The sequence below is a fragment of the Nocardioides pelophilus genome (assembly GCF_014180685.1).
Classification (GTDB): Bacteria; Actinomycetota; Actinomycetes; order Propionibacteriales; family Nocardioidaceae; genus Nocardioides; species Nocardioides pelophilus.
In genome coordinates this window covers 1-46062 of sequence record NZ_JACEHF010000015.1, presented here as the reverse complement: position 1 = coordinate 46062, position 46062 = coordinate 1, and the positions used below count along the sequence as shown (strand labels likewise).

General features: G+C 70.4%; 43 protein-coding genes, 4 tRNA genes and 2 pseudogenes. 21 read left to right on the top strand and 28 right to left on the bottom strand.

Annotated elements, in window-relative coordinates; all coding sequences use genetic code 11:
• Together H0488_RS05340 and H0488_RS05335 are read left to right on the top strand one after the other, a co-directional pair.
• Nucleotides 1-1508 (top strand): annotated as a pseudogene (locus H0488_RS05340) (hypothetical protein); the annotation flags it as partial.
• An 11-nt stretch (nucleotides 1509-1519) separates the two neighbouring features.
• A complete protein-coding gene (locus H0488_RS05335; RefSeq protein WP_183098248.1) occupies nucleotides 1520-2110 on the top strand; it encodes a hypothetical protein in 591 nt (196 codons plus the stop codon).
• Between the two features lie 7 nt (nucleotides 2111-2117).
• Here the strand turns inward: H0488_RS05335 and H0488_RS05330 are convergent, their stop codons facing one another.
• Nucleotides 2118-3146 (bottom strand): alpha/beta hydrolase, encoded by a 1029-nt coding sequence (locus H0488_RS05330; RefSeq protein ID WP_312856225.1) that lies wholly within the window; start codon nucleotides 3144-3146, stop codon nucleotides 2118-2120.
• 82 nt (nucleotides 3147-3228) lie between these two features.
• Between H0488_RS05330 and H0488_RS05325 the strand changes: the two genes are divergently transcribed.
• The 3 genes from H0488_RS05325 (at nucleotide 3229) to H0488_RS05315 (ending at nucleotide 7190) form a co-directional block, all read left to right on the top strand.
• The gene (locus H0488_RS05325) at nucleotides 3229-5385 is read left to right on the top strand and encodes an RNA degradosome polyphosphate kinase (RefSeq protein ID WP_183098247.1); all 2157 of its coding nucleotides are present in this window, start codon (nucleotides 3229-3231) and stop codon (nucleotides 5383-5385) included.
• Nucleotides 5386-5543: 158 nt separating this feature from the next.
• Entirely contained in the window at nucleotides 5544-6161 is a 618-nt protein-coding gene (locus H0488_RS05320) for a DUF47 domain-containing protein (protein WP_183098246.1), read from the top strand.
• Between the two features lie 15 nt (nucleotides 6162-6176).
• Nucleotides 6177-7190, top strand: a complete 1014-nt coding sequence (locus tag H0488_RS05315; RefSeq protein WP_183098245.1) for an inorganic phosphate transporter — start codon at nucleotides 6177-6179, stop codon at nucleotides 7188-7190.
• A 10-nt stretch (nucleotides 7191-7200) separates the two neighbouring features.
• Here the strand turns inward: H0488_RS05315 and H0488_RS05310 are convergent, their stop codons facing one another.
• The 7 genes from H0488_RS05310 to H0488_RS05280 all read right to left on the bottom strand — a co-directional run bounded on the left by H0488_RS05310 (nucleotide 7201) and on the right by H0488_RS05280 (nucleotide 13519).
• Nucleotides 7201-7629: a hypothetical protein gene (locus H0488_RS05310; protein ID WP_183098244.1), complete on the bottom strand. Its 429-nt coding sequence runs from the start codon at nucleotides 7627-7629 to the stop codon at nucleotides 7201-7203.
• A gap of 326 nt (nucleotides 7630-7955) precedes the next feature.
• On the bottom strand, nucleotides 7956-8654 hold the full coding sequence (locus tag H0488_RS05305) for a winged helix-turn-helix transcriptional regulator (protein WP_183098243.1): 699 nt from the start codon (nucleotides 8652-8654) through the stop codon (nucleotides 7956-7958).
• 7 nt (nucleotides 8655-8661) lie between these two features.
• Nucleotides 8662-9432, bottom strand: a complete 771-nt coding sequence (gene pstB, locus H0488_RS05300) for a phosphate ABC transporter ATP-binding protein PstB (RefSeq protein WP_220794226.1) — start codon at nucleotides 9430-9432, stop codon at nucleotides 8662-8664.
• Nucleotides 9433-9560: 128 nt separating this feature from the next.
• Nucleotides 9561-10526, bottom strand: coding sequence for a phosphate ABC transporter permease PstA (gene pstA / locus H0488_RS05295; RefSeq protein ID WP_183098241.1), 966 nt, complete (start codon nucleotides 10524-10526; stop codon nucleotides 9561-9563).
• Complete coding sequence (gene pstC / locus H0488_RS05290) at nucleotides 10526-11467, bottom strand: phosphate ABC transporter permease subunit PstC (protein WP_183098240.1); 942 nt, start codon at nucleotides 11465-11467, stop codon at nucleotides 10526-10528. The genes pstA and pstC overlap by 1 nt, the downstream gene beginning before the upstream one ends.
• A 26-nt stretch (nucleotides 11468-11493) precedes the next feature.
• Entirely contained in the window at nucleotides 11494-12480 is a 987-nt protein-coding gene (locus H0488_RS05285) for a PstS family phosphate ABC transporter substrate-binding protein (RefSeq protein WP_183098239.1), read from the bottom strand.
• Between the two features lie 151 nt (nucleotides 12481-12631).
• Nucleotides 12632-13519, bottom strand: a complete 888-nt coding sequence (locus tag H0488_RS05280) for an NUDIX hydrolase (protein WP_312856224.1) — start codon at nucleotides 13517-13519, stop codon at nucleotides 12632-12634.
• Between the two features lie 46 nt (nucleotides 13520-13565).
• On the opposite strand from H0488_RS05280, the gene H0488_RS05275 reads away from it, so the two are divergent.
• Entirely contained in the window at nucleotides 13566-14633 is a 1068-nt protein-coding gene (locus H0488_RS05275) for a hypothetical protein (protein WP_183098237.1), read from the top strand.
• A 3-nt stretch (nucleotides 14634-14636) separates the two neighbouring features.
• Here H0488_RS05275 and H0488_RS05270 read toward each other — a convergent pair whose 3' ends face one another.
• The 6 genes from H0488_RS05270 to H0488_RS05245 form a co-directional block, all read right to left on the bottom strand.
• The gene (locus tag H0488_RS05270; protein ID WP_220794219.1) at nucleotides 14637-16952 is read right to left on the bottom strand and encodes a heavy metal translocating P-type ATPase; all 2316 of its coding nucleotides are present in this window, start codon (nucleotides 16950-16952) and stop codon (nucleotides 14637-14639) included.
• On the bottom strand, nucleotides 16915-17880 hold the full coding sequence (locus H0488_RS05265) for a DUF8832 domain-containing protein (RefSeq protein ID WP_220794218.1): 966 nt from the start codon (nucleotides 17878-17880) through the stop codon (nucleotides 16915-16917). The genes H0488_RS05270 and H0488_RS05265 overlap by 38 nt, the downstream gene beginning before the upstream one ends.
• Nucleotides 17880-18086 carry a heavy-metal-associated domain-containing protein gene (locus tag H0488_RS05260; RefSeq protein WP_446685602.1) on the bottom strand — a complete coding sequence of 69 codons (207 nt, stop codon included), beginning with the start codon at nucleotides 18084-18086 and terminating at the stop codon, nucleotides 17880-17882. The genes H0488_RS05265 and H0488_RS05260 overlap by 1 nt, the downstream gene beginning before the upstream one ends.
• Before the next feature lie 38 nt (nucleotides 18087-18124).
• Nucleotides 18125-18433, bottom strand: coding sequence for a metal-sensitive transcriptional regulator (locus tag H0488_RS05255; RefSeq protein ID WP_183098234.1), 309 nt, complete (start codon nucleotides 18431-18433; stop codon nucleotides 18125-18127).
• A gap of 55 nt (nucleotides 18434-18488) precedes the next feature.
• Nucleotides 18489-18650, bottom strand: coding sequence for a hypothetical protein (locus tag H0488_RS05250; RefSeq protein WP_183098233.1), 162 nt, complete (start codon nucleotides 18648-18650; stop codon nucleotides 18489-18491).
• A 225-nt stretch (nucleotides 18651-18875) separates the two neighbouring features.
• The gene (locus H0488_RS05245; RefSeq protein ID WP_038681651.1) at nucleotides 18876-19079 is read right to left on the bottom strand and encodes a cold-shock protein; all 204 of its coding nucleotides are present in this window, start codon (nucleotides 19077-19079) and stop codon (nucleotides 18876-18878) included.
• Between the two features lie 305 nt (nucleotides 19080-19384).
• Here H0488_RS05245 and H0488_RS05240 point away from each other — a divergent pair, with 305 nt between their 5' ends.
• The 5 genes from H0488_RS05240 (at nucleotide 19385) to H0488_RS05220 (ending at nucleotide 24054) form a co-directional block, all read left to right on the top strand.
• Nucleotides 19385-21430 carry an MMPL family transporter gene (locus H0488_RS05240; protein ID WP_312856223.1) on the top strand — a complete coding sequence of 682 codons (2046 nt, stop codon included), beginning with the start codon at nucleotides 19385-19387 and terminating at the stop codon, nucleotides 21428-21430.
• Between the two features lie 10 nt (nucleotides 21431-21440).
• Nucleotides 21441-22070, top strand: coding sequence for a DUF305 domain-containing protein (locus tag H0488_RS05235; RefSeq protein WP_183098232.1), 630 nt, complete (start codon nucleotides 21441-21443; stop codon nucleotides 22068-22070).
• A gap of 45 nt (nucleotides 22071-22115) precedes the next feature.
• Nucleotides 22116-22188: transfer RNA gene (locus H0488_RS05230), tRNA-Lys, on the top strand.
• Between the two features lie 24 nt (nucleotides 22189-22212).
• Complete coding sequence (locus H0488_RS05225; protein ID WP_183098231.1) at nucleotides 22213-23268, top strand: NAD(P)H-dependent amine dehydrogenase family protein; 1056 nt, start codon at nucleotides 22213-22215, stop codon at nucleotides 23266-23268.
• Nucleotides 23269-23295: 27 nt separating this feature from the next.
• Nucleotides 23296-24054 (top strand): endo alpha-1,4 polygalactosaminidase, encoded by a 759-nt coding sequence (locus H0488_RS05220; protein ID WP_183098230.1) that lies wholly within the window; start codon nucleotides 23296-23298, stop codon nucleotides 24052-24054.
• A 37-nt stretch (nucleotides 24055-24091) separates the two neighbouring features.
• Here the strand turns inward: H0488_RS05220 and H0488_RS05215 are convergent, their stop codons facing one another.
• Nucleotides 24092-24490 carry a Fur family transcriptional regulator gene (locus tag H0488_RS05215; protein ID WP_183098229.1) on the bottom strand — a complete coding sequence of 133 codons (399 nt, stop codon included), beginning with the start codon at nucleotides 24488-24490 and terminating at the stop codon, nucleotides 24092-24094.
• A gap of 118 nt (nucleotides 24491-24608) precedes the next feature.
• Here H0488_RS05215 and H0488_RS05210 point away from each other — a divergent pair, with 118 nt between their 5' ends.
• On the top strand, nucleotides 24609-25511 hold the full coding sequence (locus H0488_RS05210; protein WP_183098228.1) for a hypothetical protein: 903 nt from the start codon (nucleotides 24609-24611) through the stop codon (nucleotides 25509-25511).
• Here H0488_RS05210 and H0488_RS05205 read toward each other — a convergent pair whose 3' ends face one another.
• Nucleotides 25512-26060 (bottom strand): GNAT family N-acetyltransferase, encoded by a 549-nt coding sequence (locus tag H0488_RS05205; protein ID WP_183098227.1) that lies wholly within the window; start codon nucleotides 26058-26060, stop codon nucleotides 25512-25514.
• An 84-nt stretch (nucleotides 26061-26144) separates the two neighbouring features.
• Here H0488_RS05205 and H0488_RS05200 point away from each other — a divergent pair, with 84 nt between their 5' ends.
• Nucleotides 26145-26828 carry a PaaI family thioesterase gene (locus H0488_RS05200; protein ID WP_183098226.1) on the top strand — a complete coding sequence of 228 codons (684 nt, stop codon included), beginning with the start codon at nucleotides 26145-26147 and terminating at the stop codon, nucleotides 26826-26828.
• A 77-nt stretch (nucleotides 26829-26905) separates the two neighbouring features.
• On the opposite strand, the gene H0488_RS05195 is transcribed toward H0488_RS05200, so the two are convergent.
• Entirely contained in the window at nucleotides 26906-28402 is a 1497-nt protein-coding gene (locus H0488_RS05195) for an NAD(P)/FAD-dependent oxidoreductase (RefSeq protein ID WP_183098225.1), read from the bottom strand.
• A 381-nt stretch (nucleotides 28403-28783) separates the two neighbouring features.
• Here H0488_RS05195 and H0488_RS05190 point away from each other — a divergent pair, with 381 nt between their 5' ends.
• Genes H0488_RS05190 through H0488_RS05180 form a run of 3 tightly spaced genes read left to right on the top strand, consistent with a single transcriptional unit; the run spans nucleotide 28784 to nucleotide 30482 of the window.
• Entirely contained in the window at nucleotides 28784-29764 is a 981-nt protein-coding gene (locus H0488_RS05190) for an ATP-binding protein (protein ID WP_183098224.1), read from the top strand.
• Nucleotides 29761-30153 carry a fluoride efflux transporter FluC gene (locus tag H0488_RS05185; protein WP_183098223.1) on the top strand — a complete coding sequence of 131 codons (393 nt, stop codon included), beginning with the start codon at nucleotides 29761-29763 and terminating at the stop codon, nucleotides 30151-30153. Before H0488_RS05190 ends, H0488_RS05185 begins: the two co-directional genes overlap by 4 nt.
• Nucleotides 30150-30482 (top strand): fluoride efflux transporter FluC, encoded by a 333-nt coding sequence (locus H0488_RS05180; RefSeq protein ID WP_183098222.1) that lies wholly within the window; start codon nucleotides 30150-30152, stop codon nucleotides 30480-30482. The genes H0488_RS05185 and H0488_RS05180 overlap by 4 nt, the downstream gene beginning before the upstream one ends.
• Here H0488_RS05180 and H0488_RS05175 read toward each other — a convergent pair.
• From H0488_RS05175 to H0488_RS05140, 8 genes are all read right to left on the bottom strand, one after another.
• A complete protein-coding gene (locus H0488_RS05175) occupies nucleotides 30479-30844 on the bottom strand; it encodes a metallopeptidase family protein (RefSeq protein ID WP_220794217.1) in 366 nt (121 codons plus the stop codon). The two genes, H0488_RS05180 and H0488_RS05175, sit on opposite strands and share 4 nt — an antisense overlap.
• Nucleotides 30845-30940: 96 nt before the next feature.
• Complete coding sequence (locus tag H0488_RS05170) at nucleotides 30941-32206, bottom strand: copper resistance CopC family protein (protein ID WP_183098220.1); 1266 nt, start codon at nucleotides 32204-32206, stop codon at nucleotides 30941-30943.
• A gap of 86 nt (nucleotides 32207-32292) precedes the next feature.
• Complete coding sequence (locus H0488_RS05165; RefSeq protein ID WP_246371480.1) at nucleotides 32293-34482, bottom strand: YncE family protein; 2190 nt, start codon at nucleotides 34480-34482, stop codon at nucleotides 32293-32295.
• Nucleotides 34483-34933: 451 nt separating this feature from the next.
• Entirely contained in the window at nucleotides 34934-35941 is a 1008-nt protein-coding gene (locus H0488_RS05160; protein WP_183098219.1) for a CopD family protein, read from the bottom strand.
• A complete protein-coding gene (locus H0488_RS05155; protein ID WP_183098218.1) occupies nucleotides 35938-36456 on the bottom strand; it encodes a copper resistance CopC family protein in 519 nt (172 codons plus the stop codon). The genes H0488_RS05160 and H0488_RS05155 overlap by 4 nt, the downstream gene beginning before the upstream one ends.
• Before the next feature lie 772 nt (nucleotides 36457-37228).
• Nucleotides 37229-37305: transfer RNA gene (locus H0488_RS05150), tRNA-Asp, on the bottom strand.
• A gap of 83 nt (nucleotides 37306-37388) precedes the next feature.
• A tRNA-Glu gene (locus H0488_RS05145) sits at nucleotides 37389-37461 on the bottom strand.
• Between the two features lie 63 nt (nucleotides 37462-37524).
• Nucleotides 37525-38820, bottom strand: a complete 1296-nt coding sequence (locus tag H0488_RS05140) for an MlaD family protein (protein ID WP_183098217.1) — start codon at nucleotides 38818-38820, stop codon at nucleotides 37525-37527.
• Nucleotides 38821-38935: 115 nt separating this feature from the next.
• Here H0488_RS05140 and H0488_RS05135 point away from each other — a divergent pair.
• The 4 genes from H0488_RS05135 (at nucleotide 38936) to H0488_RS05120 (ending at nucleotide 42404) form a co-directional block, all read left to right on the top strand.
• Nucleotides 38936-39009 (top strand) — tRNA-Phe (locus H0488_RS05135).
• Nucleotides 39010-39013: 4 nt separating this feature from the next.
• Nucleotides 39014-39625, top strand: coding sequence for an ester cyclase (locus tag H0488_RS05130; RefSeq protein ID WP_183098216.1), 612 nt, complete (start codon nucleotides 39014-39016; stop codon nucleotides 39623-39625).
• A 56-nt stretch (nucleotides 39626-39681) separates the two neighbouring features.
• Complete coding sequence (locus H0488_RS05125) at nucleotides 39682-42090, top strand: adenylate/guanylate cyclase domain-containing protein (protein ID WP_183098215.1); 2409 nt, start codon at nucleotides 39682-39684, stop codon at nucleotides 42088-42090.
• Nucleotides 42091-42212: 122 nt separating this feature from the next.
• Complete coding sequence (locus H0488_RS05120) at nucleotides 42213-42404, top strand: hypothetical protein (RefSeq protein ID WP_183098214.1); 192 nt, start codon at nucleotides 42213-42215, stop codon at nucleotides 42402-42404.
• A 25-nt stretch (nucleotides 42405-42429) separates the two neighbouring features.
• Here the strand turns inward: H0488_RS05120 and H0488_RS05115 are convergent, their stop codons facing one another.
• Together H0488_RS05115 and H0488_RS05110 are read right to left on the bottom strand one after the other, a co-directional pair.
• Nucleotides 42430-44046 carry an FMN-binding glutamate synthase family protein gene (locus tag H0488_RS05115; protein ID WP_183098213.1) on the bottom strand — a complete coding sequence of 539 codons (1617 nt, stop codon included), beginning with the start codon at nucleotides 44044-44046 and terminating at the stop codon, nucleotides 42430-42432.
• Between the two features lie 51 nt (nucleotides 44047-44097).
• A complete protein-coding gene (locus H0488_RS05110) occupies nucleotides 44098-44859 on the bottom strand; it encodes a GTPase domain-containing protein (protein ID WP_183098212.1) in 762 nt (253 codons plus the stop codon).
• A gap of 120 nt (nucleotides 44860-44979) precedes the next feature.
• Between H0488_RS05110 and H0488_RS05105 the strand changes: the two genes are divergently transcribed.
• Complete coding sequence (locus H0488_RS05105; protein ID WP_183098211.1) at nucleotides 44980-45792, top strand: calcium-binding protein; 813 nt, start codon at nucleotides 44980-44982, stop codon at nucleotides 45790-45792.
• Between the two features lie 18 nt (nucleotides 45793-45810).
• Here H0488_RS05105 and H0488_RS05100 read toward each other — a convergent pair.
• Nucleotides 45811-46062, bottom strand: a pseudogene (locus H0488_RS05100) (DUF1501 domain-containing protein); the annotation flags it as partial.

The window sequence follows — 46062 nt, the reverse complement described above, 5'->3', positions numbered from 1 at the left end:
CGCGAGCCGAGGAGCAGGAGCGGGCCACCGCCGAGGCACGCCGCGAGGCCGACGAGCGCGCCGCGGCCGAAGCCGCGGTGAGAGCCGCTGCTGAGGCAGAGGCAGCCGCCGCGGCTGAGGCGCTCGCCGCTGCCGAGGCTGAGGCCGCCGCTGCCGCCGCCGAGGCCGAAGCCGCCGCACGTGCCGAAGCAGAGGCCCGCGCCATCGCCGAGACCGAAGCCGCCGCGCTTGCCGAAGCAGAGGCCCGCGCTGCTGCCGAGGCCGAAGCCGCCGCTGCCGCTGCCGCCGCCGCCGAGGCCGAAGCCGCTGCCGCTGAGGCTGAAGCCGTTGCGCTTGCCGAAGCCGAAGCCGAAGCCGAAGCCCGCGCCGCCGCCGAGGCGGAGGCCGACCTGGCCGACGTCGGGGACACGGAGGACTCGGAGGAGACGGAGCAGACGGAGGACGCGCCGACGACGGCCGAGAGCCTGCTCGACCGCTGGACCGCACTCACCGCCCCGGCCGTCGCCACACCGGTCGGTATCCACCGCGCCGACGCCAACGACCTGCTCGCGGACGCGACGACCGACGCGGACGCCGACTCCGCTGCGGGGTCGCCCGAGGGACCGGCCGACCCCGAGACGCTGCTCGACCGCTGGGCGGGGTCGTGGCCCGGAGCCCGGCCGCTCAGGTCCAGCACCGACGAGACCCCTGAGCCTGCTTCCGACAGCGACGAGCCGACCGACGCCGCGGCTGCCGCTGATCTCGTCGAGCCCCTCGCCGACGAGGACGAGCTCGACGACCTGGATGCCCTGGACGACCTCGACGACGACCTCTCCGCCGACGAGGACGAGTCCTACGACCTCGACGGCGACCTCGACGGCGACCTCGACGGCGACCTCGACGGCGACCTCGACGACGACCTCGCCGCCGACGAGGACGAGCTCGACGACCTGGATGTCCTGGACGACCTCGACGAGGACCTCGCTGCCGACGAGGACGAGCTCGACGATCTCGTGGCCGCGCGGGCCCCGGAGCCGGAGCCGGAGCCCCAGCCCCAGACCGAGCCCGAGCCCGAGCCGGCGCTGGTCACCACGGGCAAGCACACGCCGTACCACTCCCGCCGCGGCAGCGGCGTGATGCCCCTGCTCGCGATCGCCACGGCCCTGGCCCTTGCCGTGGTCGTCGGGCGGATGGCGCTGCAGGACCGGCTGCGCGACGACATCCAGCTCGCCGCCACGCTGTCGGCCGTGACGTTCGTGCTGCTGCTCTACGCGCTGCGGGCGATCGGTTCGACGCGGAGCGTCCACATCGACGACCAGGGCGTGATGAAGGTCGTCATCGGAGAGTTCAGCAGTCGGTTCGACCTCACCAGCCCGAGCACCCAGATCGAGCAGGTCGGCAAGCCCGGCAGCCGCGGCTGGAAGGTCCTGATCCTGAGGCGCAGCCTGGCCCCCATCGAGATCGACGCGAAGACCGTCGATCCCCGCACCTTCGTCGAGGCGTTGCGGCAATGGCGTCCGAACCTCTAGACCAAGCGCGGGTGGAGTCGTTGCAGAACGAGCGCGACGCACTCGCCGCACGCTGCGCGGATGCCGAGCAGCAGGTCGCGGACCTGACCGCGGAGCTCACCGCCGCGCAGGCCCGGATCGCCGACCTCGAGGCCGGAGCGGAGGAGCAGATCCCGATCTTCGACGGCACCGGCCCCGTCGGATCCGGTCTGGCCCGCGACGGCAGCGACCCCCGGGTGCTGTCGATGATCCTCGCCGCGACCGCGGTCGTCGCGGGGATGGTCGCGCTGCTCGCGCTGGTCAACGGCAACCTCGACTCGCCGTTCGGGTTCGCGATGATCGTCGCCACGCTGGCGTTGGCCTACGCCGCTGCTCGCACCCGCGTCCCGAGCGTCGAGGTCAGCGTGAGCCGCGGCGTCGTCTACGTCGCGAAGGGCGAGACGTCGTACCGCTTCGACCTGCGCCAGGAGCACACCTCGGTCGACATGGTCGGCCGGCCCGGCGACGCCTACTGGCAGGTGCGGTTCCACCGCAAGGGCATGGACGACCTCGTCGTCGACGCCGACATGGTCGACCCCCACGAGTTCGTCCGGCTGCTGCGCGAGCACCGACCGAACCTCTGACCGGCACCTAGGTGGTGAGCGCCGCCCGGAGCCGGTCGGCGATGCCGTCGACCGCAGCCCGTGACGAGCGGCCGACCCCGACGATGTTGACGAAGCCGTGGATCTGGCCGGTGAACCGCTGGAGCTCGACGGTCACGCCGGCATCGGCCAGCATGCGGGCGTAGGCCTCGCCCTCGTCACGCAGCGGGTCGAAACCGGCGGTGACGACGTACGCCGGCGCCAGGTCGTCCGGAATCTTCGCCAGCACCAGCGACACCCGCGGGTCGTGCCGGTTCTCCGGCAGCGGCAGATAGCTGGCGTCCGCGCGGTCCATGAACCGCCGGTCGAGGTAGAACCCGTGGCCGAACAGCCGCAGGCTCTGGGTGTCGCGCTCGATCTCGGTGCACGGGTAGATCAGCAGCTGCCAGGCCAGGGGTACGCCGTCGCGCGCCGCCGCGAGCGCGACGGACGCGGCCAGGTTCCCGCCCGCCGAGCCGCCGCCGACGGCGACCCGCTGCGGATCCGCGCCGAGCTCGGCAGCGTGGTCGATCACCCAGCGGTAGCCCTCGTCGGCGTCGTCGTGCGCCGCGGGGAACGGGTGCTCCGGACCCAACCGGTAGGTCAGCGCGAGCACCGGGACCCCGGATCGCTCGGCGAGCACCCGGCAGGTGGCGTCGTGGGTGTCGAGGTCGCCCTCGATCCAGCCACCGCCGTGCAGGTAGACGAGCAGCGGGCCGGCTCCGGTGACGGCCGGCGCGCTCGGCAGGTAGTGCCGCGCGGGACGGCCGGCCACCGTGAGGTCGCGCACCTCTCCGATCGGCTGGCTGCCGCCGACCAGCGCGCACTCGCGCCGCATGTTGTCGCGGAGGACGGCGATGGGCACGTCCTCACGGCGCGGCCGCGCGATCGCCTGCAGCCGGAGCATGACCTGCAGGTCGGGAGCGAGGATCTGGCCGTCGAGCATGACCGGCCGACCGGCGACCAGGCGTCGGAGCGGGGCGGGAGCCGCCATCGCGGCGCGCAGGGAACCAGCCTCAACGGCGGCGAGGAGAGTCACGGAGAAGAACCTAGCCCCCTGTCCCGAGTGCCCACCTCCCGCACGACACCAGCCGTTCACCGGTCGGTGGGACACTCACTCCATGGCCCAGGAACTGCTTCCCGAATCGGTCGACGACACCGCCCCCCAGAACGGGACCGGTGCGCCGACGGAGGCGGCGTCGTACGTCCCCGACCAGGCCGACCTGGACGCGATCGCCGAGGTCGAGGACCGGTTCCTCGACCGAGAGCTGTCCTGGCTGCGCTTCAACCAGCGGGTGCTCGAGCTCGCCGAGGACACCGACCTGCCGCTGCTCGAGCGCGCTCGCTACCTCGCGATCTTCGCCAGCAACCTCGACGAGTTCTTCATGGTCCGCGTCGCCGGCCTCAAGCGGCGGATCGCCACCGGCCTGGCGGTGCGCGCCGCGTCGGGCAAGATGCCGCGCGAGGTCCTGGAGACGATCTGGACGCAGGCCGGCACCCTCGCCCACCGGCACGCCGCGACGTTCCGCGACCTCGTCGCACCGGCGTTGCGCGCCGAGGGCATCGAGCTGGTCCGCTGGGGCGACCTGGACCGCGACGAGCAGCGGGTCTGCAAGCGGCTCTTCCGCGATCGGGTCTTCCCGGTGCTGACGCCGCTCGCCGTCGACCCCGCGCACCCGTTCCCCTACATCTCGGGCCTCTCCCTCAACCTCGCGGTCGTCGTACGCAACCCGCGCACCAACAAGCAGCACTTCGCGCGCGTCAAGGTGCCGTCGAACTTCGACCGGTTCGTGGCGCTGGGCAACCAGCGGTTCGTGCCGCTCGAGGACGTGATCGGCGCCCACCTGGTGCGGCTGTTCCCCGGCATGGAGGTGCTCGAGGCGCACACGTTCCGGGTCACCCGCAACGAGGACGTCGAGGTCGAGGAGGACGACGCCGAGAACCTGCTGGCCGCGTTGGAGAAGGAGCTGTTGCGCCGGAAGTTCGGTCCGCCGGTCCGGCTCGAGGTCGAGGAGTCGATCACGCCGGCCGTGCTCGAGCTGCTCGTCTCGGAGCTCGACATCAGCGAGGAGGAGGTGGTCCGGTTGCCCGGACCGCTCGACCTCCGCGGACTGCACGGCATCGCCGACCTGGCGCGCGAGGAGCTGAAGTACCCCGCGTTCGTGCCGAGCACGCACCCGCTGCTCGCCGAGGTGGAGTCGTCGGCCCCGGTCGACGTGTTCAAGGCACTGCGTCGCAACGACGTGATGCTGCACCACCCCTACGACTCGTTCGCCACCTCGGTGCAGCGGTTCATCGAGCAGGCCGCGGCCGACCCGCACGTGCTCGCCATCAAGCAGACCGTCTACCGGACCTCCGGCGACTCCCCGATCATCGACGCGCTCATCGATGCCGCCGACGCCGGCAAGCAGGTGCTGGCACTGGTCGAGATCAAGGCGCGGTTCGACGAGCAGGCGAACATCCGCTGGGCCCGCAAGCTGGAGCAGGCCGGCTGTCACGTGGTCTACGGCCTGGTCGGCCTCAAGACCCACTGCAAGCTGGCGATGGTCGTCCGCGACGAGCCGGAAGGCATCCGGCGCTACACCCACATCGGCACGGGCAACTACAACAGCAAGACCGCCCGGATGTACGAGGACCTCGGCCTGCTGACCACCAACGAGACGATCGGCGACGACGTCGCCCACCTCTTCAACAACCTCAGCGGCTGGTCGCGCAAGGCGCGGTACGACGAGCTCCTGGTCGCTCCCGACTCCGTGCGCTCGGGGCTGACCGACCAGATCCACGCCGAGATCGCCCACCACCGCGCCGGACGGCCGTCCGGGATCCGGTTCAAGGTCAACTCCCTCGTCGACGAGCAGGTCATCGACAGCCTCTACCTGGCCTCCCGGGAGGGGGTGCCGGTCGAGCTGTTCATCCGCGGCATCTGCGCGCTCCGGCCCGGGGTCCCCGGTCTGTCCGAGAACATCACCGTCCGCTCGATCCTGGGGCGGTTCCTCGAGCACAGCCGGATCTTCTGGTTCGGCAACGGCGGCCAGCCGGTGGCGTGGATCGGTTCGGCCGACATGATGCACCGCAACCTCGACCGTCGCGTCGAGGTCCTGGTGCGGCTCCCCACCGCCGCCAACGTCGCCGAGGTCGGGCGCCTGCTCGACGAGGCGTTCGCGGACACGACCGAGGCCTGGGTGCTCGGACCGGACGGGGACTGGGTCCGGCACCGGGGTGCGGTGCACTTCCAGGAGGCGCTGATCGCCACCCACCGGATGCGCCGCCACGGCTGATCCCGCGGTCGCCGTACGGGAACTGACCGCGGTTCGGCGAGCTCCGGGACCCTCGCCGTGCGCAAGGCCACAACGCGGTCCGGGGGGCCGCGTTTGCCAGGAGCGGTTCGTCACCCCCTAGCATGAGGCCGTTCGCCTCCGCCTCAACGGGAGTTCAAGTGCGCCTGCGTCTCCGTCCGGTTGACACGTCCTTCTACGACCTCTTCACCCAGTCGGCCCAGCACCTGGTGCTCGGTGCCGAGCTGCTGGCCGAGATGCTGGCCGACTCGTCCAACAAGCCTGACGTCGCGGAGCGCATGCGTGCGGCCGAGCACGCGGCCGACGAGACCACCCACGCGATCGTGAAGAAGGTCAACAGCACGTTCGTGACGCCCTTCGACCGCGAGGACATCTACGCGCTCGGCTCCGGCCTGGACGACGTGATGGACATGATGGACGAGGCGGTCGACCTGATCCTCCTCTACGAGATCGAGACCCTCCCCGCGGACCTCTCCGAGCAGGTCAGCGTGCTGCAGCGGTGCGCCGAGCTGACGGCCGAGGCGATGCCGCGGCTGCAGTCCATGCAGTCGCTCGAGGACTACTGGATCGAGATCAACCGGCTCGAGAACGCCGGCGACAAGTTCCACCGCCGGATCCTGGCCAGCCTCTTCTCGGGCGAGTACAAGACGATCGACGTGCTCAAGCTGAAGGACGTCGAGGAGTCGCTCGAGGGGGCGATCGACGCCTTCGAGAAGGTCGCGAACATCGTCGAGCAGATCGCCGTCAAGGAAAGCTGACCGAGGTCCTCTCCCGTGTCACTCACCCTTGCGATCGTGATCGCGGTCGTCGTAGTCGCGCTCGTCTTCGACTACACCAACGGCTTCCACGACGCGGCCAACGCCATCGCGACGTCGGTCTCGACCCGCGCGCTGACGCCCAAGGTCGCCCTCGCACTCGCTGCGATCATGAACTTCGTCGGAGCGTTCCTCGGCCAGAAGGTCGCCCACACCGTGAGCGACACGATCTCGCCACCGGAGAACAACCACGGTCTGCTGATAGTGGGGGCAGGTCTCGTGGGCGCGATCACGTGGAACATGATCACCTGGTACTACGGCCTGCCGTCGTCGTCCTCCCACGCCCTGATCGGCGGCCTGGTCGGCTCCGCCATCGCGGGCGGCGTCACGGTCTCCTGGAGCACGGTGCTCGAGAAGGTCGTCATCCCGATGTTCCTGTCACCGATCTTCGCCTTCGCCGCCGGCTTCGCGGTGATGCTGGCAGTGCTGTGGATCTTCCGGCGGACCAGCCCACACCGGGCCAACCGGGGCTTCCGCATCGCGCAGACGATCTCCGCCGCCGCGATGGCGCTCGGCCACGGCCTGCAGGACGCGCAGAAGACGATGGGCGTGATCTTCCTGGCCCTGGTCACCGGCGGCTACGTCGCGACCGAGGAGCAGGGCGGTGACCTGCCGATCTGGGTGATCATCGCCGCCGCGACGGCGATCTCGCTCGGCACCTGGTCCGGCGGGTGGCGGATCATGCGCACCCTCGGCCGGCGGATCATCCACCTCGACCCGCCCCAGGGCTTCGCCGCCGAGTCGGTGGCGGCGTCGGTCCTGTACACGACCGCCTACGTCTACGAGGCCCCGATCTCGACGACCCACACGATCACCTCAGCGGTGATGGGCGTCGGCGCGGTCAAGCGGCTCTCCGCCGTGCGTTGGGGAGTCGCCCGGAGCATCCTCACCGCCTGGGTGCTCACCTTCCCCGCCGCTGCGTCCGCCGCCGCGGTCACCTACTGGATCCTGCACGGGATCACCCGGCTCTGACGCCGCGCACTCAGCAGGTCAGAGTGAGAACCATGCTTGTCAGGCTGCTCCTCGTCACTGCCGACGACGCGTACGGCGACGGGGTTTCGCGGAAGTAGACCGAAGTGCGGACTTTGACGGCTTGGAGGTCAGAGCAGTCGACTTCCTGCGTAGTTCCGGCCAGCCCGTAGCTGTTCATCTCGAGCCAGTCCCAAGCGCCGGCGGCGTTCCACGCTTTGCATCCGTACCGCTGGTAGCTAAGAGTGCCCTTGCTCGCATTGTCCCACGATCCCCATACGCCGTTCCTCTTGTGCCTGACATCCATGCACACGACGATCTGAATGTCGCTGGTGCAGTCGGGATCGTCCCTCACCGCCCGCACACGGCCGTTGGCGTTGACGATGTACGGATCGCCGTTCCCGTCCTTCACGACCTTGCCGTACGGCTGCTTGAACTCCACCGGGCAGCCGCGCCAACCGGCGAAGTAGTCCGCGGCCGATGCCGGCGACAAGTGAGCAGAGCCGACAAGGGATGTCAACGACACCAACAAGGCGAGCAACGTCGCGCGTAGCGTGAATCCAACACTCGATCGCACCTGGATACGTCCTGTTCTCCGAGTTCTGCACCAGTTGAGGGCAGACGAAAGGGTCTCTGGCGGAGACGAACACTATGGCCCGTTGCGGACCGCGACAATCAACCCCGCGGAACGTTTGCCGAGGGTTCACCAGGCCTTCACAGCGGCGCCCGGCGTCGGCAGGGGAACTGCTGGACAGACAGGTTCGGGCCCTACCCGACAGTCAGCGAGTAGCCCCGGCCGCGGATCCGTCGTACGACGGCGGCATCGCCGAGGCGGTGGCGCAGGCGGGTCACGTGCATGGCGATGGTGTTGCCGCTCGGCCGGCGGCCGAGCGCGCCCCAGAGCGCCTCGCGAAGCTCGTCGTCGCTGACGACTCCCGGGGATCGCAGCATCAGGGCGCGCAGCAGCTCGAACTCCTTCAGCGGGAGGTCGGCGATCCTCCGGCCGTCGATGAGCACCCGGTAGGCAGCGGCGTCGAGCTCGATCGGACCGACGACCAGGCGGGCGTGCTCCTCGAGCGATCGCGGCGAGTGGCTGAGCAGCTCCCAGAGGTGGTCGGCTGAGTACGGGCGCGCGACGACCGCGCTCGCACCCGCGAGCATCAGCCCGCCGATGGCGGCGGCGTTGGCGTGCTCGAGCGCCGCGACGACGTACGGCGTGCCGTGGTTGCGGATCGCGGTGACGAAGTCGACCGCGGGGAGCCCGGGCGCGCCGGGCGAGACCACGACGGCGTGGGGGTCGAGGCGCCCGAACTCGATCAGCCCGTCGACCGTCGTCGTCACCCACGTGACGTGCACCCCGCGACCCGCCATCCCGTCGGCGAGACCGGCCTCGTCGCGACCCGGGTCGACCACGAGCAGCTGGGCACCGGCGATCTCCGCCCAACGCCGCCCGAGACGTGCGCCCATCGGCCGATCAGCCGAAGCGACCCGAGATGTAGTCCTCGGTGCGCTTGTCCGCAGGGTTCGAGAACAGCTGCTTGGTGCGGTCGAACTCGACGAGCAGTCCGGTTCGGTTGCCGGTGGTCTCGTCGGGCTTGGCGGTGAAGAACGCCGTCCGGTCCGACACCCGCGCCGCCTGCTGCATGTTGTGGGTCACGATGATGATCGTGAAGTCCTTGCGCATCTGCAGCATCAGGTCCTCGATCTTCGCGGTCGCGATCGGGTCCAGCGCCGAGCACGGCTCGTCCATCAAGATGACGTCCGGCTTGGTGGCGATGGTCCGCGCGATGCAGAGCCGCTGCTGCTGACCGCCGGACAGGCCGTAGGCGGACTGCTTCAGCTTGTCCTTGACCTCGTCCCACAGGGCGGCTCCCCGGAGCGCCTCCTCGACCAGGTCGTCCATGTTGTCGACCTTCATGCCGATGACCCGCGGGCCGTAGGCGATGTTGTCGTAGATCGACTTGGGGAACGGGTTCGGCTTCTGGAACACCATGCCGATGTGCTGGCGCACGGCGATCGGGTCGACCTTGGGGCCGTAGATGTTCTGCCCGTGGTAGTTGATCTCGCCCTCGACGCGTGCGCCGGGCACCAGGTCGTTCATCCGGTTGAGGCAGCGGAGCACCGTCGACTTGCCACAGCCCGACGGGCCGATGAGCGCGGTGATCTCGTTCTTGCCGAAGGTCAGGTTGACGTCGTGGACCGCGTGGAAGTCGCCGTAGAAGACGTTGAGGTGGAACGTCTCCATGACGGACTCAGCCGGCACCTCACCGATGACGCTGTGCTTGGCCTCCTCGTCGATGGACAGCGAGAGGGCCGACGGCTCCCCCTCGGTGCTCGAGGTGGCCGTTGCGGGTTGGGTGGACATGCCGACTCCTACCAGGATCGCTGGAACTTGTTGCGGATGATGATGGCTATCGCGTTCATCCCGAGGATCATCGCCAGCAGCACGATGATCCCCGCGGACGCGGCCTCTTGGACTGCTTCCTGGGGGCTGCTCGCCATCCGGAAGATCTGCATGGGCAGGGCCTCCACCTTGCTGGTGAAGCCCGTGGGATCCCACTGCACGGCAGCGAGTCCGACCATGATCAGGGGCGCAGCCTCGCCGATCGCTCGCGAGAGCCCGAGGATCGTGCCGGTGGCGATCCCGGGGATCGCCGACGGCAACGTCTGTCGCCGGGTGGTCTGCCAGACGGTGGCCCCCAGCGCGAGCGAGCCCTGACGGATGTCCTGCGGGACAGCTCTCAGCGCCTCGCGCGTCGTGATGATGACGACCGGGAGGATCAGGAGCGCCAGTGCGATCGCACCGCCGATCACGATGCCCTTGAACTGGAAGCCCATCAGGCCCATGATCGCCGCGGCGAGCATGCCGTAGATGATCGACGGCACCGCTGCGAGGTTCTGCAGGTTGACCTCGATCATCCGGTTGTACCAAGTGCTCGAGTCGGCGAACTCCTCGAGGTACGTCGCCGCGGCGATGCCGAGCGGGATCGCGAGCAGCGCGGTGGTGATCATCAGCCACAACGAGCCGAGGATCCCACCACGGAACCCGGTGAAGTGGTTCGAGAGGTCCTCGACGGGGATTCCGCGCAGCTCGGAGAACTTCTGCGCCTGCTCGTGGGCGATGCTCTTTTCGTAGTCCGTGAAGAGGTAGTGGTCGAAGCGGCCCGAACCCTCGATCGCGGTGTCGATGATCAGCGCGAGGAGGACGACCACTCCGAAGAACAGCGAGAACCAGAGCACCCCGAGGAAGATGAGCGAGGCCAGGTTGCGGTCCTTGCTCTTCCCGGTGGCGATCGTCGACGTGGTGACTGCGCGCGCAGTCGTGGTTGCGGTGCTCATCAGTAGGCCTGCCTGAATCGACGGACGATCCGGATGCTGATCATGTTCATGACGAACGTGATCACGAACAGCAGCAGGGCCACTGCGAAGAGCATGTTGTACTCCGCCGACCCGGGCGGGTTCTCCCCGGCGGCGGTCTGCGCGATGAAGGCGGTCATCGTCTGGTGGCCCTCGGTGGGGTCGACCGAGGTGCTCTTCGCCGAGCCGCCCGCCAGGGCGACGATCATCGTCTCGCCGACGGCCCGCGAGAGCCCCAGCACCACTGCCGCTGCGACGCCCGAGAGCGCCGCCGGAAGGACGACCCGGACGGTGGTCTGCATCCGGTTGGCGCCCATCGCCAGGGACCCCTGACGCAGCGCCATCGGGACTGCCGAGAACGAGTCCTCCGACAGCGAGGCGATCGTCGGGATGATCATGACGCCGAGCACCAGCCCGGCGGCCAGCGAGTTCGTGAGGCTGACCTTGAGCTGCAGGATGTCGTTGAGCAGCGTCGGCGTCACGAACGACAACGCGAAGAACCCGTAGACGACCGACGGCACGCCCGCGAGCAGCTCGACGGTCGGCTTCAGCCACTTCCGTGCCCGCTTGGAGGCGTACTCGGAGAGGTACATCGCGGCGGCGAGGCCGATGGGCACGGCGACGAGGAGCGCGACGATCGTCGTGAGGGCGGTCCCCCAGAGCAGCGGCAGCACCGCGGGCTTGAGCTCACCGCTCTCGGCCGGGTCGCTCATCGCGAGGAAGTCGGAGAGCGGGACCTGCCGAAAGAAGTCGATCGCCGGCTGGAGCACCGCCAAGATGATGCCGATGGTGATGGCAACCGACAGGAGCGCCGCCGTACGCAGCAGCGCCTTGATGACCGTCTCGCCCGGACGGGACCGGGCTGTGAGGACGGGGGCCGGGCCCGCCCCGAGGGGCGGACCCGGCTCTTTGACGACCGTCATGTGATCAACCAGCTCCGAGGACCTGATCAGCCCGAGATACCCGCGAGAGCCTCTTGGGTCGCCGCGTAGTCCTCGTCGTTCAGCGGGATGAACAGCGCGCCCTCGGCGATGTCCGCCAGGTTCGCGATGTAGTAGTCCGTGAACTCCGCGACGGCCGGCTCCTCGGTGTACGACTTGTTGTTCACGTAGATGAACAGCGGCCGGGCGAGCGGCGTGTACGTGCCGTCCTGCGCGGTCTCAGCGGACGGCTCGACACAACCGGCGCCGCTGTCGATGGCCACGGCCTTCAGGGTGTCGGCGTTCTCCTCGTAGTAGGAGTAGCCGAAGAAGCCGACCGCACCTTCGGTGCCCGAGATGCCCTGGACGAGCACGTTGTCGTCCTCGGAGCTCTCGAAGTCGTTGCGGAGGGTCTCCGACTCGTCGCCGACGACGTCAGCAGCCATGTAGTCGTAGGTGCCGGAGTCGGTGCCGGGGATGAAGCCGGTGATCTTCTCGTCGGGGAAGTCCGGGTTGATGTCCTGCCAGTTCGTGGCGGTGGACTTGGGACCGAACAGGGCGACCAGCTCGTCGACCGTCAGGCAGTCGACGGCGAGGTCGGGGTGGACGGCGACGGTGAGCGCGTCGGTCGCGACGAGCAGCTCGGTGAACTCGATCCCGTTCTCCTCGCAGACCGGCACCTCCTCGTCGTCCTTGATCGGGCGCGAGGCGTCGGAGATGTCGGTGTCGCCGACGCAGAACTTCTCGAAGCCGCCACCGGTGCCGGACTCACCGACGGAGACCTCGATGGACGAACCCTCGGCCTTCATCAGCTGGCCGGCGGTGGAGGTCATCGGGTAGACCGTCGACGACCCGTCGACGATGACCTCACCGGTCACGCTCGTGTCGAGCCCGTTGCCGTCGCCAGTGCCGCCGTTGCCGTTGCCGTCGCTGTCGTCGCTACCGCAAGCGGTGAGGACCAGGGCCAGCGCGGCCAGGCCGGGCACGAGCGCCCGTCGAATGGGAGTGACGTTCAAGAGATCTGCCTCTCGGGAACTGAGGGGCATCGATCGTCGCCCCCCGAGTAGTTGTTCATTGGACGTCACCGACGCTAGGGACGCCGGGTAACGCAACCGTCCGACGCGTCTGAACGCACGGTGAACAGGCGACGAAGCGTCGCGTGCCGTCTCAGCCGATCCGGTGCCGCTCCACGGCGACGACGGCGCCCTTGCGCACGTGCGCCACCAGCATCTCGGCCGTCCCGAGCTCGTCACCGCGTTGTCCGGGCCTCAGCCCGAGAGCGTCGTACACGACAGGCAGGACGGGCCGGTGTGTGCAGATCACCGCACCCTGCTGACCTGCGATCAGCTCGTCGACGACCTTCTGGACGCCCTTGGCGGTCACCTGCTCCTCGCTGAGGCGCCGGCGGCTCTCGATGCCCCACCCCGTCGTGTCGGAGTAGGGCTTCACGGTCTGCAGGCAGCGGGTGCTGGGCGACGACACGATCCGGGTCACGTCGTACGCCGCCAGCAGGGGGACGATGCGATCCGCCTCGACCATCCCGGTCTTGAGAAGGGGGCGCAGCCGGTCGTCCCCGCGCCAGGCGCTGCGGGAGCGCGCCTTCGCGTGCCGGAGTACGACGACCGGGTGGGTGCGGCGGCGTACCTGCACGGCCTCGGCGAGGGTCTCCCGGTCGTACTGGTAGGTGAGCATCGCGTCGGCCTTGTCGATGCGCACCCAGGCGACCTGGTCGATCTCGTGGTTGGGTCGGTACAGGCTCACGTCGTCGTCACCGACGGCGCGACCGGCCCAGTAGGACACGGTCTTCATCCGCCGGTCCGTCGGGTAGCGCTGCGAGGTCAGCGGCGGACCGAGGCGCACGTGCACGCCGGTCTCCTCCGCCACCTCGCGGACGGCGGCCGCGGTCGGGTGCTCCCACCGCTCCAGCTTGCCCTTGGGGAAGGACCAGTCGTCGTACTTGGGGCGGTGCACCAGCAGCACCTCGCGGCCGGGCCGGAACGTCACCACACCGGCCGCCCGGACGTCCGGGGGCGACGAGGGGCTGCTCCTGGTCACGGCGTTAGTGTCACACCTGTCCGCCCCGGAGAGGAGACCAACCTCCATGTCGCTACCCCGTCGTCACCTGATCGTCATCGGCGTGGCGCTGCTGCTCGTGGCCGGGGTGGCCGTCGCCTGGTTCGTGACCTCGCGCGACGACGACGGCGACGCCGGGCGGCTCGGGTCCGCAGTGGCCCTGGCACCCGAGGGCAGCGACCGGCTCGGCTGGACCGACTGGGCAGGGCTTCGCGAGAACCTCGGGATCGACCTCACGGCCGCCTCGTCCACCACCGACGTCGAGGACTTCCTCGCGCAGGGTTTCGACGCCGACCTGACCTCGGCGTCAGCCCTGGTGTCGTCGGCACCCACGCTCCAGGAGGAGTTCGGCTGGTCCCCCGCCACCATCGACTGGGAGCTGTTCGCCCAGGGCGAGGAGGGCGCCATCGTGCTGATGGGCCTGCCCGAGTCCCTCGACCTCGACGAGGTCGAGAGCTCGCTCGCCGACCTGGGCTACCAGGAGCCGGACTCCGAGGACGGGTTCTGGCTCGGCGGTCCGGACCTGCTCGCGCGGTTGGGCAACACGCTGTCCCAGGAGCTGGCGTTCTTCACTCTCGATCGTGACCAGCGGGTGCTGGCGGCGAGCGACGACAGCGCCACGCTCGTCACCTGGCGCGACGAGCAGCGCGGAGAGGACCTCGACGACCCGGTGTCCGCGGTGACCGAGGACGTCGAGGGCGCGTTGTCGGCGTCGATCTACACCGGCGACCTCGCCTGCGTCGCGCTCGCGATCACCCAGGCCGACGACATCGACCGCACCCGGGCAGCCGAGCTGATCGACGAGGCCGGCGAGGTCAACCCTCTTCGCGCCTTCGCGATCGCCGAGCGGACCGACGGCGACGTCCGGGTCGCGATGGCGTTCGAGTCCGAGGAGCAGGCGCGCACCAACGCCGACACCCGCGCCGTCCTCGCTGCGGGGCCCGCCCCCGGTCAGGGCGGCTCCTTCCCCGACCGGTTCCACCTCGGCGACGTCACCGCCGACGGCGAGCTCGTGACCATGGACCTCGAGCCGGTCGAGGGCTCCTACGTGATGTCCGACCTCGCGAACGGCCCGGTGCTCTTCGCGACCTGCTGACGATCAGCGGGAGCCGCGGAACCTGCGCAGCCGGAGGCTGTTGGTCACGACGAAGACGCTGGAGGCGGCCATGGCGGCGCCGGCGAGCATCGGGTTGAGGAGGGCCGCGGCGGCCAGCGGCAGGGCCGCCACGTTGTAGGCGAACGCCCAGAACAGGTTGCCGCGGATCGTGGCGAGGGTGCGTCGCGACAGGCGTACGGCGTCCGCGGCCACCCTGAGGTCGCCGGAGACGATGGTCAGGTCGCTGGCCTCGCGGGCGACGTCGGTGCCGGTGCCCATCGCGATCCCGAGATCGGCCTGCGCCAGCGCGGCTGCGTCGTTGACCCCGTCGCCGACCATCGCGACCACCCGACCCTGGTCCTGCAGGGAGCGGACGAACGCGACCTTGTCGGCCGGGAGCACACCGGCGCGCACTTGGTCGATCCCGACCTCGGCCGCCACCGCGCGGGCCGCCCGCTCGTTGTCGCCGGTCAGGAGCACCGGGCTCAACCCGAGCGCCCGGAGCCGGGCGACGGCGTCCGCAGAGGAGTCCTTCACGGTGTCGGCCACCACGAGCACGCCGTACGCCCTGCCGGACCAGCCGACGACGACCGGGGTCGCGCCGCGGGCCTCGGCCGCAGCGACCGCGTCGGCCAACGGATCCGGGATGGTCAGGCCGCGCGCGGTCAGGAAGGCGGCGCGGCCGATGACGGCAGGGCGGCCGTCGACGCTGCCGGTCACACCGAGACCGGCCTCGTTCACGAAGTCGGCGAGGGTGCCGGTCGTCGCGCCGGCCGCGATCGCGCGGGCGATCGGGTGCTCAGAGGCGGCTTCGAGGGTCGCCGCGACCCGTCGTACGTCGTCGTCGGGGGCACCGTCCGCAACCACCGCGGTGAGCCGCATGTCGCCGGTCGTGACCGTGCCGGTCTTGTCGAGCACGACCGTGTCGACGGCGCGGGTGGCTTCGAGCACCTCGGGACCCCGGATGAGGATGCCGAGCTGCGCACCCCGCCCGGTGCCGACCATCAGCGCCGTCGGCGTGGCCAGCCCGAGGGCGCACGGGCAGGCGATGATGAGCACCGCGACGGCGGCGGTCAGCGCGATCTCCCAGCCCGCGTCGGCGCCGAGCCAGAAGCCGAGCGTGCCGAGCGCGAGGGCGATCACGACCGGGACGAAGACGCCGGAGATCCGGTCCGCGAGCCGCTGCGCCTTCGCCTTGCCGGACTGCGCCTCCTCGACCAACCGGGCGAGCTGGGAGAGGTGGGTGTCGGCGCCGACCCGGGTCGCGCGCACCACCAGGCGGCCGGCCGTGTTGAGGGTCGCGCCGACGACCTCGTCACCGGGGCCGACCTCCACCGGCACCGACTCGCCCGTGAGCATCGACGCGTCGACGGCGGAGTGGCCGGTGACCACCTCGCCGTCGGTGGCGAGCTTCTCGCCGGGGCGCACGACGAACAGGTCGCCCACCGCCAGCTGCTCGACGGGGATCCGTCGCTCCGGACCGTCCGGTCCGTCAGGGAGTACGGCGACCTCGCGCGCGCCGAGGTCCGCCAGCGCACGTAGGGCGTCACCCGCCCGGCGCTTGGCCCGCTTCTCGAAGTAGCGCCCCGCGAGCAGGAACGTGGTGACGCCGGCCGCCACCTCGAGGTAGATGTCGCCCAGGCCGGACGCTGGCCCCGCGTCGCGGTCCGGGACCAGGTCGAACGGGTGGGACATGCCCGGCACGCCCGCGGTGCCCCAGAACAGGGCGACCAGCGACCAGCCGAAGGCGGCCAGCACGCCGAGCGAGACCAGCGTGTCCATCGTGGTCGCGCCGTGCCGCAGGTTGGTCCACGCCGCCCGGTGGAACGGCCAGGCGCCCCAGGTCGCGACCGGCGCGGCAAGGGTCAGCGACGCCCATTGCCAGTACTCGAACTGCAGCGCGGGCACCATCGCCATCGCGATCACCGGGACCGCGAGGACCACCGCTCCCACCAGTCGGTCGCGGAGCGCGGTCAGCTCGCGGTCGGCCGGCGAATCGCCCCCGCCGGTGCCACGGTCGCCACCGGCGCCGCCCCGGGCGTCGGCCAGGGGCGAGCGGGGCACGGAGGCGCCGTAGCCGGCGCCGGCCACCGTGCCGATGAGGGCGTCGGCGTCCACGTCGGCCGGGGCGGTGACGGTGGCGCGCTCGGTGGCGTAGTTGACCGTCGCGGTGACGCCCTCGAGCTTGTTGAGCTTGCGCTCGATGCGGTTGGCGCACGACGCGCAGGTCATGCCGGTGATGTCGAGGTCGACCTCGACCAGCGGCTCGGCCTGCGAGGTGTCAGTGGCCATGACCCTCACCGTCGTCGTGGTCGTCATCGCCGTGGTCGTCACCCTCGCCGCCCATGTCCTCGTCCATGTCCTCGTCCATGTCCTCGTCCGTGTCGCCGCCGCCCGTCTCGTCATCCCCTGCGTCGCCGACGGTGATCGTGAAGTCCGCCGTGTGCACGCGGTCGCCGTGCTTGAAGTCGAGGAACAGTCGGTAGCGACCGTCCTCCTCGAACTCGGCGTGGAACCCGATCTCCGGACCGGGCGTGCTCTCCTCCGGGTGCACGTGCAGGTAGGCGAGGTCGTCGGCCCGGATGGCGACCAGGTGCCCGTAGGCGCCCAGGTAGGGCTGCAGGTCGGTGACCTCGGCGCCGTCGCGGGTCACGTGCAGGGACACCGTCGAGGTGGCAGCGTCCCGCTCGAGGTGGACCTCGTAGCCGTCGACCCGTGACGTCAGCCGATCGGGACCGAGCTCCTCGGGCGTGAAGTCGCCCGCGACCATCAGCTCGGCCTCGGCCACCGTGGGGTCCTCGTCGGTCGGCGCGAAGTCGGCGTACAGCTGCCAGGAGCCCGCGCCGAGGTCGATCGGCACTTCCCACTGGCCGGTCCCGGGGTCGAGCCGCGGGTGGACGTGGCGGAACTCGGCGAGGTCGCGTCGTACGGCGATCAGGTGCAGCTGCTTCTCGTGCTGCACGTCGTAGGACGTGACCGGGTCGCCGGACTCGTCGAGGATCCGGAAGGCGACCGTCGGCCGCCCGCTCGCGACGACGTCCTGCGCGAGCGCGAGCTCGTAGTCCGCGTCGTGCCCGTGGCCGTCGGCCGGCTCGAGGTGCACCCGGGCGCTGTCGCTGTCGTGACCGGTGTCGTGGCCGTCGTCGTCGGTGTCGAACGGCCCGGCCGTCTGCCCGATCCAGAGCGCGACCCCGAACACGACGACCAGCGCAGCGACGTACGCCAGGATCTTCTGCCAGGTCCGCATCAGACGAGGGTGTAGCCGGCTTCGGCCACAGCAGCGTCGACCGCGGCCCGGTCGAGCGGGCCGGCGCTGGTCACGACGACCGCACCGGTCTCGACGGTGACGGCGACGTCCTCGACCCCGGGGATCTCACGGATCTCCTCGGAGACCGACGCGGCGCAGTGCCCACACGTCATCCCGGTCACCTGCCAGGTGCTCTGCTCGCTCACTTCTCTCCTCATTTCCGACTGGGTGTCCGACGGTCCGCTCAGGAACGGACCAGGCGGCTGATGGCGGCGACCGCCTCGGAGACCTTCTCCTGGGCCTCGGCGTCGCCCGCCCGTGCTGCGTCGACGACGCAGTGGTTCATGTGCTCCTCGAGGAGCTGGATCGAGAAGGAGTGCAGTGCGCTCGTCATCGCTGACACCTGGGTGAGGATGTCGATGCAGTACTTCTCCTCCTCGACCATGCGCTGCAGGCCGCGGGCCTGGCCCTCGATCCGGCGCAGACGCTTGAGGTGGTCGTCCTTGCGGCCGATGTAGCCGTGCTGATGCTCGTGTTCCACACCCGACACCATACCCCCCTAAGGTATGAAGTCAAGCCGGCGAAGCGATCGCCGCGCAGGGTCCTCGTCAGGCCACGTCGTCGTCGGGCTCGACGCCCAGGATCTTGTCGATCTCGTCGACCGGGAGCGGGCCGTCGGAGGCGGTCGCGGCGATGATGAGGTTCGTCGTCAGCTCGACCTCGACGAGCAGGTCGGAATCCTCGAGGGCCACGTCGAACGGGTCCGCCACGACTGATTCCGCCTCCCGAGTGTGGACGACTGGTCGTCCCCCACTCCCTCGCGCTTGGGGCACACCGGTGCCATTCCGGACCATCCTGCCCAACGATGGGCGCTCGAAACCAGAAAGTCGCGAAAATTTGACGAGGCCCTGCCGGGGAACCCGACAGGGCCTCGCCTGAAGACTGATGTCTCCCGAGAGTCCGGGGCCGTCAGGCCCCGGTTCGATCCTTGCGGATCAGAGAGGGCGAACGTTCTCCGCCTGAGGACCCTTCGGTCCCTGGGTGACGTCGAACTCAACCTTCTGGTTGTCCTCCAGCGACTTGTAGCCGTTGGACTGAATCGCCGAGTAGTGCACGAAGACGTCGTCGCCGCCGCCCTCCTGCTCGATGAAGCCGAAACCCTTCTCGGCGCTGAACCACTTCACGGTGCCCTGAGCCATTGTGCTCGTAACTCCTATTGTCGGGGCGAGAGCCGCCACCTCGGCGACCCGCAGCGGATGCGATGACACGTCGCTCCGACCCGTGATGGGACACCACAAACCAGACACGCCGTTGGCCACAGACTCCGCAGGCGTCAAACCTTGAAGGAACTGCATCCACTGCAGCGCCGACACTACCAAGCCAGGCCGACACCGGAAGTGCCGATCGCGCACGATCTCACCGAACGGCGTGAAGGTTCTGCTACGCCGGTGTGACGAGGAGTGGAACACCGAGCGGGCTAGGCGCGTCCTCCTACGATCGGGAGGTGCCCGCCGCCGACGTCGACCCGCCCGCGCGACAGCGGCTCGCGACCCGTGGCGGCGCGGCCCTGGTCACCCTCGTGTTCGTCCTGCTGTCGGGCGCGATGTTCGCGCTCGCGCCGGAGGCGCAGGAGTCGAACGCGCCGACGGCCGGCCTGCCGGACTCGGCGGAGTCGACCGAGGTGGCGCGGCTTCGCCAGACCCTGCCCTCGAGCGGCATCGCGCCCGCGATCGTCGTGGTCACCCGCGACGACGGCGTCCTCAGCGAGGACGACCGGACGGCGATCGCGGCTCTCGCGGTGAAGCTGGCGGACTTCTCGGTCACGGGCGCCGACCCCGAGCCGGCGTACGCGCCGGAGGGAGAGGTGGGCCTGGTCGTGGTACCCCTCGACGAGGCGACGGGCTACAGCCAGATCGACAGCCTGCGGACGACGGCCGGCGAGGCGCTTCCGAGCGGTCTCGACGTCGAGGTGACCGGTGGTCCCGCCTTCGAGGCCGACATCAAGGACGTCTTCGCGGGAGCCGACGTCCGCCTGCTGGTGGCGACCGCACTGGTGGTGGCGCTGCTGCTCCTGATCACCTATCGCAGCCCGTGGCTGTGGCTGGTCCCCCTGGTCGTCGTGGCCGTCGGCGACCGGGTCGCCGCGCTCGCGGTCGCGGTGGCGACGCAGGCGTTCGACTACACCGTCGACGGGTCGACCATCGGCATCACCTCCGTCCTGGTCTTCGGGGCGGGCACCAACTACGCCCTGCTGCTGATCGCGCGCTACCGCGAGGAGCTGCGACGGCACGAGGACCGGTTCGTCGCGATGCAGGCCGCCTGGCGCGGCGCCGCCCCGGCCGTCATCGCGAGCTCGGCGACCGTCACCCTCGCCCTGCTGACGCTCTCCTTCGCGGACAGTCCCTCCAACCGCGCGCTCGGCTGGTCGGCCGCGATCGGCATCGTCGTCGCCGTGCTGTTCGGTCTGGTCGCGCTGCCGGCGGTGATGGTGCTCTTCGGGCGCGGGCTGTTCTGGCCGTTCGTGCCGCGCCCCGGTCAGGAGGACCCGTCGCGTTCCGGTCCTTGGGCGCGTGCGGCCGCGGCCGTCGTCCGGCGGCCGATGACGTTCGCCGCCGGCTCGACGGTCGTGCTCGCGATGCTCGCGGCCGGCGCGCTGAGCCTCGACGTCGGCCTGACCCAGAACGAGCGGTTCCGCGAGAAGCCCGAATCGGTCTCGGGCCAGGAGACCCTCGCCCGCGCCTTCCCCGCCGGGTTCGCCGAGCCCAACGTCGTCCTGGCCGAGCCGGACCGGGCCGACGCGGTGCAGCAGCAGGTCTCCGCCGTGGAAGGGGTCTCCTCGGTCCGGCCCGCCGGGTCGTCCGACGCCTGGACCCGGCTGGACGTCGTGCTCGAGAGCGCCCGCGGCTCCGCCGCGTCCGAGGCGACGATCGAACGCCTGCGGGACGAGCTCGGTACGGCGGCGCTGGTCGGTGGTCCGGACGCCGAGGACGTCGACGCGGCTGACGCGGCCGCCGACGACCGGCTCCTGATCATCCCCTTGGTGCTGCTGATCGTGCTGGCGATCCTGCTGGTCCTGCTGCGCTCACTGGTCGCCGCGGTGGTGCTGGTGGGCACCGTCGTCGCGACCTACGCGTCGGCCATGGGGGCCGGCTGGTTCCTGTTCACCCACGTCCTCGACTTCCCGGCGCTGGACCTCCAGGTCCCGTTGTTCGCGTTCATCTTCCTGGTCGCGCTCGGCGTCGACTACAACATCTTCCTCGCGACCCGGGCGCGCGAGGAGGCCGCCGACAAGCCGATCGCCGAGGCGATGAGCTCCGCGCTGGCCGTGACCGGCGGCGTCATCACCAGCGCCGGCGTGGTGCTGGCCGCCGTCTTCGCGGTGCTCGGCGTGCTGCCGCTGGTGACGCTCACGCAGATCGGCGTCATCGTCGGCATCGGCGTGCTCCTCGACACCCTGGTCGTCCGCACCCTGCTCGTGCCTGCGCTGGCCACCTCGATCGGGGAGCGCTTCTGGTGGCCGCGCCACCCGGGTCGGGACCGACGCTCCTAGACTGCGCGGGATGTCCAAGCACACCCCGCTGATCCCCGTCGCGACCCTCGCCCTCCTGCTCGGCGCGCTCGCCGGCTGCGGTGGCGACGACGACGAACCCGCTCCGGCGCCGGCGGTGCACACCGCGTCCAACGGCGACGTCTTCAACGACGCGGACGCGGCCTTCGCGTCCGACCTGCTGCAGCACGACGCGCTGGCCCTGGTGCTCGTCGACCTTACCCGTGACGCCGACGTGTCGCCGGAGCTGCAGGTGGTCGCCGACGAGATCCTGGCCGTCCACGGGCCCGAGATCCAGACCCTCACCGAGTGGCTCGGCGACTGGGACCTGCCGGTGCCCGAGACGATCCGCGACCACGCCAACGCCCACGCCGAGGAGCGCGGCGAGATCCTGGAGATCCCCGGCGGCGACCTCCCCGGCATGCCCGCCCACGCCGACGTGGAGGAGCTCGAGGACCTGGACGGCCCCGCCTTCGAGCAGCGGTGGCTGGAGCTGATGATCACCCACCACGAGGGCGCGATCACCCTGGCCGAGGAGCAGGTCGAAGCCGGGCGGTACGCCGGGGCCGTCGACCTGGCCAGCGCGGTCGCCGACACCCAGCAGGCGCAGGTCGAGCAGATGCAGGCGCTGCTCGCCGAGTGAGTCGGCCTGCGATACTTCACTGCGGCCGCAGCGCCTGGCGGCCAGGGGCCCCTAGCTCAATTGGCAGAGCTGAGGACTTTTAATCCTTAGGTTGTGGGTTCGAGTCCCACGGGGCCTACCCAGGAGAAATCGAGGAGAGCGCGTGTCCCTCCGTGTCATCCAGTGGGCGACCGGCGGGGTCGGGCGCGCCGCGATCGAGCACATCCAGCGGCATCCCGACCTCGAGCTCGTCGGCTGCTGGGTGCACTCGGCCGAGAAGGCCGGGAAGGACGTCGGCGAGATCCTCGGGACCGAGCCGATCGGCGTCGTCGCGACCGACGACATCGAGGCGATCCTGGCGATGGACGCGGACTGCGTCCTCTACTCCCCCCTCATGCCGAACCCGAAGGAGGTCGCGGCGCTCCTCCGCTCGGGGAAGAACGTGGTCACCCCGCTCGGTTGGTTCTGGCCGTCGGCCGAGGAGCGGGCGCGGATGGAGCCGGCCGCGCTCGAGGGCGGCGTCACCCTGCACGGCACCGGCATCGACCCGGGCGGGGCCACCGAGCAGCAACCCTTGTTCTTCGCGGGGTTGTCCTCGGCGATCACGTTCGTGCGGGGTGAGGAGTGGTCCGACATCCGCACCTACAACGCCCCGGACGTCGTACGCCACATCATGGGGTTCGGCGGCACGCCCGAGGAGGCCCTGTCCGGCCCGATGCTGGCGCTGCTCAGCAACGGCTTCGAGCAGTCGGTGCGGATGTCCCTCGACACCCTCGGGTTCGCCGACGCCGAGATCCGGTCCCACCGCGAGGTCGCCGTCGCCACCGCCCCGATCGAGTCGCCGATCGGCACCGTCGAGCCCGGCCAGGTCGCCGCGCAGCGGTTCTCCTGGGAGGCGTACGTCGGCGAGACCCTCGTCGTACGGGTCGCCGTGAACTGGCTGATGGGCGACGAGCACCTGGACCCGCCGTGGACCTTCGGCCCCGGCGGGGAGCGGTTCGAGGTCGAGGTGAAGGGCGACCCGGACTGCCACGTGACGATCCACGGCTGGCACCCGGCGACGGTCGCAGCCGGCCTCGAGCGCAACCCGGGAATCGTCGTCACGGCCGCGCACTGCGTGAACTCGATCCCCTACGTCTGCGCGGCCGACCCCGGCATCGTCACGTTCGTCGACCTGCCGCTGGTGACCGGCCGGGCGCACCCGGACCTGGCCCGCTGACCCCCGCTCCGCGTCTACCCTGACCAGATGCATGCGTGGGTGGTCGCAGTCGTCCTGGCCGCGACGATGGCCGTCGCCGGACCGGCAGCGGCCGAGCCGCTCCCCCCGGGCGACGTCGACTACCAGCTCGGCGGCGAGTGGGACGAGGTCCCCGCCCGGGTCACGATCGTGGTGCGCGACCGGTTGGCCGAGCCGCTCGCCGACCGCTACAACATCTGCTACGTCAACGGCTTCCAGACCCAGCCCGACGAGCGGCGGTTCTGGCGGCGCCACCACTGGCGGCTGGTGCTCAAGGACGACGGCCGCCCCGTCGTCGACGAGGTGTGGGGAGAGTGGCTGCTCGACATCCGCACCCGCGCCAATCGCAGGGCGCTCGCCGAGATCGTCGGCCGGTGGACCGACCGCTGCGCGGCCGACGGCTTCGACGCGGTCGAGTACGACAACCTCGACTCGTTCAGCCGCAGCCACCGGCTGATCACGCGGCGGCAGGCGAAGGCGTTCGCCCGTCTGCTCGTCCGGGCCGCCCACGACGCCGGGCTGCCGGTCGGGCAGAAGAACTTCGCCGAGTGGGACGGGTCCACGATCGGCTTCGACTTCGCGGTCGCCGAGTCCTGCGGCCAGTGGCGGGAGTGCGACCGCTACGAGGCGTCGTACGGCGACCAGGTGCTGGCCATCGAGTACGACCGCACGTACTTCCGGCGCACCTGCAACCAGTACGGCGACCTGTGGCCCGTCGTCCTTCGCGACCAGGCACTCACGCCTTCCGGCGTGCACGCCTGGTGCTGAACCGCAGACCGCTGAACCGCTGAGCCGGACGCTCAGGTCAGGTCCGGCAGTCGGCGCAGATCCCGAACAGCTCGAGGCTGTGGCTGACCTCGGCGAAGTCGTGCTCGCGAGCCACCGCGTCGGCCCAGGACTCGACCGCCGGCCCGGTCACCTCGACGGTGCGACCGCAGGAGCGGCAGACCAGGTGGTGATGGTGCTCGGTGCTGCACTGGCGGTACGACGACTCCCCTCCCGGTCCCTGGAGGACGTCGACCTGTCCGGCCTCGGCCATCGCCTGGAGGGTGCGGTAGACCGTGGCCAGGCCCACCTTCTCGCCCGCGCGCCGGAGGGTGTCGTGGATGTCCTGGGCGCTCTGGAAGTCGGCCGCACCTTGCAGCGCCTCGTTGATCGCGCGGCGCTGGCGGGTCGGCCGCAACGTCGTCGACGGCTCGTCCACGTCGTCCTCCTCCGTAGGATGAGACTCAGTCTCAATCTACCGCCCGACCGTGGTGAAACCGGCCCCGCGCCTGTCCGATCCGGCGTAGATTCGCGCCCGGAGGAAGGGAGGCCTCGCGTTGGGGGACCTGGACGACATCGATTTCGGCGCGGACACCGACGCCATCAGGCGATGGCTCGCCAAGCGGGCGACGTACGCCGAGGACCCCGTCGACCCCGTCCGCGGCGGCAAGCACCGGGTCGATCCTCCGGGCACGGTCGACCCGCAGCGACTGTCGGTGCCGAACGCACGCGACGCCGGGAGGGACGTGCTCGCGGCGCTGGTCACGCCGGTCCCGCCGGCCCCCCGGAAGTACGAGACGCCGTTCCTGCCGCCGGAGCGGACGTCGGAGGAACCCGCTGAGGTCCCGCCTCCTGCGGACGCGACCGAGATCGCCGGCCCCGCCGACGCCGAGGTCGAGCCGGCGCAGAGCAGCCACCCGGCCACGCCGACGTCCCCCACCGGCACGAAGCCGAACCAGGCCTCGCCGTACGCCTCGACGCCGGAGGAGGAGGAGAGGCGGCTCCAGAGCCGCTCCACCAACGCCGTGTTCAAGCCGCGCCACGCAGCGCGGAACGTGATCACCGGCGTCGTGATCCTCGTCGCGGCACTGACGGTCGGCGCCGGCTATCTCGCCTACCAGGAGCGGACCAACGTCATGTACGGCCTGGTCGTGCTGCTGATCATCCTCACCATCATCGTGTGGGCCGTGCGGGCGACGACCACGGTCACCGAGCTGGCGGTGATCCGCGGGCAGCTGGAGATGATCCACGACGGCAAGTTCGAGGTCATCGACCTCGCCAGCCCCTACACGCCGGTGCTGGTCGAGGGACGTGCCGGTCACCGCAGCTGGCGGGTGTTCATCGAGCGTCACGACCGTCCGCTGCTGGAGATCGACAGCAGCGTCGTCGACCCGCACCACTTCACCGCGGTGCTGCAGCAGATCCGTCCCGAGCTGCGATCGGACCGGACCACCGACTGACTAGATCGGCGCGGGGATCCAGTAGCGCCGCTTGTCGTTGCGCTCGTCCTCGAACACCCCGCCGCCCGCCTCGATGGTGCCCGCGGACGCGACGTTGCCGGTGTCGCAGGTCACGAGCACCCGCTCGATGCCGAGCTCGCCGGCTCGGTGTACGCCCAGCGCCAGCGCTCGGGTGGCGTGCCCCCGCCTGCGCCGCGCCGGTCGCACCGAGTAGCCGATGTGGCCACCCTCCTGGAGCAGCCAGTCGTTGAGCTCGTGCCGGAGGTTGAGGAAGCCGATCACCTCGTCGTCCGGGCCGCCGTCGCCGGCCGTGATCCAGAAGTACGTCGACGCGACCCGGCCGCTCCCCGCAACGACCTGCACCGCCGGGTCGGCGGTGCTGCACTCCGCCAGCACGGCGATGAACTCCTCGCAGCACTCCTCCGTCGGCTCGAGCGGGTGAGCGAGGTTCCACGCGCCGGCGCCGTGCAGGAACTCGTCGCCGAAGTCCTCCACGGTCGCGGCCCAGCTGGGGAACCACCGGATGTCGGGCAGCACGAGTGCGGTCATGGAGCGATTCCATCAAGCAGTGACTCTCGTCGCACTACGTTTTCCCACCGACTCGGTCACAAGAACGTGTTCTAGTGTGGCTGCATGAGCAGGTTCGAGATCGAGCACGCCACCGACGAGGAGATCGCCCAGGAGGCGGCGCTCTACGCACCGTTCACCGAGGCGGTGCGGGCGCTGGTCGACGCGACGATCCGGACCGAGGTCGACGCCGACGAGATCCGCTCCGCTCAGGCCGAGGTCGAGGCGATCGTCGAGCGGCTGCGGAAGCAGCAGATGGAGGGCGCGTACGGCGTCCGCTTCCGCGCCGACGGCAAGCGCGGCCGCAACTGGGGCAACGCCGTGATGGGGCTGCGCAACCCGATCGCTCCCCCGCTCGACGTGCGCAGCGACGGCCAGGGGAAGGCGTGGAGCGACTTCCACCTCGGCGCGGCCTACGAGGGCCCGCCGGGACTCGTCCACGGCGGCGTCGTCTCGCTGATGCTGGACCAGGTGCTCGGGCACGCCGTCAGCACCAGCGGCCGGCCCGGGATGACCGGCACGCTCACCATCGTCTACCGCCAGGGGACGCCGCTGGGCGACCTGCGCTGCGAGGCCTGGGTCGACCGCCGCGAGGGCATCAAGACCTGGGGCAAGGGGCGGATCCTGACCACCGACGGCGAGGTGACCGCCGAGGCGGAGGGCGTGTTCATCCTGCCCAAGTGGGCGCGCGACCTCGACCGCTTCCGCGCCGCAGCCGAGGCGACCGAGTCCGCCTTCGAGCTCGAGTAGTCAGCCGGCAGCGCGGCGGGACGCGAACGGCGCAAGCTTGCTCGCCCCGCTCCTGCGCCGGAGACGCGCTCGGCCGATCAACCGACCTTGACGCCGCGGGCCTGCTCGTCGGTGAGCCGGACCTCCTCGAGGGCCTGGCGCTCGAGCTCCTCGCGCCGTCGGCGCTCGGCCTCGGCGTCGTACTCCCCCGGTTGGGAGACCAGGTCGGCCGCACCGCCCTGGAGCCGTTGGAGCGCGACCCGGGCGAAGATCTGCTGCTCGGTCGAGGTGCGCTCCGAGCGACCGCGGCCCAGGAACGAGACCAGCCAGTGGAGCACGGCGGTGACCCGGTTCTTGAACCCGGTGATGTAGACGAGGTGGACCGCGAGCCACATCAGCCAGGCCAGGAAGCCGGTGAACCGCAGCTTCCCGACGGCGGCCACGGCCCGGAACCGGCTGATGATGGCCATCGAGCCCTTGTCGAAGTACTTGAACGGCTTCTGCGGGGCCTTGCCCTTGAGCCGGCCGTCGATCTCCTTGGCGGCGTACTTCGCGCCCTGGATCGCGACCTGGGCGACGCCCGGGAGGTTGTCGAGGGAGATCATGTCGCCGATGACGAAGACCTCCGGGTAGCCCGGGAGGGTGAGGTCGGGGTTGACCGCGATCCGACCGGCCCGGTCGAGCGGGGCGCCGGTCTGCTCCGAGAGGGTCTTGCCCAACGGGCTGGCCTGGACCCCGGCCGCCCACACCTTGGTGACAGCCGAGATCCGCTCCTGGGTGCCGTCCTTGTACTTCACGACCAGACCGCGCTCGTCGACCTCCGAGACCAGCGCGCCGAGCATCACCTCGACACCGAGGTCCTCGAGCTTCTTCTTCGTCCAGGCGCCCAGCTTCGCCCCGAAGGGCGGCAGCACCTGGGGCGCGGCGTCGACCAGGATCACCCGGGCCTTCCGGGTGCTGATCGCGCGGAAGTCACGGGTCAGGGTGCGGTGGGCGAGCTCGGCGATCTGGCCGGCCATCTCGACCCCGGTGGGGCCGGCGCCGACGACCACGAAGGTCAGCAGGTGGTCGACGTTCTCGCCGCGAGCCGCGCCGAGCTCGGCCATCTCGAACGCGCCGAAGATCCGGCCCCGCAGCTCGAGGGCGTCGTCGATGCTCTTCATGCCGGGGGCGAACTCGGCGAACTGGTCGTTGCCGAAGTAGGACTGGCCGGCGCCGGCGGCGACGATCAGCGAGTCGTACGGCGTGACCAGCTCGCGGCCGAGCACGTGCGAGGTGACGGTCCGCGCCTCGAGGTCGATGTCGGTGACCTGGCCGAGCAGCACCTGGGCGTTCTTCTGCCGGGCCAGCACCTCGCGCGTCGGAGGCGCGATCTCGCCCTCGGACAGGATCCCCGTCGCCACCTGGTAGAGCAGCGGCTGGAACAGGTGGTGACTGGTCTTCGCGACCATGGTCACGTCGACGTCGGCACGCTTGAGCGCCTTGGTGCCGAAGAGCCCGCCGAAGCCGGACCCGATCACGACGACCTGGTGGCGCTCGGAACGGGGGACCATCGCGCGCTCGATCGGCGCGTCGGTCGCTGTCTCGTCGGTCATGTGAGCCTCCTGTGACTTCGGTGGGGTGCTCGGGCCGGATCGGTCAGGACGGCGTCGTCGTGCCTGGCTCCATCTTCCCGTGCGCGCCGACCTGCTCCCAAAAGGCGGACCCCGTCGTCGCCTGTCGGCTGGGTCACAGCGCCGCGGGATCCGACCCCATCGCCTGGTCCACCATCGTCCCGCCCCGCGGGCCTACCCTGGGATCGGCTCGGGGACGCGTCAGAATCACGAACGAACTGTTGGCGATCTGATGTTTTGACCGCCGTGGATCAGGGTAGTTGACCCTGGATTCCTGCAGGATGACCGACCCAAAATCAGCGACTCGGGCACCGGACCTGCCCGCGAGGGCTACCCGCAAGGGGCACATGGAAGGGGTTCACGTTGCCACACCGGCAGGTCCTCACCCTGACCACCGGCCCTCGTGGCGTGCAAGAAGCACGCCGGTGGGCCGTGCGGACGTGTCAGGCGATCGATCGTGAGGACCTGTGCGAGTGCGCCGAGCTCGGCGTCTCGGAGCTGGTGACCAACGCGCTCCTCCATGCCGAGCCGCCGATCCGGCTCCAGCTCCGCGGCACCACCGAGCACCCCCGGATCGAGGTCTCGGACGCCTCGCTCGTCCCCCCGCAACCCGGGACGCGTGCCGGCGGCATCGACCTCGACGCCTTCGACCTCGACGCGTTCGACTCGGGGACGGCCGACGACATCGACATCAGCACGCTGAGCGGTTTCGGTCGCGGGCTCGACATCGTCGCCCGCGCAGCCGTCGCCTGGGGGGCGATCATCGAGGAGGAGGGCAAGACGGTGTGGTTCGAGCCGGCCGCCGAGTTCTCCGACGACGCGGGCGCGGAGTTCCAGCTGATGGCCCCACCCGACAGCGGCGAGCAGCGCACCCGGATGGGCGAGGTCGCGATCCAGATCAAGGGCGTGCCGGTGCACGCGTTCTCGCGCTTCCAGCGCCACTACCGCGACCTGCGGCGCGAGATCCGGCTGCTGGCACTCGCCCACGAGGACGACTACCCGCTGGCGAAGGTGCTCTCCGAGCACTTCAACGCGCTCGAGGGACCGCTGCGCTCCGGGATGGGCCGCGAGCAGGTCGACGACGCGCTCGAGGCCGGCCGGGAGTCGATCGACCTGCGGCTGCGGATGACGCCCCAGGTCGCCCGGCAGATCGGCGAGCTGATCGACCTGCTCGACGCCGCCGACGAGTTCGGCCGGGCCGAGCGGCTCCTCACGGCCCCGCGGCTCCCGGAGCAGCGCGCCTTCCAGATCTGGTTCCTCAGCGAGTTCCGCCGGCAGGCGGCCGGCGCCGCCCCGCAGGCGTGGTCGGGCAACGCCACCACTCGCCCTACGATCCTTTCGTGATCCCTGCGCCGCGGCTACTGCTCGCGGTCGCGGCCGGCGGGTCCGCGGGCGCCGTACTCCGCTACCTGTGCGGCGAGCTCGCGTCCGACGGTGCCGGCTTCCCCTGGACCACCTTCACGATCAACGTGGTCGGCTGCTCGCTGCTGGCCGGCCTCGAGCTGCTGCCGTTCGTCCGGCGATCGGCAACGTGGGCAGCCGCGCTGGGCCCGGGCGTCCTCGGTGGCTTCACCACCTTCTCGGCGACGAGCGAGCAGGGCAGGGCGATGCTCGCTGCCGGCGACAGCGTGCTCGCGGCGGGCTACCTGGTCGGCACCCTCGGAGCGTGCCTGCTCGCTGTCACCTTCGTCGGGCGCCACGCCCCGCCGCTGCCCGAGGAGGACGAGCTGTGAGCGTGACGGTGCTGTGGGTGGCGCTCGGCGGTGCGGTCGGCGCGCCGCTGCGGTTCGCCCTCGGCAAGGTCCTCGACGGCCGGTTCCACACCGGGACGGTCATCGCCAACACGGGCGCCTCCCTGCTGCTGGGGCTCTGCGTCGGCTGGTCGGTCGACGGGTCGGCCTACGCGCTGGTCGCCACCGGCTTCTGCGGAGGCATGTCGACCTACTCCTCGTTCGCCGTACAGGCACGGGACCTCGGCCCGCGCCGCGGTGCGCCGTACGTCGTCCTCACGATCGGCCTGGGTCTGGCGGCGGTCGGACTCGGCTACTGGCTGGCGGCCTAGGCGTAGCCCAGCTCGTGCAGGCGGGCATCGTCGATCCCGAAGTGGTGGGCGATCTCGTGCACCACGGTGATCCGGATCTCCTCGACCAGGTCGTCCTCGTCGTCGCACATGTCGAGCAGGGGGCCGCGGAACAGGAAGATCCGGTCGGGGAGCTGCGGGATGAGCGAGCTGTCGCGCTCGGTCAGCGCGACGCCGTCGTAGAGCCCGAGCAGGTCGTCCGGCTCGTCCTCGGGTGGCTCCTCCTCGACCAGGACGACGACGTTGCGCACCAGCATCGCGATCTCGTCGGGGATCTCGTCGAGCGCCTCGGCGACCAGGGCGTCGAAGCGTTCGGCATCCATCTCGACCGGCACGACAACCATTCTGCCGGACCGGTCTCCAGGCTCGCGCCGGCCGCCGGACGACCGGGGAACCCACGGTTCATCGCGCCTCGCTGCGATCGCACAGGGCTCCTTGCGTCAGGGACTCCGCTCACGGCGAGCGGGCTTGTCCCGCCGGCCGTCGCATTCCTCAGGGTCGGAACTGCGCCGCCGCTCCCGGTACAGCGGTGTCACCCCCGTGCCGACAATCACCACCGCCAGCGCGCCGCACGCGATCAGCGGCCAGCCGCCGGTCGTGGTCGCCGCGAGCAGCAGCACGGCACCGGCTACCGGCATGAATCGGGCAAGCAGCCGCGCGGCGGGCGACCCCTGTCCACCGGCCCGACGCAGGACAGTCCACTGCATCACCGCGGCGCCGACACCGACCGCAGCCGCGAGCAGGAGCGTGATGCCCGCGACCAGGCTGAGTGGCCCCGGTCCCTCCGGTGCATGGGGGCGGGCGAAGACCCAGGCGGCCGCCAACGCCGAGGCGGCACCGAGCACCGTCGCCGCGGCCACGCCGCGCTCGACCGAGGTCCGGGCGGGCACGCTCTGCAGGAGCTGCCAGAAGCCGAGCGTGAGCGGCAGCAGGATGAGCAGCCTGGCCAAGAGCGCCGCCCCGATGTCCGACTCGACCGTCCCGGCGAGGAGCTCCGGGTCGAACGCGTCACCGAGCGAGGTCCGGGCGGCGTAGCCGCCGAACGAGAGCAGGGACACGAGCGTCGCCAGCACCATGGTCACCCAGGTGCACAGGAGCAAGCGGCGCGATCCCCGGCGGCGGGCGCCCTCAGGCCAGGCGACCCCGAGCACGAAGACGGTCCCGACACCGAGCACCAGGGCGGCTGTCGCGAGGATTCCCGCCACGGTGTACACCGTGACGACGACCGGGTCGCGGTCGACGACGAGCCCGGGGGCCGCGGTGAACCTCGCCGCCGAGAACACGGAGAAGGTCGACGACCCGACCATCGGTTCGAGGGTGCTGGACGGCACCGCCCAGATGACCGTGTAGATCCCCTCGTAGCGGGTCTTCGGCATCGGCACGGCAATCGTGTCGTCGGCCTCCGGCGGGTTGTACGGGCGGCTCGACACGATCTGCTCGCCTGCGGGACTGGTCATCTGGACCGTCGCGAGCTCCGCGGGGACAGGCCGGTCGAACGTGATCCGGACCTCGTCGGGAGACGTGACCGTCTCGCCGTCCCTCGGGCTCAACGAGACCAGCACGGGGTCACCGGACGGCGACGGCAGCACCGTGAGCAACACTCCCCAGCAGGCCGCGACCAGCACGACCAGCCCGATCACGCGCCGACGGAGCCTGGGGCGGGTTGGGGTGGTGGCAGCCTGTGGGCGGGTCTCCTGCGCCGTCATCAGCGAGCCTCCTCTCGAGGCGGAGACGGTCCGAGGCTGTGCTGCGCTGCACAGCCCCGGACCGTCGGTGGTGTGTCAGGTGGCGATCAGCAGGCCGCCTCGTCGATCGGGTTGATCTGCTCGCAGGTCAGGTCCTCTCGCCAGGCCTCAGGGATCTCCTGCGACCAGCCGTTGTAGACCAGCGGGAGGGCGAGGACGCCCTGTCCACCCACACCGGGGTGGGCGACGAGCACGTCGTCCATCTTGGTGTCCGACATCGGCCCCAGCGGCAGCTGGCCGGCGATGGTGGCATCCGAGATGTCGCCATCGTTGTTCGGGTCGATGTCGATGATCTGCATGGCGTTCGAGAACTTGTTGGAGACGTAGGCGTAGTAGCCGCCACCCTGCTTGGCGCCGAAGTTGGCGCCGTGGCAACCGGCGTTGCACGGCAGATCCTTGATCACCTTGTTCGTCTTCGGGTCGATCACGTTGACCGTCTGGGACAGGGTGTTCACTGCCAGCAGCGCCTTGCCGTCCGGGCTCACCGGGAGCTGGATGGTCAGTCCGCCCCACGACTTGCCCGCCTCGGGACCGGTCTGCGGGTCGTAGTTCTCCCACAGGTCGATCGTGGAGTTCTTGGCCACACCGCCGTCGGGGGTCGCACACGCGTCCTCCTCCAGCGACACGCACGACACGCTCATGCCCAGGAAGTTGGACAGGTACGCCTTCTTCGAGTCCGGCGTCATCGACGTGGCGATCGGGAACGCCCCGACCGGCTCGTGCCTGACGGCCCCCGAGTCCAGGTCGACGATGACGGCCTCGTCGGTCATCGTGTTCGGCGCGACGACCGTCTTGCCGTCATGGCTGGTCCAGTGCGCGTGCGGGTGCGGGGTGATGCCGCTGTCCGGGTCGACGTGGACGCGCTGGACGATCTTCGTGGCGCCCGGTGCCGCCTCGACGATGTCCGTCCCAGCGTTGACGCCGATCGTCAGGTTGTCGTTGCCCGGACGGGTCATCACGTGCGCCGGGTTGGGCCCGACCTCGAGGCTCCGTACGAACTTGCCGGTCTTCCGGTCGAACACGTCGGTCTCGTTGTCGAACCACTCGTTCCCGTACAAGTACTGGTAGTTCTTGTCCGACCACATGTTGTGGACGTTGTTCATGTTGATCTCGGGGGCTGCGATCTTCCGATCGATCGTCCAGTCCTCGACGTTGATCGACGTGATGGAGCCGTGCTTCTCCTTCCCTGCGTAGTCCTCCATCTGAGTGGCTACCCAGACCTCACCCACGCCGGGAGTGGTCGGCGCCTTCAACTTGGGCAACGTCCTCGGGTACCCGAACTTCTCGTCGTAGTACGCGTCCAGGTTCGGGATCAGCACCGGGTTGCCGTCTGCGCCGTGTTGCAGGATCGGGGCGGGCGGCTGGACCGGGTTCCAGAGCACGTCCTTGGTGGCGCTGAACTGCTGCCAGTTGTTCGGGTTGGTGATGGTGAAGAAGGCGTTCACCAGCCGCTGGATGATGTCGGCGTTCGACGGAACCGGCTCGGGCTTGCCGTTGACCACCAGGTTCTCGCCGAAGTCGAGACCCAGCGTGAGCGGGTCGTCGACGACAACCGCGCCGAGCATGTACGGCGCGACCGAGTCGGTGAACGCGTACAGCCCCGGCTCGGTGAGCTGGATCGTCTTCTCGCCGAAGAAGGCGCCTCCAGCGTCCATGTACGGGAACCCGTCCGCCCCCTCCGGGGCGATCAGCCCGATCGGGTTGCGGACCCCCTCCGACTTGGCCGGGTCCACGTTGAACGTGACGGAGACCGGAGGCCCCTCGACCGCGAACTCCGCGAGGGAGTCCAGGACCCCCATCAGGTCGACGCCGACCGGCAGCGAGGCCAGGTCGAGCGGCGCGCCCGCCGGCATGTCGGCGACGGTCGCCTTGAGCTGGCCGATCAGATCCTCGGCCTCGGCGGCCTTGCTGGCCGCCTCAGGCGAGGACTTCGCGATGCCCTGCACGGCGGCCAGGGTCGAGCCGAGGGCCAGGGGGTCGGTCGAGCCGCCCTTACCGCCGAGGAGCCCTCCGAGCCCGCCGATGACGTTCTTCAGCAAGGACCCGTCAGCCGGCAGGACGGGGCCACCGACTTCGGGAACTCCGCCCACAGCGACCCGGGGGAGCACGGCGACCGCGAGGGACTTGCTGCCGAAGAGGTTGAGACCGGAGTCGAACCATCCTCCGTTCTCGTCGGTCAGGTCGAAGGTGATGGGGAGCGGGCCCACCCCGATCGGCTGCTGGCCTGCTGCGGGCATCGTGGGCAGACTCGTCGCTGTGATCGCCGAGGCCACCACCGCCGCCACTGCGCCGAGCCGACGTCGTCGCTTCCTGGTCGTCAAGAAGTCTTTGGGAGCAGATTCAGACATGAAAATGCATCTCTCTTTCGCACATTGGATTCCGAGCTCCACTGTGACAATTCCCCTCCCCGTGGAGTTAGGACCATAAGATCCTGCGCTTGTTAGGACCCTGGGTGCTGGGTGCTACCTCATCGTAAAAACGCCCTCACTAACGCATTCAAGGCGAGGGAGGAGATGTGACGCCAGTCGCTCGGGCCGTTCTCAATAAGTACATTTCGTCCGGCCTCAGGCGCCCCCATGCCCTTCTCTTTCTGCGGAGATCCGAAGCAAATGGCCAAGAGAGCCCGGTTCTCCGGGCTCTCTTGGCAGGACGGGCTGCTTGCCCGCATTGAGTAGGTCGACGATTCGCCTAGAGGGGACGCCCGAGCGCCGTCGCCAGCGAGACCGCGACCGCCATCAAGGCGAGCTCGAGCCCGGCCCACGCGGTGAGCGGCGTGGGCTGCTGGCGCGCCACCCGGCCGACGACGGCAGCACGGATGTACGCCCCCGAGCAGCCCAGCAGGCCCATGCAGGCGAGCTTGCCCATGACCAGCCAGCCGGCACCGGTCCCTGTCAACGCCTCGACTGCCGCTCCGAGGGACGGCGTCACGTCGCCGGTCAGCCGGGTCGCGGCCAACAACAGGCCGCTGACCCCCACCAGCGCGAAACTCGCCCCGGCGACATGCGAGAACCGGGGAAGTACGACGGACAGCGCCTTCCGGTCGGCGCTGACGATCAGAGAGGTGATCGCCAGTCCGCCCACCCAGAGTGCCGCTCCGGTCACGTGGAGGGCGCTGGCCGTCATCAGCAGCCACGGCGGTGCTCCCTGCGAAGCGTGCCCGCTCATCGACACGGCCGTCAGGCCCGGCAGCGCGATCAGCAAACCCAGCGCCGGCGGCAGCGATGGCCGCCGCAAGCGGGCAACCGAGTAGGCGGTCAACGCTCCCGCCGACCCGGCGCTGGTCAGCAGAGCGACACCGAGGCTGACGTTTCCGCCGTAGTCGAGCACGCCGCCGACCGGCAGCCAGAGCTGACGGAGCGAGAGCTCCGCTGCGTTGAACCAGAGACCCAGCAGCGCGGCGGCCGCCCACACTGCTGCGGCCCTCACCGCTACCGCTGAAGCACGTCGGGCCAGGGCAGGAGCACGGCCGCGACCAGCCTCACCGAGGAGCACCAACACCAGCACGGAGCCCACGGCTCCGATCGCGCACACGTTGGCGATCCAGCGGAGCAGCGGGATCCCAGCCCGGACCACCACCGACGGCTCGGGAATGCCGACGACCGGCTGGGGCAGCGTGACCAGGATTCCGCAGGCAAGCACGACGAGACTCGAGCCGACAAGCGCCGAGATGTGCAGGAGTCGAGGACGGTCGTTCATGTCGCATCCGTCGGGCGCACCGTCCGGCGACCCGCAGCCCGGACGCACACCGCGATCACGGCCAGCAGCGCGATCCACGGCCACGTGGGCATCGCTGCCAGACCGTGCGGCTGTTCTACGTCGAACGCCGTCATCGCGGTGGCAGCGGACGCGGCGGACACGGTGGACGCGGCGGATGCCGTCCGCCGGACACGGATCGGCACAGAGCCGGTGATCGGGTGACCGTCCGCTCCGAGCACCCGGTAGTCGATCCGGTAGCGGCCCCGGAGCCCCACCTCGCTCATCGAGGCGGTCAGGGTGTTCCCGTCGATGCGAGCACGACCACACGCCCAGTGGCTGTTCCGTGGTCCGGTCACCACTATGCCGTTGGCTCCGGGAAACGCCTGGATCGGCTGGTCGAAGGTGAGCACCACCTCCGACGGGCTGGCGGCCAGCACGGCGCCGGCACGCGGAAAGCTCTTGACCAAGTGGGCGTGCGCGGACGCCGGCGGCGCTGTGAACAGTGTGGTGGTCAAGAACGAGAGGGCGACGATCGTTGCTGCCAACGCCGTGGCGAGGCGATGCGATCCGCGCGTTGAAGCATTCGACATTGCTTCCACCTAGTGAGTTCCGAGAGTAAGTGAGTTCCGAGAGTCACCGAACGACAGGGCCGTGGCTCAGCCGGCACCGGCGCCCCGCGCTGGAACGCGCAGGCCCCGGACGGCGAGAAGGACCCGCGGTGGCTTGGCCACCGCATCCCCGAGGTCTGCCGACCGACTCGGGTCGTCGTACCGGCGCGGGAGCGGCTGCGATCACCGCGGTTCCGGCGACGAGTGGGATAGCGATGGCGGCAATACTGCGGCAATAACCTTCTGCATGGCGATTGCCTTTTCCTGTATTCCTTTCCTGTATTAGCGAACGCCCACGATGATGTCCATTTCGGTTAGCTCGGAAATTGACACTTCAATTTGAACTCAGCCGAGTTGCGGTGCCGTTAAGCATGCTCACGTCGCTTGTAACAAAGCGTCAGGTGAAGTTCTTTAAACGCTGGCGCCTCGGGGAAGTGGGTGGCTGCAACACCCCCGTAACGCATTGTTGGCGCTCAGCCTCTTCCACGTTGTCGGCGAGTGCGTTGTGAAGTGAGAATGCTCCTACGGCACGGCATCGTGGATGCGGCTCGCACGGTCGCGCTGCACGCGGCCGAAGCTGGGACGGGACGCAGACGGGACACGGCCGCTGTCGTGGCACTCCGACGGCGAAGGCAAACGGCCCCTGGCTCTGCGTTTCCGCAGGCCAGAGGCCGTTCATTGGCGACCCCGACGGGACTCGAACCCGCGGCCTCCGCCGTGACAGGGCGGCGCGCTAACCAACTGCGCTACGGGGCCTTGTGAAGCGGTGGAACTCTAACCCATGGGCTCCGGCCGAACCCAATCGAGGGCCTCTACCGGACCTCGCCCTCCACCTACCGCACCCCCGACCGGATTCGAACCGGCGCTACCGCCGTGAAAGGGCGGGGTCCTGGGCCGCTAGACGACGGGGGCCCGCTGCGTCGGCCGGGGCCGGCGCAGCGCGGGACAGCATAGTCGTGGAGGTACGGCGGACGCCTAACCGCGGGCGTCGAGCAGCGGCTCGAGGTAGAGCCACTTCCAGGAGTCGTCGCCGAGCGACGGGGGCGCGACGTTGCGGACCGGGGCGGAGCTGCTCCGGTCGACGCCCCAGGCGATCGTCCCGGTCTCGGGGTCGTAGGACCCGAGAACCGTCTCGGTGTCGTCCGGGACTCCGTCGAGGTCGGGCGTGACCCGCGGGAGGTTCTGGTAGCCGCGGGCGTTGCTCTTGGTCGGCGGCTCCGTGCACCGCGCGTCGAGGTTCAACGGGCGGTCCTCGACGTTCTGCGGGGAGCGGGTGTCGGTTCCCTCGTAGCCCGCGTGGCACGGCGTGTTCGTGCTGAGGATCAGCCCGATGTGCGCGTCGTACAGGCCGCTCTGCGGGTTCTTGGCGGTGACCGTGAAGGAGCCCTCGAGCATCACCGGGTACCAGATGAGCAGGTGCTCGATGCCGCGGATGTTCTGTACGGCGACCCGGCCGGTGGTGACCACGTTGTTGAGCAGGTCGGAGATCTCGGCCTCGTTCTGCTCCAGGAAGGTGCGCAGCTGGTTGGCGGTGAACGAGCCGCTGTCGATCACCTTGCGCAGGTCGTCGTCGGCGCCGGCGAGGGAGCCGGAGAAGACGCTCAGCTCGCTCGCGAACGTGCGCAGCGAGCTCTCCGAGTCGATCTGGGTCTGGAGCACCGTGTTGGAGTCGCGGATCAGGGCGGTGGTGATGTCGAAGTTCGCGTTGGCGGTCTCGATGAACGAGTTGCCGGTGTCGATGATCCGCTGCAGGTCGTCGCCGGTGCCGGCGAAGGCGATCCCCAGCTCGCTCACCGTGGTGCGCAAGGCCTCCTGGTCGACGCTGCTGACGGTCCGCGCGATGTCACCGAGCAGCTTCTCGGTGCGGATCGGGGTCGCGACCTCGGTGATCTCCGAGCCGTCCTCCAGGTAGGGGCCGTCGTCGGTGTTGGGCTGGAGCTCGACGTACTGCTCGCCCACCGCCGACCGGTTGCCCACCAACGCCATCGTGTCGGCCGGGATCTCGTCCCACTCGTTGTCGATCTCGAGGTAGACGTCGACCCCGTCGTCGGTGAGCTCGAGCTCGGTGACCTTGCCGATCCCGACGCCGCGGTAGGTCACCTCGGCGCCGGCGAAGATGCCGCCGGACTCCGGGTAGTGCGCCACCACGGAGTAGCTCTGGTCGACCAGCATGCGATCCAGCTCGGCGTAGCGGGCCCCCACGAAGGTGACGCCCAGGAGCGTGATGATCGCGAAGACCAGCAGCTGGACCTTGGTACGGCGGGTTATCACACCAGAACCTTCACATGAACCTGGTCGATGCGTGGAGTCGACAGGCGTGACGTCTCTCACGATCGGCGTCGCTTTCGTACGGCGGACGCACCTCCGGTATGGTTTCCCACTGCTCGGGCAGGTAGCTCAGTTGGTACGAGCGTCCGCCTGAAAAGTGGAAGGTCGGCGGTTCGACCCCGCCCCTGCCCACCGAGTGGATTCGGCCCCTGACCAGCAGTTTCGCTGGTCAGGGGCCGTTTCGCGTCCGGCACGCGCGGATGGCCTGAACCCGGGACGGCTCGGCAGGAACAGATCGTTCCTTGCGACGGAACGCCTCCAGGGCATGAACGAAGACACCCACACCACGACGACCTCCGCCCTCGTCGAGAGCATCCTCACCGACTGCTTCGCCCCGATGGCACCGCACTCCATCGATCGCTACACGGACAGCCCCAGGGTCCGCGGGATCTACGCGGCGGCGATCGAGTCCTTCCCGGACGCGTCCTTCACGCCGTTGTGGAGCGTCGCCGACGATCGACGGGTCGCGATCGGCGGGCTGACCCGGGCCACGCACCTCGGCGCGTGGCGCGACGTGCCTGCCACCGGGCATGCGATCGAGGTACTGACCACGATGATGCTGGAGCTGTCCGGCGGCGGGATCGTCGACCTCATGGTCGTCACCGACTCGCTCGCGATCGCCGAGCAGATCGGTGCGGTCGATCCGCTCGGGCCGAAGTCCTGCGCGCGCCTGCCGGCATACGGTGCAGACACAGCATCCGGCCGGTTCTCGTGCGGAGACGGGCTGTTCAGCCGCGCGGGAAGATGATCGCCACAGAGGAGGACTTCTCGCCTTCGGCGGTTCAGTCGTTGAATACTGCCGACATGCTGTCGCGGACGCAGCCGACCCGCGAGCTGGCGACGGTGCTCTTCACCGACATCGTCGACTCCACCACGCAGCTCGCGGCCAGCGGAGACCAGGTGTGGGCCCGGGTCCTGGACGCCCTGGACGCCGTGACCCGCTCCGAGGTGCGCCGACGTGGCGGCGAGTTCATCAAGCACACCGGCGACGGGGCACTGATGCTCCTGCCAGGTCCTACGAGCGCCGTGGACTGCGCGGGCGCTCTGCACTCCGGCGCCGAACAGCTCGGAGTGGCACTCCGTGTCGGAGCGCACACCGGCGAGGTGGAGCGGCGCGGCCAGGACGTCGCTGGCATCGCGGTGCACGTGGCCGCCCGCCTGATGGCGTCCGCCGGCGCCGGGGAAACCCTGGTCTCGGGCACCGTCCACGCCCTGGCCTCGCGCTCTGCATACCTCTTCGAGGACCGCGGCGAGCTCGATCTGAAGGGGATCTCCGAGCCCGTGCCGGCGTACTCGATCAGGCAGCTGGCGCCAGCGAAACCGGCCGCAGCCCCGGCCGTCAGCGAGGTCGGCTCCGTGACCAGGCTGCTCGACCAGCTCAGGTTCGAGGAGGCCGCCGAGCTCGCAGCCGACATCGATCCGATCGCGCTGGTCGAGCCTCTGGCCGCCGCCGGCGGTCGGATCGAGTTCCTCGACGTGGACGTCACGCTGGTCCGGATGCTGCGGGACCTCCTCGAACGGCTGCCGGAGGACGCGCCCGTCGGCCGGGCCCGCACGGCAGCGAAGCTCGCGTTCGAACTGCGGGGGGATCCCGCCTCGGCCGAAGAGCGGAGGCGTCTCCTCGACCTGGCCATCGAGCTCGCAGAGGCAGCGCGCGACGACATCGCCATCTCCGACGTGCTCCTCGCGACGATCCACGCCTTCTGGGAGCCCGAAGGTGTGCGGGACCGGCTGAACGCGGCCGAACGTGTGATCGCGCTGACCCGCAGCACCCACCAGGTCGACCACGAGCTCGAGGCGCGGCTGGCGCGGGTGCACGCCCTCGTCGAGCTCTGGCAGGTCCATGAGGCCGGGTTGGAGCTCGCGTCCTACGCCCGGTTGGCAGCGAGGCTCGAACGGCCTGACGTCAACGTCTACGTCGCCTCACGGAGGGCGATGCTCGCCCAGATCAGCGGCCGATACGACGAGCAGGCCCGACAGGGCGAGATCGCCTACCAGAACGCCACGCAGGCACGGATGCCCGATGCCGACCGGCTCCGGCTGGCGCATCGCTGGCCGGTGTCACGGGACTGCGAGACCGGCAACGAGACCCTCGAGGTGGGGCTTGTCATGCTTCGGCAGCTCGCCGAGCTGATGCCGGGCAACTACTACGACCTCGACGTCGCCGCTGTGCTGCTCGACAGCGGGCGGACCAGCGAGGCAAAGGTCGAGCTCATCCGCGGGCTCCCCCCGCTCTTCACCTCGACCGGCTACCGCTGGCTGGCAGCGGCGACCAACGCTGCGAGGGTGGCCGCCGCGGTGGGATCGGAGCAGGAGTGCCTGCGCCTGTACGACGCCTTGCTCCCTCACGAGGATCGCCTCGTCGTGATCGGGCCGAACTTCCTGGGTCCCGTCGGCGACCATCTCGGCGTGCTGGAACTTCGTCTGGGCCGGGTGGACGCGGCGATCGCCCGCTTGCGGCGGACCATCACCGCTCTCGACGAGATCGCCGCGCTGCCGTGGGCGGCACGGTCCCGGGCACACCTGGCCGAGGCGCTCCGCGCCGCCGGCGATGGGGAAGGAGCCGACCGCGAGCTCGCCACGGCTCTCGATCTCGCCCGGTCGCTCGGCATGGACCGGCTCGTCTCCGAGATCCAGGCGGTGCCGACCACGTCGTCGGAAGCCGTGTGGTCGCTGAAGCGCGACGGGAACGACTGGCTCGTCGCCGCTGGTTCGGAGCAGGCGCGATTGCGGCCGAACCGAGGGCTCGAGCACCTGGCCGTCCTGCTCGCCAATCCTCGCCGGGACGTCGCCTCGACTCATCTCGACGCCGGCATGGAGATCGTGCCGGTGGGCGCAGAGCTGCCCCGGCTGGATGAGCAAGCCTTGGCCGGGTACCAGCGCCGGCTCCGGGAGATCGATGCAGAGTGCGAGGTCGCCGACCGGGCCGGAGACCAGCCGGCTGCCGTGCGCCTCGAGGAGGAGCGCGAGTTCCTCCTCGCCGAGGTCCGCCGCGCGACCGGACTTGGCGGCCGCCGTCGAACCGCCGGCGGAGCGGCCGAGCGAGCAAGGGTCAACGTCACCCGGAACCTCAAGCGCGCGATCGAGCAGATCCAGCGGACGGCCCCCGTCGCGGGCGCGCACCTGGCGACCTCGATCCGCACGGGACTGCACTGCCGCTACGAGCCCGCGCCCGGCGGCCCGAGCAGCTGGCAGATCGACACCCGGGGCTGAGGTCCACCGGTCAGGCGCCCAACACCCCGGCGTTCGTCGTACGACCCGCAGCACCCCCGTGCCCCCACGCCCAGCCGCTCGTTAGCAGTCCAATCGACTCGTGCGAAGGCAGGAACAGGACGATGAACGATCCCTACGGTCTGGTGCTCTACAGCGGCCTGCTCGTGGCTGTCGCGGTCGGTCTGACCGCGTGGCGGCTGGTGGCGGCGGACGGCAAGATCGCTCGGCAGGTCGACGGCATGCTCGGGTTCTGCCTGCTCGGCTCGGCCAGCCTCTTCGTGGCGTGCCTGCTGCCCGGCGCCCAGCTCCCCTGACGGCGACCGCTCACCTGCGGCGGCCTCACGCACCGGAGGCCGGGATGTCGCCCTCCATGTCGTCGCTCGGCGGGCCGTCCTCGGCCGTCTCCGGCGGCCCCTCCGTCGCGGCCTCCTCCTCGTCGGTCCGCGCCATGATCTCCACGATCCGGTCACGGTCCGCGGCGGAGGGATAGCCCCAGTCCGGCTCGTAGCCGAAGACCTGCTCGATCGAGCGCCCGTCCGACAGGGCGTCGACGAGCTCGATCGACCCCGGTCCGATCAGACCGGGGTGGGCGACCCCGCACGTCTCGGCCACCTTCAGCAGGTCGCGGCGCAGCGTGCGGACGTAGTTCGCCACCCGCTCCCCCTTGGCGACCGGGTCGATGCCCCGGGTCAGCCACGGGTGCTGGGTGGCGACGCCGGTCGGGCACCCGCCGGTGTGGCAGCGCTGCGCCTGGATACAGCCGGCCGCGAGCATCGCCTCCCGCCCGACGTTGACCAGGTCGACGCCCAGCGCGAAGGCCACGATCGCGTTGTCGGGGAGCCCGAGCTTGCCGGCGCCGATGAACGTGACGTCCTCGTGCAGGCCACGGCGGGCGAACTCGGCGTACACGCGGGCGAACCCGAGCCGGAACGGCAACGAGACGGCGTCGGTGAAGATCAGCGGCGAGGCGCCCGTGCCTCCCTCGCCGCCGTCGACGGTGACGAAGTCGACGCCCCGGTCGTCCCGCGCCATCTGGTCCGTCAGCGCCTGCCAGAAGCCGAGGTCGCCGACCGCGGACTTGATCCCGACCGGCAGCCCGGTCTCGGCGGCGAGCAGCTCGACGAAGTCGAGCATCGAGTCCACGTCGTCGAACTCCGCGTGGCGCGAGGGGCTGAGGCAGTCCTCTCCCTCGGGGACTCCTCGGGTCTCGGCGATCTCGCGGGAGACCTTCGCAGCCGGCAGCACCCCGCCCAGGCCCGGCTTCGCGCCCTGGCTCAGCTTGATCTCCAGCGCCCGGATCGGCGCGCTGTCGACGAGCTCCTTCAGCCGCGGGAGGCTGAACCGGCCCTGCTCGTCGCGGCACCCGAAGTACGCCGTACCGACCTGGAAGACGAGCTCGCCGCCGTGGCGGTGGTACGGCGACACGGCCCCCTCGCCGGTGTTGTGCAGGCAGCCGGCGTCCGCCGCGCCCCGGTTGATCGCCTCGATCGCGTTGCCGGAGAGCGACCCGAAGCTCATCGCCGAGACGTTCACGACCGATGCGGGCCGGAAGCTGTGGCGTCGGCCGCGGGGCCCGCCGAGCACCTTCGCGGCCGGCAGCCGGGCTGCCTGACCGACGGCGCCGTGCGTCGGGAACTCCTCGCCGAAGGTCCGGTGGTGGACGATCACGTTGCCGGAGGAGTGCTCGAGATCGTTGTCCGTGCCGAACCCGAAGTAGTTGTTCTGCAGCTTCGCCGACGCGTAGACCCAGCGCCGCTGGTCGCGGCTGAACGGTCGCTCGTCGTCGTTGCCGGCCACGATGTACTGCCGCAGCTCGGGGCCGATCGACTCCAGCAGGAAGCGGGCACGTCCCAGCACCGGGTAGGTGCGCAGGATGGCGTGGTCCTTCTGGGCGAGGTCACGAGCGACGACGGCCCCGAGGGCTGCCAGGGGTGCGAGCACCAAGGACTTCCTCATGGGGTGACCGGTACCCACCGCGGACCGGCCTACCGGGACGCGGTGCGCGGGTCAGACGTGTCCGGCGAGCTGGGCCATCCGCGCCTCGAGCGCGGCGAGGTAGCGGTCGCGCTGCTTCCGCGTGACGGAGCTGCCCTCGTCGAGGTGGCTGCAGGCGGGAAGTACGTCGACGGAGAGCCGGGCGCCGCCGGCGAGCGCACGGAGCTCGTCGAGACGCTCTCCGAACGGCGTGCCGCTGCCGGGTGAGTAGGAGCGGACCACCTCGTCGACGTCGTCCGGGTAGAGGTCGACCTTGTTGACGACCACGATCAGCCAGATCGGGTGGCTGCGCCGCACCGCCATCGAGGCGATCCGGTGCGCGGTGACCGTCCAGTCCTCGAGCTCGCGACGCACCTGGTCCTCGCGGGCCGCTTCGACGTTGCCCGTCGTGCCCGCGGGCCGGCGCCCGGTGGCGTAGCCGTTGGCCACCACGTGCAGCACCCCGTCGACGGGGTTGTCGTGGAACACGTCGTCCAGGGCCCCGAGCCGGGTCGCCGCGTTCTCGCCCGGGACCACCCGGAACCGGAAACCTCGCAGGCGGGGGTCGCGGCGTACCCGTCGCTCCATCACGGCGGAGCCGGACTCGGGCACGCCGCCGGGACGCGGCCGGCCGCTGAGGTGGTCGACCAGCTCCGTCTTGCCGACGCCGGTCATGCCGGTGACGGCCACGGTGGGGTAGCGGTGCTGGAACACGCCGGTCACCCGGTCCCGGCCCCGTCCGAGCGCTGCAGGCAGGGCGCGCAGGCCGGTTCGCCGTGGTCGCAGGTCGGTCATCCACGCTCCCCGTGTCCGCGGTCGGTTGCTGCGCCGAAGGTACCCGACGCCGATCACTTCCCCCGAGTGCGCAGGAGGACCCGGGGTACCGTCGGGAGGACCGACCCTGCGGGAGCGACCATGCACCGAACCCCACTGTCCGCCCTGACTCTGCTGGCTGCGGCGGCCCTGACCGCCACCGCGACCACCCCCGGCCCGGCGGCGGCGCGCCCGGCCGGCTCCGGCGACCGGCCGGTGGCCGACGAGAGACCGGCGGCCGTCCAGCGCGTCGGACGGGTAGGGCGGGTCGCCTCGCTCAAGCGGACCCCGGACGGCTACTACTACGGCTCGTGGGGCCAGGACAACCGGCTCGTCGTGACCCGCGTCGAGGGCGGCCTGCGGTTCCGGGACCGGCGCCCCGTGCGCTGGGAGGACCTGGCGCGGGCCTGCCGCAACGTGCCCGTACGACGCGGCGTCGCAGCCGTCTGCCGGGTGCCGAACACGGTCACGCCCGGCAACCCGATGACCATCGAGATGGAGCTGCGGCTCGGCGACGACTACGTCAACACCACCACCCTCGGCGCGGAGTTCGAGGCTCTCGTCCTGGCCGACGCCGGGCGCGAGGAGATCCGGCTCGGCGCCGGGGACGACTACGTCAACGGCGCCTTCCAACGCGACCGGATCTGGGGCGGGGCGGGCGACGACTTCATCCGCGGCGGCGAGGGCAGCGACCTCGCCTACGGCGAGGAAGGCAACGACGAGCTGGTCGGGCTCCAAGCCTCGGACGAGCTGCACGGCGGTGACGGCAACGACATCGTCAACGGCGGTGACGGGGACGACACCCTGTACGGCGACCTCGGCGCGGACCGGATCCAGTGCGGCGACGGCTCCGACGCCGCCGAGAACGACCCCGCGGACGTGCAGCGGGTCCGGTGCGAGCGCGGCACGGGCTGACCGGTCCGCCACCGCTGCTCAGGTCATGGCGCCGACGTGCTCGGGCGTGAAGCCGGGGAACAGCTGGGGGCGGCTGCCGCTGACCGCCGGGAAGCGGTGGGACATGACCTCCCACAGGACGCTGCGGAAGTCCTGGCGTACGGCGAGGTCGCCGTCCTCGAGATCGGCGGCCGCGAGGCCGGGCCAGGCGCCGTGCACGGCGCCCCCTGACACACCCGCGCCGAGCAGCAGCATCGCGTTGCCGTAGCCGTGGTCGAGGCCGCCGTCGCC

What these genes read in the sequence shown, in the direction of transcription:
- H0488_RS05325 (WP_183098247.1), top strand. Translation starts at nt 3,229, where the DNA reads ATGGCCCAGGAACTGCTTCCCGAATCGGTCGACGACACCGCCCCCCAG.
- H0488_RS05305 (WP_183098243.1), bottom strand. Translation starts at nt 8,654, where the DNA reads ATGGGCGCACGTCTCGGGCGGCGTTGGGCGGAGATCGCCGGTGCCCAG.
- pstB (WP_220794226.1), bottom strand. Translation starts at nt 9,432, where the DNA reads ATGGAGACGTTCCACCTCAACGTCTTCTACGGCGACTTCCACGCGGTC.
- pstA (WP_183098241.1), bottom strand. Translation starts at nt 10,526, where the DNA reads ATGAGCACCGCAACCACGACTGCGCGCGCAGTCACCACGTCGACGATC.
- pstC (WP_183098240.1), bottom strand. Translation starts at nt 11,467, where the DNA reads ATGACGGTCGTCAAAGAGCCGGGTCCGCCCCTCGGGGCGGGCCCGGCC.
- H0488_RS05275 (WP_183098237.1), top strand. Translation starts at nt 13,566, where the DNA reads ATGTCGCTACCCCGTCGTCACCTGATCGTCATCGGCGTGGCGCTGCTG.
- H0488_RS05270 (WP_220794219.1), bottom strand. Translation starts at nt 16,952, where the DNA reads ATGACGACCACGACGACGGTGAGGGTCATGGCCACTGACACCTCGCAG.
- H0488_RS05265 (WP_220794218.1), bottom strand. Translation starts at nt 17,880, where the DNA reads ATGCGGACCTGGCAGAAGATCCTGGCGTACGTCGCTGCGCTGGTCGTC.
- H0488_RS05255 (WP_183098234.1), bottom strand. Translation starts at nt 18,433, where the DNA reads ATGGTGTCGGGTGTGGAACACGAGCATCAGCACGGCTACATCGGCCGC.
- H0488_RS05245 (WP_038681651.1), bottom strand. Translation starts at nt 19,079, where the DNA reads ATGGCTCAGGGCACCGTGAAGTGGTTCAGCGCCGAGAAGGGTTTCGGC.
- H0488_RS05235 (WP_183098232.1), top strand. Translation starts at nt 21,441, where the DNA reads ATGTCCAAGCACACCCCGCTGATCCCCGTCGCGACCCTCGCCCTCCTG.
- H0488_RS05220 (WP_183098230.1), top strand. Translation starts at nt 23,296, where the DNA reads ATGCATGCGTGGGTGGTCGCAGTCGTCCTGGCCGCGACGATGGCCGTC.
- H0488_RS05205 (WP_183098227.1), bottom strand. Translation starts at nt 26,060, where the DNA reads ATGACCGCACTCGTGCTGCCCGACATCCGGTGGTTCCCCAGCTGGGCC.
- H0488_RS05200 (WP_183098226.1), top strand. Translation starts at nt 26,145, where the DNA reads ATGAGCAGGTTCGAGATCGAGCACGCCACCGACGAGGAGATCGCCCAG.
- H0488_RS05195 (WP_183098225.1), bottom strand. Translation starts at nt 28,402, where the DNA reads ATGACCGACGAGACAGCGACCGACGCGCCGATCGAGCGCGCGATGGTC.
- H0488_RS05175 (WP_220794217.1), bottom strand. Translation starts at nt 30,844, where the DNA reads ATGGTTGTCGTGCCGGTCGAGATGGATGCCGAACGCTTCGACGCCCTG.
- H0488_RS05170 (WP_183098220.1), bottom strand. Translation starts at nt 32,206, where the DNA reads ATGACGGCGCAGGAGACCCGCCCACAGGCTGCCACCACCCCAACCCGC.
- H0488_RS05165 (WP_246371480.1), bottom strand. Translation starts at nt 34,482, where the DNA reads ATGCCCGCAGCAGGCCAGCAGCCGATCGGGGTGGGCCCGCTCCCCATC.
- H0488_RS05160 (WP_183098219.1), bottom strand. Translation starts at nt 35,941, where the DNA reads ATGAACGACCGTCCTCGACTCCTGCACATCTCGGCGCTTGTCGGCTCG.
- H0488_RS05125 (WP_183098215.1), top strand. Translation starts at nt 39,682, where the DNA reads ATGCTGTCGCGGACGCAGCCGACCCGCGAGCTGGCGACGGTGCTCTTC.
- H0488_RS05120 (WP_183098214.1), top strand. Translation starts at nt 42,213, where the DNA reads ATGAACGATCCCTACGGTCTGGTGCTCTACAGCGGCCTGCTCGTGGCT.
- H0488_RS05115 (WP_183098213.1), bottom strand. Translation starts at nt 44,046, where the DNA reads ATGAGGAAGTCCTTGGTGCTCGCACCCCTGGCAGCCCTCGGGGCCGTC.
- H0488_RS05110 (WP_183098212.1), bottom strand. Translation starts at nt 44,859, where the DNA reads ATGACCGACCTGCGACCACGGCGAACCGGCCTGCGCGCCCTGCCTGCA.
- H0488_RS05105 (WP_183098211.1), top strand. Translation starts at nt 44,980, where the DNA reads ATGCACCGAACCCCACTGTCCGCCCTGACTCTGCTGGCTGCGGCGGCC.